This is a genomic window from Colwellia sp. D2M02 (assembly GCF_018860755.1).
GTDB lineage: Bacteria > Pseudomonadota > Gammaproteobacteria > Enterobacterales > Alteromonadaceae > Colwellia > Colwellia asteriadis.
The window spans coordinates 1-57671 of record NZ_JAHKPW010000005.1 but is presented as its reverse complement, the minus strand read 5'-3'; the positions used below and the strand labels follow the sequence as shown (position 1 = coordinate 57671).

The window sequence follows — 57671 nt, the reverse complement described above, 5'->3', positions numbered from 1 at the left end:
AATTATGGCTTAAGCTTGCCTCAGTCTCACCCACTTTATAATGATCTAATACGGTACTATTATCCCTTAAACGATAAACGCCATTATGGGTACTAATCCATGCATTATTATATTTATCAGCAACTAAGGCGGTAACGGTGTCGCCCATTAAGCTGCCATCAGTTTTTTTTAGCTCCGTACAGCTATCACTATTAAACGCCTTTTTACAAACCCCTTTGTTGGTGCCAACTAGTAAACTTTGGTCGGGTAACGTCAGTAAACGTAATACGGCGTCATCAACAATATTTTTAACAAAACCTGACGTCAGCGTTAAGGTGGTTAAATCAAGCTGTAACAAACCGGAAGAGGCAGTACCCACCCAAACAACTTTATCGTCTTGCTGCGCTAAAGAAACCGTATTACTAAAAGTTTTGCCTGTTACACTTTGCTGAATATTAGCGATACGCCCTTTTTTAGGATCAATTAAATCTAAACCGTTACCCGTTGTTCCGACTAATAGTCGTCCGTCATTTAACTCAAGAATAGTGCGGACATTGGCAAAGCTCAATCCATGCTGATGCTGCAGGCTATGGCGCATCATCACAAAACTATCACTAGTTAGGGTGTTTAATAGCTGTAAGCCGCCGCCCCAAGTACCAATCAATAACGTGCCATTAGCACTTAATAGAATAGTGCCAACATCATCAAAAGCTAAGCTGGTATCATCAGAAGGATCATGTTTGAACTGTTTAATCAACCGAACATCATCTTCATGAAACAACGCTAAACCTTTACCATAACTAGCGACCCAAACCTTTCCATTACTTTGCGGTACAATAGTGCGGATATAAGTATTATTTAAATCGTGCGCTCCACTATCAATTAAACTAACACTATTTTTTCCATCCCAAAGCCGCAAACCTTGCTTGGTTCCTAACCAGTAATCCCCATTTTTAGCCTGATAAATACTTCTAACATCAATGTTTCTCAGTGCTTCAACTAACTCAAATTTGTCACTATTTACCTCTTTTATAAAAAGTCCCTTAGTACTACCTGCAATTATTTTTCCGTCTTTTTCAGGTGAAATATAAAAGCTGATGCTATTGGCAATAGGAAAATCAAACGAAGTTATAGTGAGCTTTTCGGTATCTATTTTATCAACGCCTAACTCATGACCTAACCATAAGTAACCTTGATGATCGAAACGCAAAGTACGCAAGGTATTTGTACGTAGTTTTAACTGGGTTGATTGGGTATTAAAATGAATAAATTTCTGTTCACGAGGAGAATAACGACTCAAACCTGAGGTGCGAGTAGCAAGCCAAATATAACCCTGCTTATCTTGTGCCAACGCAATAATATAGTTTGCTGCAGGAGTATTGCTATTATCAGGCTGATGGGCATAGCGCCTAAATTGGTAACCATCAAAACTCATTAAACCATATTGACTACCAAACCAAAAAATTCCATTTTCAGCTTCAATACCGGAAGTAATGACGCCACCAATAAGCTTACCTTTATCGTCAACTTTTTTAAATAGTGGGCTCGCATAACGAAAGTCATCAACTGTTTGTGCCATCACAGCAACAGAAAGTAAACTATAAAATAGCGTCTGAAAAATACATATCCATGCCCTTAAGGGCTTATAACTTAACAAAAATCCCTTTGCTAATGCTGAGTAAAGCATTAAAAAATATCTCGCATAAGTTGCCTCTGTATTCATTAATACACTAAGTATTAATGAACTCAAAACAATTGCAACCTTACATTACATTAAACCCTTTTATTAACTTGAAAATAGCGATTTACTTATTTACCTACAGCATAATATTTGCATTCAATACCCAAACTAATACAAATCGTATTTTATTTGCTGTTGCTGCTTTAACCGCTTAAAGATATTAGCACCTAAAATATCAGCTAACGCTGCATCACAACTAGCCCCTAAAGTACTGGCATTGCCACACAAATAAAGTTGAGCGTTTTGTTTAAGCAGCCATTGTCGAATTTCAACTTGCTCAGCAATAATAATCTCATCGACATATTTTGCCTTGTGAGCGCTACTTTCACTACTTTGTGACCACGCATGCTGTCGTTTATGTAAACAGCTTTGCTGTTCAAAACACGTTAACTGCTGATCAAAATAATTATCATGCTGTGCATCGCGCTCCCCCATAATAAGCCAAGCATCGGCACACTTGGTAGCGCGTAGCCTTTGCTCAAGAAAACCGATAAAAGGGGCTAACCCAGTACCTGCAGCAATCATAATAACAGGTGTTTGCACCGATGGAGGATGAAAGTGATGATGCTTTTTTATCACCATGGTTAACGTGTCTTGTGCTGACAGTTGCGCTAAATAGCCTGAGCATAAACCAACACTATTATCAGCTTTAACCACCTGTCTTACTAATAAATCAATCACCCCTTGATCTGCACAACTGGCAATAGAGTAAGTTCTTGCGCTTAACTCGGGTAATTTATCAACTAAAGCTTGCGGTGTATCAGCTTGTTCATGTTGCCAATTCAACTGCTGTAATGCTGCAAGTAATGATCTAGATTGATTATGATGTGTCACAATTGTTGAAGGCGTCCACCCACAACGGAGTAGCTTATTTTCAATGGCAGTAGCACTTTGTCTAGGTAAAACTTCCACTAAATCCCCAGGCGAAAAATCGTGCTCTTGTGCCATTAAACTAATGTGGTGTGCATGACGGCTAGCGCTATGAGGGTTTAAACAAGTATTACTAATAACTGACTGCTGTTGCCATGACTTTTCTAATGTTGAATTATGCCAACCTAAAACATTAGTTAACTGTTGCCACCACAACTGAATACTTACTTGATTCCCTTGATTAATTTCGGTGACGGGCATTAATGCTTGCGCGCCTTTTTCTCGCAAAGTAGCACATAGCTGATGACCAAAAGCACAATATTGAGGGTATTGCTTATCACCAAAAGCCAGCACCGAATATTTCACCGTTGATAATGAGTGCTCTAGCTGGTGTAACGAGCTGATGAAGCCTCGCGCTAGCTCTGGTGGCTCACCATCGCCGTATGTTGAAGCCAGTAAAAGTACTTGCTGATAATTGCTTAATTGTTGAGCCTGTAGCGAAGAAACACACGTAATATGGTAACGACTTGTGCTTGGCAACTGCTTAGCAATACTTTTAGCAATTGCTGCGGCAGTGCCCGACTGGCTCGCATAAGCAATTAAAGAGTGATTACGGTTATCGGTTTGCGTTTTCCCAAGCAAAATTTGCTGATATTGACGTACCAATGATGGTATATAACAAAGTGTGGCAACACTAATAACCATAAAATAAAATAAATGTTCAGCCGCTATGTAATGGGTTACTCCCCCCCCAATGGGCCAAAATAAATTTGTCATCATAAAAGGATAAAAACCCGACCACGGCAACAGTGCCTGACTAAATAGCACGGCACTAATCACTAACAAAGCTTTCAGTTTAAAAGCCTTACGCTGACAAGTTAACAACAAACTAATTAAACCCAATAAGCAGAGCACTAACATAATGTTATACAAGCTTTTAAGAGTAAGTATCGCTGCCGTTTCTCGGCTTGAAAATTGGTTATAAATCTCATTATTTTTAACAATAGCTAACCATAATTGGTTGTCTTTGTGCTTAACCTGAAAACGCGCATTCGGTGCTAAATGAAGTGTTTTTACAACCTCATGGTGTTCACTTACTACGGGTTGAGTCATGAACGTCCTTTCTGGTGTTACCGCTGAAAAATCGAATGTTGATGACTGCCAATGTAAGGTAAATAACACTAACGAAATTCCCGCCATTAAATAAAAATACGCACAACTTTTTAATAACAATGCCAATACATTAAAACAAGAACCTGCAGGTACGCTGACCTGAAAGGGTAAAGCAGGTTTTTTGATGCTAAAACGAGGTAAGTAATGAGGTAACACGAAAACACTCAAATATAAATGCGAATAATTCTCATATACTATTGCATTAACCACCTTTTTACTAGTATTATTTGCCTCGAATTTTTTGTAGTAGGTGTTCATAGTGACCACACACGTTAGTAATCCTTTAATACCGCGCATTACGTCATTAATGCGGATATTACACATTTATAGCGCAATGCCAGTATTGCTACTGATGTTGTTTTTTGCGATTACCGGCGTGTTTCTCAACCACCCTGATTGGGATAAAACCCAAAGTAAAAAGCAAAAAACTACCGTCACAGCGCCAACATGGTTAAACAACGCTGAAAGCTGGGACGATAACTTTCAACAACAGGGCTTACGTTTATTGCAATGGCTTGATGCTAATCACGATATTCGAGCAACAAAATTTTCAATTGAATGGGACGACTATGATCGCTTATTGATTATTGCCTTAGACAGTCCCGCAGGTAATACCGTTATTGAGGTCGTGGTTGATGATCAAGCAATAATAATTGATCAACGCCAGCTGTCTCTATTAGCCATGCTAAACAATGTTCACCGGGCAAAACATACCAACGGATTATGGTTGTATTTATCTGACCTTAGCGCAGTTGCCATGGTGTTATTTTGCTTATCGGGTTTTTGGTTAGTGGCCATTAACCGCTTACAACGACAACCAGCTATTGCTTGGTTTAGCGGCGGCAGCGTTTTTTTTATTTTTGTTATTTATTTGATGCACTAATGCATTGCATTGTTACGGAGTCTTTATGAACAAACAACTTTTGCTGGCAGCGTTTATTGCCAGTGCAACCATAGCAACACCAGTTTTGGCGAAAGAGATTACCGTTGATTTTTCATTACCTGAATTTTCAACACAAGACTACAACAAACCTTATGTTGCCATTTGGACCGAAGCTCAAGGAAAAAATGACACCTTATTATTATGGCATTTAACCAAACGCGATGAAGACAAGTGGTTAGTTGATATACGTCGCTGGTGGCGAAAAGTCGGTCGTTATGGCGACTTACCTGCTGACGGTGTAACCGGAGCAACAAAAGGTCCTGGCGAATACAGCGTCACTTTAGACATTGGTGAGTTAACAGAGTTTAACCTGATGATTGAAGTGGTACGTGAAGACGGTGGCAGATCATTACTTCGTCAAAAAATTAATAGCCAAAAAAACCAAAAATATACCTTAGAAGCTGATGCAGAAATTGGCAACGTAACCATAAACGTAGGAAAATAATCATGAATTTCACTCCCCTTAAAACCTTAAGAAGAACCGCGTTAACTCTAGCTGCTAGCGCCTTAATTATCACGCCAGCACTGGCTCACGATATTTATATTTGGCCAAGCTACTTCAACATTAATGCCGAAAAACCTACGCATGTTGCTGTTGATGTTACTGCCTCACATACCGCTTTTCGTCCTGACTTCGCTATGGCAAGTAATGGCGTAAAAGTCACAGGCGTTGATGGTAAAGCACTACGTCGCTTTGGCCCTTATTACCAAGGCCAACGTCGTGCTAGTTTTGACTTACCCGTAAACGAAGCAGGAACTTACGGACTGTTTTACCAACGTGAAGCCAGTTACTTCACTAAATATAAAATAGGTAAACGCGATAAAGACAAGCATATGCGCGCTAATAAAGTAGAAGCTGCCGCTAAATTGCCAAAAGGTGCACGTGACATTGAAACCCGTAGTTACGCCACCACAGCAATGTCGTTTGTTACTAACCAAGCACCGACAACTGAAGCGTTAGCACCAACTAACCAAGGTTTTGAGTTAATTGCCATTACCCACCCTTCTGATTACGTCACCAACGAAGCGCTACAAGTAAAAGCCTTATTTAACGGTGAGCCCGTTGCCGATCAAACGATTATTATTGAACAAGAAGGGCCACAATATCGTAAAAACCCTGAAGCGTTAGAAATCAAAACGAACAAGGAAGGTATTGCGAGTTTTACCTTATCTAACGGTGGGCGTTATTTATTAAAAACCAATCATGAAAAAGTCGCTACTAATGAGTTAGCAGATTTTGATGTCACTCGTATATTTTATGCTTTTGAAGTGATTTTTGAATAATGATTAAGCTTGCTACTTTATTACTTGGGTTGCTCACCTTCGCAGCCCAAGCACATTTTCCCTTATTAAACTGCCAGCTTACAGCCCAACAGCAACAGCTTTCATGTGTTGCTGGCTATAGCGATGGCAGTTTAGCTGGCAAGGTTACTCTTAATGTTTTCAATTATGATGAAGAGCCTTTGCTAAGTATCAACACCGCCTCAGATGGTTCAATCACATTTACACCGCCTAAAGGTGAATATTACATCGTTTTTGATCCCGGTCACGAGTCACCGGCGGAGTTTGACTATGCCGAACTCAATTAAACGCTTTGAAGTGGTTAGCACCAACAATAAATCTGAAGATCAATGGTTTATTGTAACGGTAATTGCCATCGTTACACTGGCTGCCAGCTTATTATATTGGCAACACCACGATAAGCACCAAACGATAAAGATTATTCCAAAAGAGATCAGTGCTGTTATTAATCAATTAACCAGTACAGGTGATGAGGTCAATTTTTTAATTAACGCCGAGCTATTACCTGCCCAACCTAGTTTGCTGCAACTACAACAAGCATCGGTAGTACCGTTTGACAGTCGTCATTTTAGTAGCCCTATAGCAAACTGCTTTATTACAAAGGTTACCGCTAGCGCTGATCGTAATGTGCCAACTGAATATCAAATTGCGTTATGGCTCGATAAAAGTGGTCACCAATTAGCGTGGCGCACTCAAGATACCAACCATAGTGGTCACAGTGATCAACACACTCAAAATAATGTCGCTGAGAATAGTGCAGATTTATGTGAAAAAAGCCAACAGCACTGGCAGTTTATCGAAGCCAATGTTGCTCATGATGCAGCCCATCACTCCTAACTTATTCTATTAAGGCAATACTTTATGCGTAAATTTATTACCCTCCTAGTGTTTTTAAGCTGTTCATTGTTCAGCACATTTTATCTGCAAACAACAGCGGCTACTCAAGCAGCAAACAAGCAATTAACTATTGGCATTACCCTGCACCCATATTATTCCTATGTAAAAGCTGTAGTCGGCGATAAAGCAACGGTAGTCCCGTTAATTGATAGTGGCTTTAACCCACATAATTATCACTTAAATCCAACCGACATTGCTCGCCTAAGACAACTCGATGCTCTAGTAATTAATGGTATTGGCCATGATGATTTTGCACTCGAGGCAGTACAGCGCATTAAATTACCTAAACTTACACTTATTGAAGCAAATAAGTCTGTTGCCCTACTTGCCAATAGCAAAAGTAAAGCTAACTCACATACTTTTGTGGGTATTGATACCGCCATTCGTCAGGTTTACACCATTGCGCAAGAGCTCGCTAAGCTAGATCCTGAAAACGGTAAGCTATTTCAAAAAAATGCGGTGCGTTATGCACGAGAATTGCGTAAAGCGAAAAAACCCGTACAACAACAATTAATGGCGTTAGATCTTAGCAAGGTAAAAATTGCTAGCACCCACAATGCCTACGGCTATTTTTTACAAGAATTTGGTTTAACCGTTGCTGCCGTAGTGGAACCTGCCCATGGTATTTCCCCAACCGCATCACAATTACAAGGCACGATTGATGAAATTAGAGCGCTAAATATTGACGTACTATTTACCGAATTAAACATGAAAAACAGTGCAGTACATACTATAGAGCGAGAAACGGGTGTGAAATTATTTCACTTTTCTCACATGACTCATGGCGAATATACCCAAGACTTAGTACTCAACGAAATGAAATACAATTTGGACATGCTCGCGCAAGCCATTAGCTTTGCGACTAACAAACCCCAAGGAGCGCACAGTGAAGGCTAACTTAGCTGCCGTTGGCATCACAGGTCCTGCCATAGAAATTAATAACCTTGGCATTCAGCTCGGTAAAATAACTTTACTTTCTGCCGTTTCAACTACTATGTCTGCTGGTTTATGGCATGGCATTGTTGGCCCCAATGGTGGTGGTAAAAGCACATTATTAAAGTCTATTGCTGGGTTAATGCCGCACAGTGGCAGTATTGCAATGTTATGGTCAAATACCAAAGCGCCAATCATTGGTTATATGCCGCAATTAGCGCCTTTTGAGCAATCACTCCCCATTTCAGTGCTCGACTATTTGCGACTCAACAGTCAAAACCGTCCAGTGTGGTTAAGTTTTAAAAAGCGCTCAGAAATTAATGACGTTGTTGAATTACTTGCCATTAAAACACTCCTCAATAATCGTGTCGGCACTTTATCTATGGGTGAACGTCAACGCGTTTTATTAGCCTGTGCGTTACTGCAAAAGCCATCATTATTATTACTTGATGAGCCATTAGCAGGTATCGACAAAGCTGGCCAAGAAAAAATCCTCGCTGTACTTACCGACTTTAAAAAACAAGGTGGGACTATTGTGATGGTAGAGCACAACTGGCAAGTGTTACAGCAATACTGTGATCAAGCCTACTTCATTGATGGTGGCTTGAAAAAAAGCGGTAACCCAACCGAGGTATTGCAACAGCAACTTACTGAACAATCTCTTGAGCAAGCCCAACAACGGTCTTTGCTGCTTGCTAATAACCAAACCGATGAAGCGAGAACTGCCTAAATGTTAGATTATATTCATCAGGTGTTCGCCGACTTAGTCGCTAATAACCTATTACCTGAAATGTTCAGCTACGGTTTTTTAATTAACGCGTTAATCGCAAGTTTAATGATAGGTCCATTACTGGGCGCACTAGGCACCTTAGTGGTGGTAAAGCGTTTGGCATTTTTATCTGAAGCCGTTGGTCATAGTGCCTTAACGGGGGTTTCTATTGGTATTTTACTTGGTGAACCAATTACCGCACCTTGGATAAGCTTATTTGCCTTTTCGGTGTTATTTGCTTTGGTATTGCAATGGGTTCGCGGTAGAACCACCGTACCTTATGACGCACTAATCGGGGTATTTCTTTCATTTGCTTTAGCCCTTGGTGCGGCGTTACTGATGTTTGTTGCCAAGTTTGTTAATGCCCACTTAGTTGAGCAGGTTTTGTTTGGCTCAGTATTAATGGCAGCAGCCAGTGATATTCAAGTATTACTCATTATGTTTGTATTGGTTATTACACTCGCTTGGCGTTTTGGCAATCAGGCTTTTCTAGTTGCTCTTGCGCCAGATATTGCCCATAACAATAAAATATCGGTAAAACTGCACGATTACGGTTTTGTACTATTAATCGCCCTAGTTACCGTCGCCGCGGTAAAAATTATTGGTGCCATTTTAGTCGGCGCATTACTACTAATACCTGCAGCAAGTGCACGACTAATTACGCATGATCTTCGCTCTATGGTGCTGTGCTCTGTCGCTATATCTACTTTTAGTGCGGTAGCAGGCGTATTAATACCGATGCACTTGCAACTTGCTATTGCGACTGGCCCTGCCATTATTTTATGTGCTTGTGCCTGCTTTGTTATGACCCTGATATTACATGGCGCACGAGGAAAAACAGCTCATGCTTAACTCACTTAAGTTTTCATTAATAACACTCTCTTTAGTGTTAACCACAACCTTGCTACCAGCACCAACTAGCTACGCGGCGCAAACTAACAACAGCGTGCACAGTAAGCCTAAGCAAACAGTCGCCACGGTTATCCCTGTCGCGCATAGCCTATTAGTACAATTGCTAAGTAATACCTCCATCACTGTTCATTATTTACCGCCCAAACGCTTACCGATCAATCGTTTAAGCAACTGGGTGACAACACATGCCAGCAAAATACAACCGAATGTCAATGCGGTTATTGGTATTGATGCACTGCGCCCAGAACTATCTTTTTACACGGCTCTGCGTAAAGAGAACATTCACACCATTAACATTGATATTGGCCAAGCATTAATGCCCGGAGGCGAAAAAGTCGCTATTTATCAAGAAAATCAACACGGTTATTTTTGGTTGAATATAAACAATGCGCTGTTAATGACGGGTATTTTGCGCCGAGATTTAACCGCTATTTGGCCTGAACAAGCAAAAGTCATTAATGATAATGCGGCGAAAATCAATCAACAGCTGCGCGGAATATCAATGCAACTTGATGATGTTTTATTTGAAAAAGAGATTGAGCAACTTGTGGTTGCGCAAGATGAACTTGCCGACTTTGCCGCCAGCTTTGCACTACCTATTGTCACGTTAGCGCAAGCTAAAAATAATGGCTTAAACAGTTTATATATTAGCAAAATAAAAGCTAAAAGCGCCGAGTTAACCAGCAATATTAGCATTTGGTCAATTGATGATTTCAGCAAAACCAGTAGTAAAACCTTTACTGAACGTTGGTTGAAAACCGTAGAAAACCTTGCGCTATAAACTCGTTAATTACACATAAAAACTCTTTGTATGAGGAATACTTAAATGAAAAAAACAGCCCTAACCTTATTCAGCACTTGTTTCATGCTTAGCGCAACCGCAGCCACTGATATTGAAAATGAAAAATATCGCTGGTTGGCACAGTACGATAGTAATCAAGATTATACTATTGATGTTGAAGAGCTTTATAGCTCGCGTGCGACGTTATTTGAACAAGCCGATAAAAATCAAGATAAGGTTATTGACGCCAACGAGCATCAACAATTTTTTGAGCGTAACCTGCAAGAAAAAATAGATTACGACCGCAAACAAAGCATTAAACAAACTCACGTACGTTTTAATGCCATGGACAAAAATGATAATAATTTAATGTCGTATGACGAATACATGGCCACCGCTAAGCGTAGCTTTGATTTTTATGATACCGACAAAAGCGGTATTATTACCCTCGACGATAAAAAACCCACATTCACTTCAACAAAAAAATCAACGTTAACTGACGCCGAAAAAGCCGAGAAAAAACGCAAGCGCCAAATGCGTAATGCTACGCGCGTAGTACGTATGCCAACCACCCATAGTAAATCGGGGATGTTAGTAAAATACGATTTAAATGATGATCAACAAATTACATGGGCTGAATACCAACAAAAACGTAATCTCGACTTTGCTAGAGCCGATGAAAATGGTGATAAAGACCTTACTAACGATGAGTACGTTGCTGAATTTGAAGATCGCCTAGATACACAAATCGCTAAAATTAAAGCCGCTGAACTGAATAAAAACACCCCCTTATTCGCCAGCTTAGATAAAAACAATAATCAGCAAATTTCAGTTGCCGAATTTCAATTAAACGCGTTAGTTAACTTCACATACTTCGATACCGACAACAACGGTCAAGTAAGTTTTGAAGAAGCTGTTAATGAACAAATGCTACCCGTAAGTTTACTGGCATTAAGTAAGCTATAGCGTGCGTACGCAATTACCTCCTATTCGTTAATATTAGTTACTATTTATGAAAAGCAATCCGCTAAAAAAAGCTTACCTGTTAGTGCTGTTATACGGTTTGAGTGCTGTGGCTTTTGCCGCACCTCAAACAGTACAATTTACAGTACAGGGGGTACTTGGCACTTCAGCTGACATCACCCTTGGCGGTGTTACTCAACAAGAGGCTAAGCAACAAGTCAGCTTAGCCCTTGACGAAATAAAACGCTTAGAGATGCTCTTATCTAACTATCAAAACGATAGTGAGCTAAGTCAATTAAACCGAGGTGACTTCACCGGTAAGTTATCTGCAGAGCTACAACAAATACTAACCCTATGTGAATTATGGCAAGCGCGCAGTAGTAATGCTTTTAGCTGTAAATTAGGGGCGGCGCAATCCTTATGGAAAAATGCACAAAAAAGCCAAATATTGCCCGACAGAAAAGCGCTACGCAGCCTTGCAAGAGCAGCGCGTAAAGCAAAGTTTAGCGTTAACTTACCTATAGAAAACTGGCAAACGATACCGCAACCTACAATCGTCAATTTTGATATTAACGGTTTAGCAAAAGGTTATATTATTGACCACGCCTTTGCTTATTTAAAAGCTAGCCTACCAACATTAACCTCTCTCAGTATTGATATTGGTGGTGATGGGCGCTATTGGCAACAGCAACAAAAACCTTTCACTATTGGTATAAGCCAACCTTTTAAACCCCATGACAACGCAACCATTGCACAAATAAAAGTGATTAACCAAGCCATTGCCGCCAGTGGTTTTGGTAGTAGGCATTACCTCATTAAACAACAAAAATTTCATCATATTCTTAACCCACGTGATGCTTGGCCACTAAACAATGCACCCGGAGCAATTGTTATTGCACCTGATGCAACCACAGCCGATGCAATAGCAACGGCATTAAACGCTAAGCCCATGCAAGCGGGTATTGACTGGGTTAATCAACTCGATAACGTTGAGGCTTTAGTGATTAGTGAGCAAGGCTTTCAACTAGCTTCAAACCGTTGGCATCATTATCAGTTACCTGCAACAACCGCAGCAGACAAACATACACAATTAAATATCCCAAGGTTTAGTTTTGACTTTACCATTCCCACGTTAGATGTCGATGACTATGAAAAACCTTATGTCGCTGTTTGGATCACCAATGCAGAGCGCAAGGTAGTGAAAAACTTATTAATGCTGGGTAAAAGTGAGCAATGGGCGCAAACCAATAAGCGCTGGTGGCGAAAGTCAGGACGTCATCATGAATTATTACTCGATGGCCTTGCTCGACCGAGTCGCAAACCAGGTCATTATCAGTTAAGTTGGGATTGGCGCGACGATTACGGCAATAAAGTCGCGATGGGTGAATATCAGCTACACATAGAAGTAAGTCGAGAAGATGGCGCGGCCACCTTAGCAAATTTCAGCTTCAACAGCACTGAATTACCCTTTAAGCAAACTAAACCCGCGCAAGGTGAAATTGGTCCATTACAGCTGAATATTCACGCAATACGCTAAGGTACACCAGAGCCAGTAATCTGATCAATAAACACGGTGTACGCTTTAATAGCCGCAGCACTTTTCATGCTCATACCGTGTTTAGATTCAGAAATAGTAGCTAACGTTTTCACTTCACTGCCTGAAATATCAAATAGCGCTTGTGAAAAAGCGATAGGTGTTATGGTATCCTCTGTACCAGCCAAAAATAACAACGGATTTTTATACTGCTTGATAAAATCAATATTATTAAGCTGTGCTAATTCGGGTGATACCGTAACTGTTGAAAATATTTTTGACCACGCTGGTACAGTATTTTCAACCAATTCAGGTACTGAACTAATAGCGCCATCAAGCACTAAACCATCAAGCGTACGTTCATTAGCAAGGGCACTACCAACAATAGAGCCCATAGAAATACCGTGTACAACCATTGGAATATTCGTTGGTAAACTACGCTTAGCTAAGTCAAATACCTGTAATGAGTCTTGTAGAATATCTTCTAGATTAAGCTCACCTTTGCGTTCACTCACGCCAACACCGCGATAATCAAACCACATAACATTGGCTGGTATTGACGCAAAGTTATTTAAAATAGCAGCTGATTGGCTTATTTTCATACCACTGCCACCAAACAGCACAATATTAACACGCGCCTTCTCATGCAGTAATTGCACGCCTTTTAAGGTTTCACCAGCATCAGTGACCAGCGATACTCTAGAAACAGTCGTTAGATCGGCATCATTGGTGATTTTAGCGCTAATCGCCGCTAAATCGAGCTGCACTTCAACCTTTTCATCTTGGTAGATAAAGTTATCTTTAGTGATATTAACCGAACAACCAGAGAGTAAAAATAATAATGTAAAAGTAATTAGCAATAGCTTCATTAAATAATATCCATATTAATATAGGAGGTTTTGCTCGCACAAACGAGCATTGAAATAGATAAGACCATAGTACTGACGATAAGTTGCCTAAGCGGTTAACATAAAACCCAGTAAACCCAACACAAAACCAAGTACCGCGCCCATAGGTGGCGCCCAGTGTTTTTCTAATTTCACTTGTGGGGCAAGATCTTGAAAAATTGAATAGAGAATGCCGCCTGCAGCAAACAACATAATAGCGGCAAGCACATTCGGTAAATCAGCTAACCAAAAATAACCTGAAATACCGGCAATAGGGCCAAGTAAAGCCATTATGGTAAACAATATTATGATTTTTCGAGGTTTATAGGCACCACTTGCATTCAATTCACGATAAGCACTAAACCCTTCAGGAATATTTTGCAGAGCGATTAAACCAGCAAGCAAAAAAGCACTGCTACTTCCCGTAGCAAAAGCCGCACCTAAGGCAATAGACTCGGGAATAAAATCCGACAACATTGCTGCAAGCTGACTCGCTGGTGTATTAATTTTATTGAGAAAAATATCGAGTAACATAAAGCTCGCGCCACCAACAATAAACCATAAACAAGCCCATGTAGGTGTAAGGTGCGCAATACCTTCAGGCACTAAAACCAAAGCAACCGCAGATAACAGTGCGCCACCACCAAATGCCATCACGCCATGTCTGAATTCTTGCTCAAGCCAATCTTTGGCAATATTTTCGAAACGCGCAATAACAGCGCCTAACGTCATCCCAAGCCCTGCAAGCAACGTACAGATAATAACGGTAAACAATAAAGGCACGCACTTCTCCTTGAATAAACGTTTTACAGCTAGCTAAAAATAAACTTTAAAAACAATGTAATGCAATCGTTATATGCAATCAAGCATAAGCGACAAAGCGAACAAATTTTTAAAAATCATGCGAAAAAAACACAACCCTTGCAAACTTAAATGATATTCATTATCATTCGCATCAAGTTATTTAATCCCCTACTTTCAAAGGAATATATTGTGCGTTGTACCTACTCTTTTCTTGCGTTATCAATTTTTACTGCTTGCTTACCTGTTCAAGCTCAAGCCCTAAACAATGATCAAAAAACCTTAAATAAAACGGTAGTCGAAGGCGAAAAAAAATTAACCGCGAGTAATGAACGCGTACTTAATATGGGTGAAATAGAACGCCGTAATATTGAAAACATTTACGACTTGGCTGATTCAGTAGCCGGTGTTGAAGTTGCTGATTTAGGGCGATTTGGTGCCAATGGCTTTACCATTCGTGGTATGGACAGCGATCGCGTGGCAATTTTAGTCGATGGCATGTCACAAGGTGAAAGTTTAGATCCTCCTGGCTTTGGTCCTTATGAATTTTTTAGTTCTGGTCGTAATGGCGCTGAAATAGAGCATATGAAATCGGTAACAATTGTTAAAGGTGCTGACTCGGTACGCTCTGGCAGTGGCGCCTTAGGCGGCGCAGTATTATTTGAAACCAAAAGTGCCGCTGATTATATAACAACAGATGAAGACGATACCGTGGTGAGTATAAAAGCTGGCTATGACGGTAGAAATGCTGAGCAGCTATACTCGGCAGCTTTAGCCAATAATAGCGGTGATTTTTCAACCCTATTTATGGTCACTAAGCGCGACGGTGAAGAAACAAAGTCGCATAGCGATGGCGAGAATATTAACGGTTCAGCACGTGAAATACCCGACCCATTAGCAACCGATAGATTATCGTTTTTGTTTAAATCATCATACCAGTTAACCGCCGCACAAAACTTTGGAATAGTATTTGAGCAAAGTGATGCCAGTAGTGATTTAAATAACCTATCGCGTGTTACTCAACAAATGCCAGCGCGTTGGACCGAAGATGAGTCAAACCGTAAACGTATGGGCGCTTTTTATACTTGGCAAGCGAATAATGTTGCTTTTGATGAGCTTTCTTGGGAACTAAACTACCAAGAGTTGTTTACCCAAGGGGTAACTAACATGCTATACGCAGGCTGCTTAAAAGCCGAAGGACGTCGCTGTGTTGAGTATGCTAGCCCTTATTTACGCCAAGAAAACCGTAATTTCACACAAGAAAACTTAAAATTTGATTTTGATTTAAGTAAAGATTTCGCGACTGGCAGTGTTAAACACGATTTAGTTTATGGCTTTTCATACGAAGATAGAAGTTTAGAAAATGTGATGTGGGATCACCGCTGGAATGGCGCAACTCCTGACTCAGGTTATCGCCCGTTAAGTCGCCCTAAAGCCAATGGACAAACTCACTACCCTGAGCGCGACGCTAGCTTTGTACCACAAACCGACGTGGCCATAATCAACCTTTATTTACGTGACTCCATTGCGTTAACCGATGCATTAACCGTTAATGCGGGTTTACGTTACGACAATACCCAATACAAACCGCAAACCAATGAATTTTTCCAAGACGATCAAAACTTAATTAAAGATGTAGATATTTCAGCCCTTAGCTGGCAACTATCAGCAATTTACGCCATTAATAATCACCACAGCGTATTTTTTGATGCCAACCAAGGCTATAAGGCACCAACAGTGCAAGACGTTTATTATGGCTCACGCGGTGCGTCAGAAGATAACTGGACCACACTGCCAAATTATAATTTAGATGTTGAAACTGCCACCAACCTTGAATTAGCGTATCAGTGGCAAAACGAAAGTGCCTTTATCAAAGCCAGCATTTTTAAAACCCAATATGATGACTTTATTGAATACACCACACTAACGCGTGAGTTAGCTCAGCCTAAAATTGAAACATACTACGATAGAACTACTCATTCATACAAAAAACGCTCTACAACAACTGACGAATATCAAATGCCCGTTAACGTCGGTAAAGCCAGTAGCCAAGGCTTTGAGGTAGAAGCGCAATGGGAAATTAATGACAGCAACTCCCTACAAGCGTCTTATTCAAATGTTAATGGCGAATACGAAGATGGCGATCCGATGGAGTCTATTTCTCCAAGTTCTGCGATTATTGCCTGGGTATATTCTGCCGATAAGTGGAACCTACGCACTCAATTACGCCACACAGCCGAGAAAAAGCCAAGCGATGCTTATAAAACCAATAGTAGTGGTGAACAGGAGCCTGTAAGTGACTATTTAAGTGATACCTCAACCGTATTAGATATGCACGCTAACATTTACTTAACTGACGATTTAACATTAAATATTGCCGTGCGTAATATTACCGATGAAAACTATTACAGCTGGCAAAAAGTGCGCCGCGTTAATAACGGTAGTGGTGGCTTTAGAGGAGGCGTGAGTGACAATGGCATTAATCGCTATAGCGAGCCAGGTCGTAGTATTTCTGCCAATATTAGCTATCAGTTTTAAGCCGTAAACCGACCTACGAAGAACTAGGTATATACCTAGTTCTTATAAAACTGTATTATTAATCAATTAAATACGAGTATATTTACATTAGCTAAGCGTACTCGTATTACAACTTATTGATTAACTTAAAATACGGATTTTTTATGTCTTCATTACAACAACATGATATTCCTGCAGATATCGCCTGTTGCCACGATTATGAGCGCTATGCTGAACAAATATTACCTCAACCTCATTGGCATTACATTGCTGGCGGAAGCGGTAATGAAAGCACCTTAAAAGCAAACAATATCGTCTTTGATAAATTTGGTCTCCAGCAAACTTTATTGCCTGATATTAATCAAATAAATACTCGGGTTATGCTCAATTCAGAGCGCCATGAAAATCCAATATTAGTTGCCCCTATTGCTTATCAACAACTTGCCCATCAAGATGGCGAACTTGCCACAGTACAAGCCGCTAATGCGCAAGACATTTCCATGGTATTGAGTACATTATCAAGTACCTCTTTAGAGCAGGTTGCCCAATATCAAACCAGCCAACCGTTATGGTTTCAGCTTTATATTCAGCCCGATAAAGAGCATACCTATGATTTAATCAAACGAGCTGAACAAGCAGGCTACACCTCATTGGTAATTACTTTAGATGCGCCAATTAATGGTTTACGTAATCGAGAACAGCGCCATCAATTTTCCTTACCCGAGCATATTCAAGCACAAAACTTACAGCCTTACAGTCAATCAGTGTCAAACCAAGCAGCTACGGGCTTATCTTCACAACAAGTGATGTTGTCAAGGTTATTGGCCCAATCACCACGCTGGAAAGACATTAGCGATATTATCGCCAACACGCGATTATCGGTGTACTTAAAAGGTATTTTAACGGTTAGCGATGCCAAAAAAGCAAAAGAGCTTGGTGCGGCCGGTATTATAGTATCAAACCACGGTGGTCGAATTTTAGATGGCGTACCCACTAGCATAGAAATGTTGCCCTTAATAAGACAAGCGGTAGGTCACGACATAGAAATACTATGCGACAGCGGCATTCGTTCTGGCAGTGATATATTTAAAGCACTAGCGTTAGGTGCCAACAGCGCTTTAGTAGGTCGCCCAGTGATTTATGGATTAGCTACCGCAGGAGCCATGGGTGTAGCACATTGTTTGCGCTTGCTTAAAGATGAATTACAACTCACCATGGCATTAACCGGTTGCGCCAGCATTAGTGATATAACTATTGATAAAATACGGCTGCCGTAGCTTTATATTGCAAAGCGCTTGTTGAGTGACAGCTTCAAGCGTATAACAGCCGAGGGTAAAATAACAGCCCCAAATAGGCAAATGATGGGGGCTAAACTTGAGCAAAGCAAAGCTGATAAAAAATTACGAGTCTGACTTAAAAGTCCCATCGTTTAACAGAATATTTAGTAGATTCAATATTATTTAAGTCTACCTCTACAGTTTGCCCACCATATCCGTTTGTATTATTTCTTGCTCTAACAATAACCTTATTAATTTCTACTGGAATTTTTATTTCACATTGGCGCCTAGTAAAAGGCTGCTCGTTAACATGTGGGTGAGTTATTTCACGATACCCTAATTGGACACCTTTTAAGTCAGTAACTTGCCAACCATCTGCATAATGCTCCCAGCCTTGATCGTTATGTTTTACAGAGGTTTTGAAACACCAACTTCCATCATCAATTTGCATTGCTGCAACATAAACCACGTGAGCTAAATCTTTAGACTTATCTGCCATAACTTGGGTGGAAAGTAACACTAAAATAATTAATATTTTCATAACGTCCTTGTTGAGTTTGTTATGTTCGTTTCGGTAAATTACGTTTTGCGGCTTTTATTAACTTTGGTAAATACTCTTCAGCAAGATCTCGGATTATTACTGCGTGCCTGAATAAATGCTCAGACTGAGAATTATCAAATGCTTCTTGCGCTGCCTCATGTAACCTAAACATTTCAGTTTGAATAGCTTGATGTACTGAGACTAGAAGGTCATAAAACTCGTCATGCATAATCAACCTGCCTGTCACTGTCAACTTTTGTATTTCTCTCATTGACGCGTCTACATTCGATTCTGGGCGACTACTGTACTCACAGCAATGCTCAGAGCGAACTTGCTCAGCCCAATAAGAAATATCTTCTAACGCTGTAATCACTCTACTGTAGAGTTCTCTTTTTTCATCCCAAACTTTTTCTTTCTTAAAGCGAGACAAAGTGAAATAAGCACCAAATGCTGCACCAAAGAAGCCAACTATAAGAGGGGCTAAAATTTTTAAGTCCTCAAGATTCATCTAATCCTCACTCCAAAAAATATAACAACCGCATAAGAGACAAATAATAGTTGGTAAAAAAACGACGACAAAGCAAAGCCAACTATTATTAACCCTACTAAAATGACTTGTTATATAAACTTGCCCGTCTCATAATTTTATTAATATCACACACTTTCATAGCTTTAGGAATCACAAGGCTTAAATTATTACGCTAATTTGGGGATTACTGGGGTTTTTCAGCAATATAACTCAATAAACTCATTAATAATGATTTATTGTAATGAACTCAAGGGTGAGTGAGGCAGGCTTTGTGACAACAGCGAAGACTAATTAAGTGGCTTTAATATAATACTTTGGAGTATGCTCGCCGTGTTACTTAACCATGAAATAGAGCAATGAAATAGGAACGTTAAATAGGCCGATATCTTTACCCGCCTTATATTTTATGACGCTCCCATTTTAGGTTTCGCTCCATTGACGTAATAAATTATGGTAAATACCACTGAGTTTTATTACTTCTTCACTACTTTGCTTAGCCGCGGTTAAGCGTTGAATGCTTTGGTCTAAGTCAAAAAGTATTCGGCGCTGATCATCACGACGAATTAAACTTTGAATCCAAAAAAATGAAGCTAATCGTCTGCCTTTGGTTACCGGTGTAACGCGATGGGTGCTGGTTGAGGGGTATAATACCGCATCACCGGCTTTTAATTTTACCGATTGCTGCCCGTAAGTGTCTTCAATAATTAACTCGCCCCCCTGATAACTCTCAGGCTCAGAAAAAAACACGGTAATTGAAATATCAGTGCGTATTTTAATGGCGCTATTTGGCACAAAACGAATCGCGTTATCAATATGGTTGCCAAACTCCCCTGCACTTTGATAACAATTAAACATGGGTGGCAAAACCTTATTCACTAATGCTGCGCTATTAAATAAAGGGTGGTCATGCAAACGCGCGAGAATAAAATCTCCTAATTGGCGAGCGGTTTCACTGTCAGGTGGTAACTGTAAATTATTTTTACAATCGAGCGCTAAATGCCCAGCGGTAGTTTTACCGTCAACCCATTCTGCCTGCGTTAGCATTGTTTGCGCTTCAAGCACTTGCGCCTGGCTTAGTACTTGCTCTAATTTAACTAACACATATTACTCCTTATAAACTTATCCTAAAAAAGGAGCTAAACCTGCTGGTTTTAGCTCCTGTATTTATTCAGTTATTAATTTTATTGTCAGCTTAACCGCTTAGAAAGCATAAGTTGCTGAGAGTTTCATCACACGCGGTGCACCTGGGCGAAAGTGACCACGGGCACTGTAATCAGTAACGTACTCTTCGTCAGTGAGGTTATCAACATTAAATTGTACCTGCAGGGCTTTAGTAACTTGGTAAGCGGCCATTGCTTGTAAAATAGTACTACTGCCTGTTTCATAATAAGCTGTATTACGACGCCAGTAGGTGTTGCCCGACGAGTATTGTGCACCTAATGCTAGGGTTAATGCTTGTTGCTGATACTGCAACCAAATATTCGCACTGTTTTCTGGTGCTGCTGATAAGCCATTACCCACAGATTCTGGCGTGAAATCTTTAGTTACTTCGGTGTCTTGATGAGTATAGCCAGCTAAAATGCTGAAATTCTCATTAAGCATACCGTTTACACTCAGCTCGAAACCTGTGGCTTCTTGTTCGCCCGATAAGAAAGTTTCACCCTTATCGTTTCGATCGGTCACCGTTTTAGTGGTAGAGAAATACGCCGTGGCTAGCTGTAAATTGCCGTCAAACAAGTCAATTTTAGCGCCTAACTCAAAGTTAATAGACTCTTGCGGGTCAAGCTCACTTTCAGCTTCACGACGCGGAAAAGCCATATCGCCAGCAGCAGGGTCTTGTGAGTTAGCAAAAGAGACATAAATGCTAGACTGCTCTGTTGGTTTGTAGTTTAAGGCGCTATTCCAGCTAACAAAGCTAGAGTCTGCTTCTAAACCTGATTTTACTACATATACTCTTTCACCATTAACTTCTTGGCGCACATAGTTAGAGCCTTTTGCAGTATAATCTTCAAAGCGCGCACCTAGGGTTAATAACCACTGCTCATTTAACGTGATTGTATCTAAGGCATAAAGTGCCGCGCCTGTGCCTTCAACTTCACTAGGCGCAAGGTCACGATGTACCGAACCTGTATATGATTGATAAGGGTTAGGTTGATCAATCGGTAAGTATTTATTCTCTAACTCAATATCGTCTGATAAACGATAATTAGTTTTTTCCTCTTGATAAAGCTCTAAACCTACTACTAAATTATGATCAATATCGCCCGTTGAAAAGTTACTTAGCAAATCTAACTGGTTAACAAATAAGGTATCTTCAGTATCAATATTCAAGGTGTAACCGGCATCATATTCATTTGAATAAGTCCCTTTTCTGGTCTCTCTATCGTAAGCAACACGACGTAACATCGGACGACCGGTTACAGACTTTTTATCGCTACTGGCAATACGTGTTTGGTTAATTAAACTTAAGCTATCTGAAAACTGATGCTCAATCACTAACGTGGCAATATTAATATTAACATCTTCGAAATCACGTTCTTTATTGCCGTAAAAGTTACCCCAAAGTGAAGTATCTAATGGGCTGGCAATACCTAACTCCCTACCCGTTTCCGGTGAAACGTAAGGTAAGCCCAATGTTGGCGTATTATCTTGCTTCATCAATAATGCATCAATGGTCATGGTGGTTTTGTCGCTAAACTCATGATAAATAGATGGCGCAATTGCTAAGGTTTGGTATGTTTCAATACCATTATCAAGTGGGTCGCCGCCATCGGTGACTAAGCCATTTATACGTAAAGCGGTACTATCACCGAGCTTAGTATTAATATCAGCAGTTAAGCGCTTAGTGTCGGCATCATCTAATAAAGCATTAACATTAGCAAAGTCATCTAACGTCGCTTTTTTGGTGACCATATTTACTGTACCGCCAGCAGAACCTTTACCAGTAATGCTTGAGCTAGCACCTTTCGACACTTCAACTTGTTCAGTATTAAATAAATCGCGTGAATAACCGGTAATATCTCGAATACCATCTATATAAATATTGCCGTTAGCACTAAAACCACGAATGGTTATTTTATCACTGGTGGTTACATTACCACCGCCACCCTCACCTGCACCAAATGTAGAAACACCCGTAACATTGCGTAAAGCATCATTTAAACTAGTAACACCTTGGTTTGAAAGTACTTTAGCATCAATAACACTGATAGTTTTTGCAGTATCTAGAAGCGATGTGGTTATTTTATGATTCGACACTTTTTCTTTTTTAAACTCAGATGACGACTCGCTGCTTACTGTAGTTTTTGCTAAAGATTTAGTCGATGTTTCAGCTTCTGCATAAGCATTAAGTGCTAATGTAGTTGCAGCAAGCGCCACAGCTTTTGACAAAATAGAACGGGTAAAACGGTTAGAAATAGACACACATCACTCCTGATTTTTAATAAGAAAGTCACCTGACTTTAACAATGCCGACATAGTAATGATAATGGTTATCATTTGCAATATTATTAGTAAATAAATTGAACTTATTAAAGTAACGCAGAATGATTCAGTGGTGAGCATTAGTATTTAACCTGAATCCGAGTTAACTAATTTGCTTGCTGCAATCGCTAGCATCACAGGCAACAATGTAATATATTTCACGCCTAACAATAATAAAGACAATGTCTACGATATAACGCTTGTACGCGTAATATCCTTTAATGTTGTCGCACGATAAAAATAATAACGATAAACATTCATGAAATTTATTCTGACACTATTATCTGCACTGTCACCTGTACTATTACTGCTTTTTACGGTTACCAGTTTTGCTTCCAACCAGTCGATTCAATCCTTTAATCAAGCAAAAAAAATACTTGAGCGTGAAGTCTATCCCGACAACCGTAAAACGCTTTATTGTGACGCTAGTTTCAGCGCTGACAAAAAGGTAGCCTTGCCATCAGGCTTTAGCGCCACTAAACATAAAAAACGTGCCGCAAGAATAGAGTGGGAACATATAGTACCCGCAGAAAATTTTGGTCGAGCCTTCAAAGAGTGGCGCGTAGGCGACAATCAATGTGTTACCAGCAAAGGTAAAACCTATAAAGGCCGACGTTGCGCTGAAAAAATAAATGAACAGTATCGTTATTTACAGGCTGACATGTTTAATTTATATCCCGCTATAGGCGCGGTAAACGCATTACGCAGTAATTATAATTTCACTATGCTACCTACGACTCCAAGTAGTTTTGGTAGCTGCCAAATGAAAATAGAACAACGCAAAGCAGAGCCTCCCGTTATTGCCCGTGGTGCAATATCTCGCACTTATTTGTACATGGACGCTACCTATGAAGCGTTTAATATGAGTAAGCAGCAACGCCAACTCATGATAGCGTGGGATAAAATGTACCCCGTAGAACAATGGGAATGTACTCGCACTAAAAAAATAGCGCAATTACAAAAAAACAATAATGATGTGGTAAAAAGTCGTTGTCTCGCGAAAGGAATTTGGTAATTCGACATAAATAAAAGCGCTATATCGCCATCTTCTTTGTAATAAAACCCTGAAAGCTAAGACTATAAGGCTAATCACACTCAATTTTGTCAGAGCGATGAATTTTTAGACTGAGAGGTACTTAATGAGAAAAGAATTTACATTTACGGTGAAAGGCCACAAAGTCAAAATCACCAACTCATGGTTTCATGGCGCAAAGCTATATATTAATGGCGACTTTAAAGATTTTGATAAAAGTTTCACTGCCAACGGCAAAGTTGCCTTACTGTCTGCAAGCTTAGGCGAATACGGTATTTTAGAAATTTACCCTTCATCACTTTTCACTGTTGAAATGGACGCATACTTAACAAAAGGTGACGAACATAGGCGAGTATTTAGTTCACATAAACGCCTAAATTTAAAAGAGCAAAGGTTGGCAAAATAAAGATCTGTACTGCAAATAACTCATACTGGGTAGGTGCATTGTGGTACTTTTATTATTAGCACAGTAAAAGTGCCACAATAACATGATCAATTGACAACTCAGTTACATAATCACTTCTGTCACAACTTTGGTATTAACGGAGTTAGCAATAAAACATTGTTCATGCGCTTGATGATGCATACTTTCAAGCTCAACTCGTGTTGGCTTTAATGCTCCTGAAAAAGTAATTTTGGGGCGTAATGTTACGGTTGTCATAGCCACTTTTCCTGCTTCGTTTTTTGACATCACTCCAATAGCATCGTCAATATACTCATCGACGATAAACTTCTGCTTGGCAGCGATCGTTAAAAAAAACAACATATGGCAGCTAGATAATGAGACAATAAAAGCCTCTTCAGGGTCAACATTATCAGCGACAGAATAAGGGGCTGGAACAACGAGTGGCGAAGGTGATGCGGCAACGTTAATACCACCATCAAAGTTCCATTGATGTGCTCTACTGTATTTATTATCGATGAAATTTTCATTACTGGCACGTTGCCAAAGAACTTGCGCGGTATGCTGAGACATAAGCCTATCCGTGTAATTGCTACTAAGAGGCTTTTATTATAAAGGCTTTAGATGGCAATGCACTTTCAATTTTTTACATGGTCAGGTTATGATTATTTAATACTACTTTTAAAGGTCATAAATTGCCCAAATGGTTGATCTTGTTCAAGGCCTTTATGCGCTACAAATCGATAGGTTTCAGTAATTGTATCAACGGTTGGCGCCAGCTCAACACATTCATTTTTTTCTAACGCCCTAATCGCTAAGTTGCTTGAGGTTACCTTATTAAACACCACAGTTAGCTCAATTAAATCTCCCAACGTTTTTTGCGTGATTTTTAAGCCGTCAAATAGATCAATAGTAGAAAGTAACTTTTCAGCGTTACCATTATCTTGCTGATTACAACTTAAGCGAAGATAGCTTTTCTGCCGACCTTTATTCCAGCCAACTAATTTTTTTGACGTAGGTAATGAGCCTTGCTCTAACTGTGTTTTACCCTGTAATAATTCAAAGTTAATCATGAACTTTTCATTAGCACTAGCAGTATGACTTAACAGAAGTGAGATACCAAAAACGCATAAACGAGTTAACATTGACTAGCCTCTTTTTAATAAGCACTATTCATTTTATAACTGATTTACGTTCAATATACAAATAAGGAATATAATATAATAAAGTAATCATTCGGCATTACGAGAGCAATAAGACAGGACTCACTGTTAATAGGCGAGCCCTTTAAATTAACGTCGGCCTACTCGTGCAGGCCTTGTGCTAGGTCTATTTGGTCGTGGTCTTGCTTGTCTTGGTGGTTTAACTACCACCACATTAGAATGGCGTGGATAGCCCGAACCATAATACATTGGATAGCCGCCGCCAATTCCCATGCCGTAACTTATTGAGCCGCTAACATGAGTATTTTCACAACCCGATAAGGTCAGGCTTATGAGTAAAGTAGCTAAAGAGATAACCGTAATTTTAATCAATTTCATTATTCACTCTCCTGCTCAGTAAGGCCTAAAAGTGCTCCTTGAGGATCAACAATAATTGCAACTTGCGCTCCTTGAGGCTGGTAAATTATTTCTGCACCATTTTTATCTGCGGCAACGAGTGTTTTAGCTAAATTATCCACAACTACAAAATTCACCCAGCGATCGCGTTGTTCGAACGACGCAGGAATACTCACAATACTGGCTCTCAATATTTCTTGTTTTAATAAATAAAAGCTACCTTTGTAATTCTCAACCTGCTCGATGCTGTAGCTAAATGCATCTCGATAAAAGTCAGCGGCCTTTTGAGTGTTAACGCTAAATAACTGTGCCCAGTCCCACTTAGCACTAATGTTTTGGTGTGATTGCTTTTTCTCATCAAGGTCAAGTAATGCCACAATAGCCCCTTGAGGATCAGCAATAACCGCACGCTCTCCATATAACGCAAAGTTATGCGGCGCTAACATAATGGTTGCTTGCTTGTTACTGGCATTATTGACGGCCAACTGAACGTTATTTGTAGCAAAACTACCAATCCAAAGTGCGCTCTCGGTTTTATTACGTTGTGTGGGCCGTTTTAATACGCCTGCAATGGCTTGATCACCATCATACAATAAGTGATACCGGGTATTGTCTTGCCCGAAGGTTTTTGTCGTCCAGCCAAACGTGGCCGTATAAAAATCTAATGAAGCTTGCACATTACCTGTATATAAATCACCCCAAATTATTTGCCCTTGTATTATTTTCCCTTGTATAGCGTCGGCAGCAATAGGCTGCTCAGGTTCAGCAGCAGATATAGGCTTGTTGAATATCAGCAAAATGAAAAGCATTGCTGCGCAATACTTGCTTGTTATTTTCATGGTGTAAGATCCTTAGTAGGGCATGGCTTTACTACAATTACTCAACCTAACACACTTGACACAAAATAATGATTAATGCTGACAGTAATTAGCTCACAAAAGAAAATAACAGCAGCATACAAACAACCATTAATACTAATGACACATAAGTAGATTGCATATTTAACGGCATGACCTCTTTAGCTGACAATTTATCGTCAACATAAGCTTTGGCTCGAATGAATATATTAAGAGTAGAAAGTTTCACGGCGATATTATTAAATAAATGGCTAACAAGAAGTTCCCGTTTAAATGTATTTACATTCGATATCATATCCTTAGCTGAACCAGCGCGTTTGTCAAACCCAAGGGCAGTTACCCCTTTATATATTAATAATGAAAACACTATTGGTATAATAGAGAGCAGCGCACTGCTTATCGTCACTTTTGATATTAACGTTGATATTGTATGTTGCTCGCTCAGCAAATAAAGCGGTGCCAACAGCACCAATATACAATTCACAAAACAAATAGCTAAGAGTGGATAATAAATATTATTAGGATGTTCATTATGCTCATGTATATCTTGCTGTTGGGCTTTAGCATAAAGTTTATCAACAAAACGACACATTAGTAGCCCCGTAAACACGGCGCTTATCACAATGGCGTATTTCAAAGAGGGTAAATCATACAATAAAGCCTTCACCTCTGATTTAGCAAAAAAACCGCTTGTAAAGGCAATTCCTACTAACGAAAGTGCTGGAAATATTACAGCCACGCAAGTAAGAGTTCGTATTATAAGAGCAACTTCAGTTCTCGTATTTAAGAGAGGTGCAATACCAACAGATAAAAACAACGCAGATTTAGCCAACCCGTGATGAATAGCATAAAACACCACCGCAATGACCATAGCCTCTTTTAAAGTAGGAAAAACAAGCATTACTCCAAAACAAGCCGACAATATCCCCATTTGACTTACTGTTGAATACGCTAATACCGCTTTAGGGTTTTGCTGCAACATACCTTTTATTGCAGCATAAAACGCACCACTAATACCTAGACCAAGGGTTAATAAACCTAAATGATAAAAAATCACTTCATTATTCACGGTAAGATTATATTCAAATGGAAAAAACCTTAACCAGCCAATCATACCCGCCTTAACCATAAAACCACTCAGCAAAGCACTGGCTGGTACCGCTGCAACAGGATGCGCTAAAGGTAGCCATGAATGAAAACCTAATAACCCAATTTTAATACCAAAGCCAACAACAAGCATTATCCCCGTAAACTGCAGTAAAGGGGTTACAACAACTTGTTGAGATAGCGCCATATAATTTAAAACACAAAATGCACTAAAAATAGCAATTTCACCAACAATAACCCATTTTATATATACGTTAGCAGCGGTTATGGCAGCATCGCTTTTATCTCGAATAATCAAAACATAAGACGATAAACTCATAAGTGTAAAGAAGGTGATAAACCCAAACATATCAGCACTAAGCACCACACCAAAACTACTGCCCATGGCAATACAAAACAATCTGACAAAGCCTGACTTGTTACGACCTATATGCGGATAAAACAACGCGTAACTTGAACTCAACAACCACAGTATGCCTGCGAGTAATAAAAATGCCTGACTGAAGTCATCAAGGAGCAACTCGCTACCAAAAAACATAAAAGGAGTTATTTGAACAAGATCACTTGGCTGTAAACCAAGATAAACCGCAGGCAGTGCACAAAGGGGCATCAAATAATTTAGTCGAGTTACCCTTGGGAGTAACGCGAGAAGTGCCGCCAAAATAAAAGGCAGTACAACACACCATAGCAAGAGGTTTGATGTTGGCACTGTTAAAAGTATTGGTTGTAACATACTACTGATTTGACTAAAGCCTATCGATTCAGATGAGGCAATAAGTGTCGCCCAACTCAAAGCACTATATTGGCTCTGAGCAAATAGTCCCGCTAATGTAGCGAAAGTAATAGTTACCACAGGTGGCAACAGCATCATCCAGTGTGCTTCAAGCGACCACGAATTATTAGGTGAAACAGGTAACTCAGCATGAGCGTTATCATTTAATCTAGGCTCAACAAACCAAGCTCGATAAACTAGTGGCAAAAAATAAATAGCATTCAAAACACTGCTACCCGCCAACACTGCAATAACCCAAGCATGACCTGCCTCAATAGCACCAACGCCAAGATACCATTTAGAAACAAAGCCCGCGATTGGTGGTATCCCTATCATACCTAAAACAGCGATAGTAAAAACAGTCATAGTAATCGGCATTTTTTTAGCAATACCGTTTAATTCACTTACTTTGTAAATATGATGAGTTTCTGCAAGCAAGCCAGCACAAAAAAACATTGTTATCTTCATCAATCCTTGGTGCACCAAGTGCATAATAGCGCCAACCGCTGCAATAGGACCTGCTAACGCAATACCAAGAGTAATATAGGAAACCTGACTTACGGTTGAATATGCTAAGCGCTTTTTAATATCATCTTGATAAACAGCCCTTACTGAACCATAAATAATGGTGATACAAGCCATAATTAGCAGTACTTGTAAAACGCCAAGTGAATTAGCTAAGTCAACACCATAAACATCGTACACCACTCGAATAATGCCAAAAGCCCCAGCTTTAACAACAGCAACAGCATGTAATAAAGAACTAACCGGAGCAGGAGCGGCCATAGCGCGAGGTAGCCAACCATGTAGAGGGAACAAGGCAGCTTTTACACCTAACCCTATTATTAACATGATAAAAATAATGGTGATAACCATTGGATCTATATTGGGAGTATTTTGCAAAATGTCCGGCGTTGAAAAATCTAATGCGCCCGCAATAGATTTTAACCAAACCACACCAACCATTAAAATTGCGCCACCAATCATAGTGTAACGTAAGTAGATTCTTCCTGAACTTAAAGAAGCGTCATTGCCTTTGTGTACAATTAGCGGGTATGTCGCTAAAGTAAGTAACTCATAAAAAATTAAAAATGTAATTAAATTTCCCGCTAAGGCGACACCCAGCGTTGAAAATACGCACAGACTAAAAAAACCAAAAAAACGACTACGATTTTTACCATGCTTAAAATAACCTACCGCATAAATTGTGGTAAAAAACCACAATACGCCTGAAAGCGTAACAAACGCCAATGACAAGGCATCCGCTTTTAAAACCAAGTTAATATCGGGTAGTAAGGGTAAGCGTGTTTCAAATACTTCCCCTTGAGAAACCCCTAGCAACATCATTGCAATTAGTACGATATTAACGGCAGCACTGGTTAAGTTAACAGAGGTTCTTAACCTTTCACTTTTCTCGTTAATAACCAGCATAAAAATGCCAGTACCAAACGCAACAATTAATATAATAAGCGGCAACCACTGGTTTAACATAATGACCGACCTCTTACTACCTGAAAGCTATTAGTGGTTTTATGGTGATTTTTTTGTATCATTTAATAGCTACTCGTTATTAGGTTAGTTAACCACATCGCGTTCAACCCAATAACAATAGTGATAATAGATAGCCCCACGGCACCTAACAGTTTACTTTCACTAACCATTGAAACAGTATGGAATTTTTCTTCAGATCCGTCTTTATTTTCAGGTGTCGTGAAAGCTAAGTTCAGTACCCTAAATAAATACGCACTCGCTAATAAACCACCAATAAATAATGTTAAAACCCACCACCATTGATCCGCCTCCACGGCATTATTTAGTAACAGCCATTTAGCAATAAAACCACCACTAGGTGGCAAACCAATTAAGCTTGCGCTGGTTACTGCAAAAATAAAAATACTCAAAGGTAACTTAGTTGCAATACCTTGCAGCTGTGATAGTTGATCGTGACCCATGGTTTTTTGAATAACGCCAGCAGCTAAAAACATCGCCGCTTTGGCACAACCATGAGCAACAATAAAGTAAATAACGGCTGTTCTGGCTAACTCAGGCGTTGCAATCATTAGCGGGAAAGCGAGAAATAAATAGCCAATTTGTGCCACTGTTGAATAAGCAATTAATTGTTTTAACCGTGGCGAGGTAAAAGCACGATACGAGCCATATATCACAGCCATGGCACCGAAAATCCCCATCACTGTTACTGCCGCCGTTGTAACAACAGCAGTTAAAATTTCAAACCAAAATGTAAATAATATAAAAAATGCCGCTTTCACGACTAAAGCCGACAACATCGCACTCACTGGCGCAGAAGCATTAGAGTGCGCAGAGGGAAGCCAGAAATGTAAGGGAAATAACGCACACTTCATCATCATCCCTAAGGTAATCAATACCAAAGCTAATTGCATACTAAGATTATTTTCAACCATATTGGCAATCAACTGGTTATCAAGCACCCCATAAGTGCGATAAATAATAGCGACACCTAGTAGGTACATTAATGAGCCAAACAGCCCAACTAGTAAATATTGAAATGATGCTTGTAATGCTTGCTGCGTGCCTTGAATGGCAATTAAACTAACCGCAGTTAAGCCCAGTAGCTCGAGCATAATATAGGTATTAAAAATATCAGATGAAATAAAAATACCGTTTAACGCCGTAATTAGAAACCACCATAATGGCCAAAAGCGTACTTCTTTATCATCACTGTTAAAGTATTTGGTACTGTAAAAAGTGATTGCTAAACCGATAGTAGAAGTCATTAATAGCATAATGGCACTAAATTCATTAACCGATAGCCGAATACCTAATGGTGGCTGCCAATTGCCAACAACAAGCTCAATAGCAGCGGTTTGTTGTAAAACATAACCTGCCTGCAATAAACAGGTTATGACAAGAAATATGCCACTAACGACACTAACAATACGGCTTAAAGTAATGTTACCTACCACAAAGCAAATAACCGCAATAACCACAGGTAAAACAATGAGAACCGGAATTGAATACGTACTAACGAAAGTTGTTATAAGGCTATCTAACAAGTTAACCTCTCTCTTGCGTGTTATTTGGGCTAGTTATATAAGCTTTATCAGACAATGACTCGGCGGATGTTATCACTTCTTCTTTTTGTACTATTCGAGAAAATTTCGCTATTTTTGACGCTAAATTAAGCCCTAAAGCCGTGCCCGCAGCTGCAACAATAATACCCGTAAGTACCATTGCATGAGGAATGGGATCTATCGCTGCTGGGTAAGTATTCGCCACTGCAAGTAACAACATAAAAATGGCAATACCAATAATATTCAACCCCAATACTTTTCGGATAAAGTCAGTATTTAGGAGGAAACCAAGTAAGCCGATTGCCAACAACAATATGGCGCATAAGGTGTATAGATTAGTTTGTGTTAACTCCATTATGCATGCCCTTTATTAATAGACTCAAAACAAAGAAACAATATTAGGGCAATCGCAAATGTAGCAAAAAACTCTATCGCTAAAATACTTGCGCCAGCTAACTCAACGGGGAATTTTATAAACGCTTGTGACTCGAGATAAAACAATAGTATTGCCACTGAAAACGCTAACACGCCCGAAGACATTAACAAACGGTAACCTAGCTTAGTAAAATCAATAACCCTCACATTCGCTAGCGATAACAATACTAAACAGCCCGCTAGTAATGCTGCTGCTTGAAAAGCACCACCAGGCTTGCTTGAGCCTATCCATAATAAGTAACCCGCCATAACAATAGTCAGCGGAATAAATGCTTTAGCGATAAGTAATACTTGGGATTCTGTGTGTAATTGAAATTTCACTACAGGTACTTCAAGAATATAAGGAAGTACCGCAATGGCGACACATAAAAAAACCGAAAATTCGATAAAAGTATCGTAGGCGCGATAGTTTAAGAGCACCGCAGTAACAATATTGGTAACACCAGTTTGATTAATATCCGCTACAGCAAGCGCTTGTAAACTATTATCATGGACTGGTTGGTTAAACAAAGCTAACAAGAGAGTTATGATAAAAGTAACCACCAAACCAACAATAATCGCTTTTTCTATAGCTTGCCGATGGCTCTTTAATAAAGTACTCAAACCTCACCTCGTGGCTTTGTTGTCTTGGTATTTTCAACAGTTTTTACAATGGTTTTTTCTGCGGTTTTATCCATTGATAATTTTCGCCATGCTGCAAGTAGCATGGCGCCAGTTAGCCCAGCACCAATAGCGGCCTCTGCGATAGCAACATCAATAGCATTTAACTGTATCCAACACAAAGTAATAACGAGCCCTAAGCTAATAAACAATACGATAGCAGTGAACGACTGCTTTACTAAAAAAATTGAACTCGCTATAACTAAAACAGACACGCATAATAAAAAGTCAATCCATAAGTCTACATTCACGGTTCATTACCTCCTTCGCTGTGTGGGTTATTATGTAGACCTTCAGCTTGCTCACTCAACTGTCTCCGCCGTTCATGCCGAGCCACCAAATGACAACTCGTTGCACTCGTTAAAAGTAATAATGCCCAAATCAGTAAAATCTTTATCGCCATAGAAACACTGTCTACTTGTGGTAATAAGCCTAAAGTAATTAACCCTAAGCCTAAATTATCTGATTTAGTTAATGCATGTAATCGACAAAATACATCAGGAAAACGTAACAAACCCAAGGTACCTGCAATAAAGAACAAACAGCCGAGTGACACCATAAAAATGGTGTAAATATTAACGATCATCATTGTTGCTATCTATTGTTGTCGAGTCGAAGGGTTGCTCAGCTAACTTTAAAAAAGCAACAACAGTGATTGATGCTAATAGCGTAAAAACAAGCGCAACATTGGTAATTTCTTCATTATGTTGAAGTACAGAGAGTACAATAACAACGGTTGTACCTATAGTGCCAAATAATTGCGCCGCTAACATACGATTGGCATTATCGGGCCCCGCTAATACTCTTATTAACCCTAAAATTAAGCACAACAACAAAGTAACAACGACTGCTATATAAAAATAGTTCATCTCAAGTAGCCTTTTTAGTTATGGAGTTACGCTTAGGCGCCGACACATCTAACCCAAATAGTTCGCTCACAATTAGCTCACACGCATAAATTTCATTGAGTGTCTGGTCGGTTACTGCTAATACATGGACAAGCACACTATTTGGCTCTCTAATTACACCGACTGAACCAGGTAATAAGCTGACAACATTCATAAATAAATTCATTGGTAAGCCTGCGGGAATATGCTTAATAGGGTAATGAACAAACTCAGGTTGTAACTGCATGTTCAACGAAAACGCACGTAATGCTGTGTCTTTACCCCCTTTAATTGACTGATATAAAAAAAAACCAACAAACTTAGGGATTTTAATAAACTGAAGACGCGCACCACTACGAGCAGTATTCGCCTTTTCAGAAAGCTTTACTGACACAAAAACACTTAAAGGAATGAAAACAATACCCACTAATAGCGACGCAAGGTCACCCTCTGCAAGGAGAAACCAAAACCCAGCTAAGAGTAATGTAGATATGAATGAAAACAAAGATATGCGCTTAATATTGTCAAGGTTAATTTGGCAACGAGTATAGGAGTTATAGGAGATAAAGCCTATAAAAAAAACACATAATTTTGTAACTTACCCTATATAATGCAAAAAACTTTCTTCAGGTGAATGAATGAATTACATCATGGTTATTGCAGGGCTTATCATGCTACTTAGTGGTGGTGAGCTTCTAATACGTGGAGCAATGTCTGCTGCGAATAAACTTCAAGTATCACCATTTTTAAGTGGCTTAATTATTGTCGGCTTTGGCACTTCAATGCCAGAGTTAATTGTGTCAATTAATGCCGTATTAAATAATACCCCTTCTGTTGCCTTAGGTAACATTATTGGCAGTAATATTGGCAATATAGGGCTTATTCTTGGTACTTGTGCTTTAATCACTCCTTTGGCATTTAAGCCGTTGGCACTTAAGCGCGACGCTATTGTTATGCTAAGCGCAACATCATTACTCGTAATAGTGGGGTTGTCTGGCTCTTTTTCTCTGCTGTCCGGGGTGCTAATGATTACGGCACTGTTCGCCTACCTAGGACTAACTATTCTCAAAGAAAAAAACCAAAAAAACCCATCACAAAAACTTCACCAAGACGAAGGTAAAGCGCTACACAGTCGTCCCCACAACACCTATCTAATCATATTATCTATCACAATAGGGTTAATATTCTTAATACTAGGCGCACAATGGTTTGTTACTGGGGCGACAATAATAGCGACCAAATTTGGCGTGTCTGAAGCGCTAATAGGCTTAACACTTGTTGCTGTAGGAACTTCTTTACCTGAGTTTATGATATCGCTAGTTGCTGTATTACGTAAGCATATGGATGTTGCGGTTGGTAATGTGGTGGGGAGTAATATTTTTAATATTTTAGGCATTCTGGGTGTGTCGTCTTTAATATCTCCTATCTCATTTGATGGTCGCTTTGCTAGCTTCGATCAATGGGCTTTACTCTTAATTACTCTAGTACTGACGCTTTTTTTATTATTCAGCCATACTGTTAGCCGACTCAAAGCGATCTCTTTGTTAAGCTTTTATGTGATTTATATCATTGTCGGTTACTTATATTTTACCTAGAGATTCCATACTATTTGGATAAGCCGCATAAGCATTCAGCCTTTGCTGAGCGTTAACACTATCACTCATAAGCTAAGCTATAAACGCATAAGGTGCCCATAAAGCTACACTTTATGAGCACCTAATTATACAAGTATGAATGCATTGATTTAAGCCAACGCATTACACTTTATTAAAATTGATATGACGCTGTTAAACGTATATCTCGACCAGGCTCTTTAATACCAACAACCCCTTCATAGCCAGGAATATGCCCGTAATCTGCAACACTGCCGTGGCTACGGTATGATTCATCAAATAAGTTTTGTACTGACAAATCCAACCTTAAGTTGTCAATTGGCTCGTAGGTTACGTAAGCATCAAATAAGTTATAACCTGGTTTATTAACGGTTTCTAACTCTGTTACCCAACCGAGTTCCATTGAACGATGGAATACTTCAATGTCATTTAAGCTGGCAACATGGTTATAGTTCAGACCTAATTGAATTTGATCATTAACATGATAATTAAAATTAATGTTTAGTGCGTCACCAACGGCATTACCCAAACCACCATATTCATAAGCAGCCATATCAACACCATCTAACACAACAGTACTATATCCTGATGCGTCATTTGCATCTGGCCAAACAAATGCAGCGTTATTTAACTCAACATTGTTGTGGTTATAACTAACGATAACATCAAAATTATCTCCCTGATAGCCAGCTACCAGTTCAACACCTTTAGTTTCTAAATCCCCAATATTTTCGTAAAATACGCCTTCACGACCTTTAAATTTGTCAAAAACAACATCGTTGATAACACTTAAATAAACAGATGCTTCAAATAACCATGTACCATCGTTATACACTAAACCAAGCTCAGTGTTATCAACGTCTTCAGGTGAAAGTTCAGGGTTGTGAGACAACTCGCCAACAGTAAAAGCATCGGCAACTTGTCGACCACGTAATGCTTGTGCGTAGCCTGCTGAAAGTTTAAGTGCATCGGTAAAGCTATATTCAAAACCAATATTGCCACTAAAACCGTCTTGTTTATCGGTTGAAAACTCTGAATTAGAAGTAACTGGTGTTCCGCTAGCATCGGTTTCAATAACCCATTTACCATCTACTTTGATCCAGTTTGCTTCAATACCGTTATGGTCAAGTTCATAAGCATCATAGCGTGCACCAAAACTAAGTAAAAAATCATCGGTTAATTGCCAGTGATCTTGTACATAAACTCCCGTTACTGTGCCTTCTTCGTCAAAAATACCGCCAAAGTCTTCATAAGACTGCGAGTGCACTTCGTCAACTTTTCGCTCGATGCCATAAGTAATTGAGTGCATACCTATTTCACTCGTGTTGCGTATATCAAAACCTGTCGTTTTGATGGTAGCATCCCATGTGTATAGCTCACGTTTAAACGATGATTCTGTGCTATAAAGGGTTGTTTCAAGGTTTACTAGATCATTTAAGTACCAAGCATGATTTAAGACGATAGTTTCACGCTCGCCCCATGACTTAAATAATGGATCGGTTGCTAGCGGCGCCCAGTTAGTTTGTTTACCAAACTCACCTTCTTCTTGGCGATTTTCGTAACTTACGGTTAATTCTTGGTTTTCGGTAATTTCAGCATTTACTTTAATAAAGCCTAGAGTTTGATCTGCTGCTGTGCCTGGAATTTCTGCACCATCGCCATCTTCCATGTTATTACGGCTAACATTCACGTAAGAAGCAAGTACACCCACCTCATCCGTTAGCTTACCGTATAACGAAATACTTTCTTTGTGGCCATCGTTAGAAAAGTAGCTAGCCTTGGCAATACCACCAAATTTTTCATCTGCACGTAATAAATTGTCAGCACTTTTTGTTTTAAAGCGAATAGCACCACCAACAGCACCTGTACCTGATGTTGCCTCACCTGCGCCAGCTTGTACTTCAACACTTTGTAGCAGTTCAGGTTCTATCGCAACACGACCAATATGGTGAAATAAAGTACTGGTTTGCGGCGCGCCATCAACCGTTACATTAACCATTGAATCTTCCATACCACGAACAAATATTTTTTGCGCAATACCTAACGAGCCACCAACAGTCACTGAAGGGGTGTGACGAAAAATATCTTCTAAATCATTCGCTTGGTAATTTTCTAATTCTTCTGGGGTTATCTCTGAGTTTGTTGTTGCTCCAACAACTGTAATTCTTTCAATTTTTTTCTCTTTTGGCTCAGAAACCACTTGCTCAGCGTATACATTACTACAACAAAAAGCGGCTATAACAGCACTTGCAATAGGCGCTTTTAAAAAATTTTTTTTAGTTAACATCGATTAAGTCTCAAACAATAAAAAGATCGTACATACAAATGATAACTATAACCATTTAGATTCTATTAGTACACAGCTAGCCACTAAGAAATAAAGTTATTATTAATAAAGTTCATTTTTATGCATGATAATTTACGGTTTTTTCATACTCTAACTACCTAGTTAATATTTAAAGATAAACCTAAAGCTATTAATTACAGCAATGCATAAGTGACCTTACGAGGTATTGAAGATTTATATAGATAGCCATTGAAGTAATAACAACAGCATAAAAAAACCACCTTGCTTACACTCGTAAACAAGGTGGTCGTTATTCGGTAATCATAGCTAGCTATATTGTGCTGAAATCGATAGAGCTTACTCTACAGTAACCGATTTCGCTAAATTACGCGGTTGGTCAACGTCAGTGCCTTTTATAATGGCAACATAATAAGAAAGCAGCTGTAGCGGTAAGGTGTAAACAATTGGCGCAATTAAATCATCACATACGGGGACATTTATTACGGTCATAGTTTCATCACTAGCAAAGTTAGCTTCACTGTCGGCAAAAACATACATTAAACCACCACGAGCACGTACTTCTTCAACATTTGATTTTAATTTTTCAATTAAATCATTTTTTGGAGCTACCACGATTACTGGCATTTCAGCGTCAATTAATGCCAGTGGGCCATGCTTTAATTCGCCAGCCGCATAAGCTTCGGCGTGTATGTATGAGATTTCTTTTAGCTTTAGTGCGCCCTCCATTGCTATTGGGTATTGATCACCACGACCTAAAAATAAAGCATGATGTTTATCAGCAAAGTCTTCCGCTAAGCCTTCAATATCACTTGCCAGTGCTAATACTTCATCAAGTTTTGCTGGTAGTGACATTAATGATTGAGCAATTTCAGCTTGTTTATCTGCTGACATGCCATGGTGCTTACCAATAGCGAGTGTCATTAACATTAAGCCAACCAGTTGTGTTGTAAATGCTTTAGTCGATGCAACGCCAATTTCCACGCCAGCCTTAGTCATAAAAGCGAGATCAGATTCACGCACTAATGACGAGCCGTCAACATTACAAATAACTAAGCTAGCTTGGTAACCTATTTCTTTCGCTAAACGTAGCGCAGCTAAGGTATCAGCGGTTTCACCAGACTGTGAAATAGTGACTAACAAGGAGTTTTTAGGTACAAATGATTTTCGATAACGAAACTCACTGGCAATCTCAATATTACAAGAAACTCCTGCAAGTGACTCTAGCCAATAACGAGCAACCATACCGGCATGATAACTAGTGCCACAGGCAATTATTTGTACATGTTCAATGGTTTTAAAGATTTCGTCTGCACCAGCCCCAAAGGCTTGGGTACATATTTCATTATTGACTAGACGGCCTTCTAAAGTATTACGAATTGCGGTCGGCTGCTCATATGTTTCTTTAAGCATATAATGGCGATATTCACCTTTATCACCACTATCATGCGAAACATTAACTTCTTTTGCTGGGCGCTCAACCGCTACACCGTTTATATCAAATACATTCACAGCAAAGCGAGTAACTTCGGCAACATCGCCCTCTTCTAAATAAGAGAATTTACGAGTTACTGGTAATAACGCCATTATGTCTGAGGCGATAAAATTTTCCCCCAAACCATGACCAATCACTAATGGGCTACCTGAGCGGGCAACTATTACACTACTTTTATTGGTACTATCCATTACAACGGTACCGTAAGCACCTTCTAGCTGTTTTACCGCATGCTGCACTGCACTTAATAACGTATCATTTGTTTTTAGTTCATGATGTACAAGATGAGTAATAACCTCAGTATCGGTTTGCGATAAAAACTCATAACCTAAACCTTGTAACTTACTACGTAATGCTTGATGATTTTCAATAATACCATTGTGTACTACGGCAATCGTGCTATTAGAAATATGAGGGTGAGCGTTCACTTCGCTTGGTGATCCATGTGTAGCCCAGCGCGTATGTGCTATACCTGTACTCCCCTCTAATGGGTTATCTTGTAAAGCTTGTGCTAATTCTTGCACTTTACCTAAGCGTTTCGCATAAATAAGTTGGTTATTTTGATCAATAGCAGCAATACCTGCTGAATCGTAACCTCGGTATTCTAAACGTTTAAGTCCTTCAATTAGAATCTCTGCAACATCTCTTTGTGCTACCGCACCGACTATACCGCACATAATATTTTTCCTTGTTCAATAGGGGGTGAATACCAAACTAATAACTAGTTTAGGCAACAATGAGCTTAACGCCCTGATTTATTAATGCAGCTTGCATTTCATCAGACAGGCCGTCGTCGGTGATCACAGTATGAATATGCTCCCAAGCAAGTTCGAGGTTAGGAATTTTTTTCGCTATTTTCCCCGACTCAATCATCACAATCACTTCACGCGCCACTTCAGCCATGACACGACTCAAACCAATAAGTTCATTGAACGTGGTAGTACCACGCTCAATGTCGATACCATCTGCACCAATAAAGAGTTGATCAAAGTCGTACGAGCGCAATACTTGCTCAGCAACTTGCCCTTGAAATGCTTCAGAATTAGCATCCCAAGTGCCTCCGGTCATCAATAAGGTTGGTTCATTTTCTAAGGCATGAATTTCATTTGCGATACTTAAGGCGTTAGTCATCACTACTAAGCCTTTTTTATGGGTAAGCTCAGCCACTAAAGCAGAGGTTGTTTGACCGCTATCAATAATAATACGGTTATGATCACGAATGAGCATGGCAGCTTTTTTTGCAATAGCGCGCTTTTGTTGTGAAAGCTTTTCTGCTTTCACTTCGGTTATTTCACTGGGTAATGCGATAGCACCACCATAACGCCTTAACAGTAATCCGCTGTTTTCTAGGGCAGCGAGATCTTTTCTGATAGTCACTTCTGATGTTTCAAAATGCTTAGCAAGTGCTTCTACACTAACTTCACCATGAATATTAAGATCTAAAATAATATTATGGCGACGTTGTTGGGTATTTCTTTTAGACATGGTTAATCAATAAATCTTCAGTTAACTTTCACTTTGATTATATTGTGTTTCATTTCGAAAGATAATGCAATTAATCTTTAGCTAACCTGAATTATGATGAGGACTCTCTAGCTAGAGACTTTTAGTAATAACGAAATAGAATTTCGTGTCAGTTGCTAGCGTTCGCAAGTAAATTTAACGAAGAAATTAGGAAAATAGCTGCGAGAGAAACATTTGTTCAGGTTATTTAAGGTGAGATAAGTTACTGAAGCAGTAATGAGGTGTACTCGGTGGTTTTACTAAATCTTTTTGCCGCTTGTTGTAATTGTTCTACAATTTCTTTATCGCTATTGATACTTAAACCGATATAGCCATTACGCTGATTTTGTACTGAAATTTCTTTATAGCGAATTTCAACATGTGGCATATTAATTTTTTTCAGATAGCTGGTAACATTATTAGGATCGGTGTAAACCAAATCAACACGGCCCGTAGCTAATAACTTCACCATTTGTTCGTCAGATGAGACGATATAGAGGTTTTCTTGCTCAGAAAAACCCGCAATGGTCAGCTCTTTATGGGCAGCAGAGTCTAGAATCACCGCAATAATTTTTTGCTTAGCTTGCTCAATAGAGTCAACATAATTTTCGGGCTTGCTTTTTAATGAGATAAAAACACGAACAATATGACTAACCTTAAGTAACCAATAAAAACTGCTTTCTCGTTCCGCCGTTCTTATCATACTTAAAATTAAGGTATTAGGTCTGTTTTGGGCAATTGAAAAGGCTCTAGCCCATGGCATAAAAGACACATCCGCTTGCAGCTGTGCCTCAGTTAAAATACCATTTAAAATTTCAATGCTAGGACCTTTGTTTACACCATCATCTTGGTATTGAAGCAGAGAGTTAGTATTGGCAACTACCATTAACTCAGCCGATTCTCTGCTAGCAGCAACAGAGTAACAAGGCTGTGTCGTAAACAATAATAATATTATGATTACTTTTAATGGCATAACGGAGCTAACCTTATTTGTTTAGCATACCTATATATTAGCAGCTATTTTTTCACTGGTCGCTGCCAACCTTCAATATTACGCTGTTTAGTACGGGCAATGGCTAAATGGTCGTTATCTACGTCTTTGCTAATTACTGAGCCAGCACCAACCGTAGTATTATTACCAATAGTAACGGGCGCCACCAATGAACTGTTTGATCCGATAAAAGCATGGTCACCAATTACCGTTTTTGATTTATTCACGCCGTCATAGTTACAAGTAATAGTACCTGCGCCAATGTTTACGTTAGTACCAATAATGGTATCACCCAAATAGCTTAAATGACCTGCTTTACTACCCTCACCAAGCGTGGTGTTTTTCATTTCAACAAAGTTGCCAATATGGGTATTTTGTTGCATAATTGAGCCAGGACGAATTCGGGCAAACGGGCCAACACTACAATCGCGTGCAATAGTTGCATTTTCAATAATACTATTAGGCTTAATCACGGTATTCTCAGCAATAATACTATTAGTAATAATACAGTTGGCTCCAATAACCACGCCATCTGCTAAGCTAACATCTCCATTGAAAATACAATTCACATCAATAACAACTTCAGCGCCCACGGTTAAGTTACCACGAACATCAATACGCGCAGGATCACGTAAACTAGCGCCAGCAATCATTAATTCTTCAGCGACGCGGGCTTGAAATGCGCGCTCTAAGGCAGCGAGTTGTACGCGATTATTAGCGCCTTCAACTTCAATTTCAGTGTCAGGGTGCGCAGTGGCAATAAGTTTGCCCTCTTGATGAGCACTGGCAATAATATCCGTAAGGTAATATTCACCTTGGGCATTGTCGTTAGAAAGCCCACTTAACCAACGCTTTAAGTCACCACCATTGGCCAATAGTATGCCAGTATTGGCTTCATTAATTTTTAGCTGTTCATCGTTAGCATCTTTTTGCTCAATAATACCTACAACCGTGCCATTTTCATTGCTGGAGAAGTCACGAACAATACGACCATAACCATTTGGGTTGGCTAAATGCACAGTTAATAACGCCATACCATTATCAGGCTTTGCCGCTAATAAGCTTTCTAAAGTAGACACTTTCGTTAGTGGCACATCACCATAAAGCACTAACACATCTTCATCGTCATTTAAAAAAGGTGAGGCCTGATCAACCGCATGGCCTGTACCTAACTGTTCTGTTTGTTCAACAAAAGTTAAATCATCACCGGTAACTTGTTGCTTTAAAATATCCCCACCAAAACCATACACAACATAAATATTACTGGCACCTAAGTGGCGAGCACTATCAATAACATGGTTAACCATTGGCTTTTCAGCAATAGTGTGCAGTACTTTAGGTAGAGATGAGCGCATGCGGGTACCTTTACCCGCAGCAAGAATAACAACAGAGAGCGACATAGAAAATCCATTCAGTTAGCATTTTTATAATGCACTATTGTAACTAAGAATAAGCTAACTTTACTAGCACTGAAATATAGCACCGTAATTATTAGTTGAAACTCAGGATGAAATACTACTGATCTTACCATTAGTAATTAATGTATTTGGCGCTATTATGCATAACAACCTATGTACTATAATGTGGCTTACGTTCAATATTTTGTTCACATATCGGTAAGTTTTCTATGCAATTAAGCTCTATTTCTCTCGCTCTAATAACCGCTTTAAGTATTCAACTGCCTACACAAGCAGAAACAATCACGACAGAACAAGAAAACAACAAAGAACAAGCGATAGAGCGCATTACAATTAATCATATAATTTCACCAAACCATAATAATATTGCTGGTGCTATTGTCGCCTTAAATAAAGAAGAAATAGAGCGTCAACGTCCTTTCTCTATCAAAGAAGCGCTTGAGAATATTGCCGGTATTAATGTAGTCGGTGAAGATGTATTCTCAACACACTTAAATATTGGTATGCGTGGTTTAAACCCTAGGCGCAGTGCACGAACGCTGTTAATGGAAGACGGTATGCCACTATATTTGGCTCCTTATGGTGATCCATCGGCTCATTACTCTCCACCAATAGAAAACCTTGAATATATCGAAGTAGTCAAAGGATCTGGCCAAGTTCTTTATGGTCCACAAACTATTGGCGGTATGATTAACTTTGTTACTACACCTGTACCAACATCAGGTGTAACAGGTAACATAAATGTTGAATTAGGCACTAATGGATTTCAAAACATTTATGCCCGTGCAGGTGTAGGTAATGAAAAGGGTGGAATACTGATCAGTGCAACAGATAAAAGTGGTGATGGTATTCGCGAAAATCATCAGCTTGATATCAGTGAGCTATCCTTCAAAGGACAGTGGAATATCAATAATAGCCACACTATCACCGCGAAGTACGCACAATTCAAAGAAGACTCTAACATTTCAGAAACTGGGCTATCTGAAGCAGAATATGCCACAAACCCTTTTCAAGCACCAACGGGTAAAGTTGATGGCTTTATTCAGCAACGTGACACTCTGCATTTAATTCATGATTATGAAATCAATAATGATGTAGTGCTATCGAGCCAGTTTTATCATGTTGATAATGACCGTGCCTCTTTTCGACAAATTAATGGCCCCGGTGAAGCGATAGAATATTGCCCAACCGTTGATGACTTTTCTGATGTTCCCGGTGCGCGCCGAGCGTTGCCAGCAACAGAAGATAACTCACAAATTTGTGGTGGTCGTTGGCGCCCACGTTATTATAACTATTGGGGCATAGAGCCACGTCTCACCTTTAATCACCAATGGTTAGGGTCAGACAGTGAAGCAATTATTGGTGTTCGTTATCACCGTGAAGATATTCAACGCCATCAATTTAGAGGGTATGATTCTCGCTTTCAATCGCTTGATTTTGCCAAAACCTACACGGATGTTGATCAAGACGATAACCGTGCAGGCTGGCACCAAGAGCATATTCAAATTGATGTAACAGCACGCTCATATTATATAAAAAATGCTTTTAAAACGGGTGCATGGACAATTACTCCTGGTTTACGTTTAGAAGATATCACCGCAACCACCGACTATATAAGAACCGAAGGTGCAGCCCCTAAAAATCCAGAAAAAAGATATACCCAAAGCCATAGTGAATTACTACCAGGTATTGGTGCAACATATGAAATAAACAATAACACCACAGTTTTTGCAGGAGTTCACCAAGGTTTTTCACCTGCAAGACCCAATCGAGATATTGAAGACGAAAATCCTGATGCTTCATACTTAGCGACTAAACCAGAGCAAAGTACTAATTATGAGTTCGGCTTTAGGAGCACTGAAATAACCACAATAAGCCTAGATACCACTTTGTTTTTAACTGACTTTGATGAAATTGTTGTTCAAGCAACCAGTGGCCGCTACGTCAATGCGGGCGAATCTCGTCAAGCAGGTTTAGAAGTTGCTGGACAACTCAATTTTGCTGATCTTTATAAAACCCCATACAACGTTTACCTGCAAGGTAATTACACAAACTTATTTTTAGCTGAATTCAACAGCTTAAAAGAAATACGAGACGACAGTGGTGCAAACATTATCGAAAGCGCATCATTTGAAGCCGGAAATCGCCTGCCGTATGCACCTAAACACATGGCCTCATTAACACTAGGGTTCGAAAGCGCACAGAGTACTGTTGATGCCCGTATTGGACTCAATTATGTTAGTGAGCAGTTTGTAGATGGAGCAAATACCACTATTTCCTCTGAAAGTGGCGAAGAAGGCATAATTCCTTCACATACTATATTCAGCTTAACCGTTAATTATCGACCAACAGAGCAACTAACCCTTTATATTAATGGTCAAAACATTACTGATGAGCTTTATTTAGTTAGTCGTGTTGATGGCATGGTTGCAGGTCGAGAGCAACAGTTCTCTGCTGGTGTGAATTATCAATTTTAAATTGAATACACAATTTAAATCACTGTAAGGCTAATCAAAAAATAAACCGTTAAATTCATTAATCAAATCATAATATTCAATGCTGATCATTTAATAGAGCTTTCGGCTTTAAAGCTAGCAAACGAGTTTGATAGTAATATGAAAATTTACCTGCATTGATATTTTTATGATCTATAGTTGTAAGTATTCTGAAAAATAGTGAACAACGCGATACTATTCTTTTTGTGTATTTCAGTTCATCTCATAAAGTGCACAAATTACTGGTAGTTAAATATCAAGTAATAGGAATACTAAAGGGGTTATATGGATATATTGTTAGTAGATGATGATCAAGTTGATAGAGCCGCCATTGTTCGTACCTTAAAAAAAAGTAACTTAAACGTTAATATTGTCGAGGCAGTAACTGTTGATCAAGGACTAGAATTATATTCAAAACACTCTTTTGATATTATTTTGCTGGACTATAAAATGCCAGCACGCGATGGTATTGAAATGATTTTAGACATTAGAAATGAATTTAAAGGCTCAGGGACTGCTATCGTAATGATGAGCACCGTTGAAGATGAGAATATTGCTTTAGAATGCATTAAAGCGGGTGCTCAGGATTTTCTAACAAAATCAGATGTTTCTGTAAAAAAACTACGAAGAGCAATACTCCACTCAACAACACGACATGAACTAGAAAAACAGCTATTTCAAACATATCAACAAGTTAAGCAACTCGCGGAAACTGATTCGTTAACTGGCTTACCCAACCGCTACTTCTTTGATGAGTCGTTAAAATTAGCGATAACCAATAATCGACGAAATAATCATACACTCGCATTACTATTACTCGACATTGATAACTTTAAATTAATAAATGACAACTTTGGTCATGATGTTGGTGACTGCTTACTTAATAAGACAGTTTCTAAAATTAAAGGGTGCTTGAGAGGAAATGAACTTTTCTCACGGTTAGGCGGTGATGAATTTGCAATAACGCTTAGCAATCTCGAAAGCAATGAACAAGCTTTACTTGTAGCTCAGCGCATCATCAGTGCAATGCAAGAATCAATTGAGATTTCTACTTCTACGATAAACTCTACCGTCAGTATTGGCGTTGCTTTTCATCCCTGTAATGGCAGGACTAGTGAAGAATTATTTAAGTATGCCGATATCGCAATGTATCGTGCTAAAAAACTAGGTCGTAATCAGATTTGTTGTTTTGAAGATGAAATGCAGCAAAAATTTCATCAGCGATTAAAAGTTGAGTTAGAACTACGAGAAGCTATTAATAAGCAGCAGTTTAAATTATTTTATCAACCAGTAATTGACCCCATCAATGAAAGTTTGACCGGATTTGAAGCGCTCATTCGTTGGCAAATTAATGATGTTATTCGTACGCCCGATGAATTCATTGAAATCGCAGAAGAAACACAGCAAATTTCAGCTATAGGCCTGTGGGTCATCGAAGAGGCGATATCCACCTTATCAAAATGGAACCAAGGACGACGAAAACCCTTAACGATGGCAATTAACGTTTCTGCCGTACAACTAGGTGATTTTACCGTTGTCGAAGCCATTAGCGAATGCTTATTAAAATATAATGTACCCGCACACTTAATTGAAATTGAGTTAACCGAAACCACTTTACTCAAAGATTCCATGACTTCGCGTCAAATACTTGCCAGCATAACTGAAGGCGGTTGTCATTTGTCATTAGATGACTTTGGTACTGGCTATTCCTCTATTGCCCATTTAAGTAACCACCCCATTGATATTGTCAAAATTGATAAAAGCTTGATGCCTATTAATAGTCAAGACATCAGAAATATTGCCCTAGTTAAAGGACTTGTTTCTATGGCAAGTATATTAGGCATGAGGGTAATTGCTGAAGGTGTTGAAACAAAACAACACTCACTATTTTGCCAAGAGCTCAATATTGGTCGTGCCCAAGGTTATTATTATTCTCGCCCTAAAAGCCAGCATGATATTGAAAAAGAGTATCTGTAAATATCCATCAACATGCTAAAAAACATTAAAGGATATATCCATTGACTGAAGAACTTGATAAACCGAACAAGTTGTTACACTGGTATCATTGGTTAGTATTATCCGCTTCACTCTTACTTACCCTGATTGCTTGGAAGGTTTCTGATAATCAAATTCAGGAAAAGCGACTAGAATTATTTAAAGTAGAAACAAAGCAACTACTAGATCAAATATCCGAAAGAATGTCTTACTATGAAGTCGCTTTAAAAGCTGGGGCGGCTACTATCAAAAATATTCCCGAAAATGAGCTAATAACCGATTGGAAGACATTTTCTGAACAATTGAACCTCACAGAGACCTATCCTGGCATTAATGGTATTGGTGTTATTTATTACTTACCTCAAAGCAAAGTTGAGCACTTTATCGCACAGCAACGTATAGATAGAGCCAACTTCAATATTCATCCTCAACATACTAAACAAGAGTATTGGCCGATTACTCATATAGAACCCTTGCAGGATAATGACAAAGCCGTAGGATTAGATATTACTTTTGAAGAACACCGTCTAGCCGCTGCAATAAAAGCAAGGGATACAGCTACCACGCAAATTACCGCGCCCATAGTGCTGGTGCAAGATACCGAAAAATCACCTGGATTTTTGCAGTTTATTCCATTTTATAATGCCACCGATCTTACAACACAGGAACAGCGTAAAAAACATTTTGTCGGTCATATATATGCCCCTTTTATCATGAAAAAACTAATGGAGGCGACACTTAAACAAAAAAATAGGCATATAGTATTTAGTTTATTTGACGGTAATCAGAGCTTTTATAATGAATTAATTACAGACAATAACAATTATGATGGCAACCCCCTCTTTCAGAAAAAAATCACCATGGAAATGTATGGTCGACCATGGACATTCAACATGCAAACTGCGCTTTCTTTTAAAAAAGCCACACATTCAAGCCAACCTCTTATTATTTTAGGTAGTGGTATTATTATTAATAGCTTGTTGTTACTTGTTTTTATTACCTTGATACGATCTCAACAAAAAGCGAATAGTATTGCTAAAACACTCGCAATAAGTGAAAAGCATTATAAGCATATAATCGAATCAGCTCCTTGTGGAATGATTATTACCAATAAGCAGGGGGAAATAGAAAAAATAAACCCACAAACAGAATTATTATTTGGTTATAAAAGTCATGAATTAATTAATCAAAAAATTGATATGCTGATCCCAAAGCGATTTCAACAACAACACCCTAAGCTTCGTGAAGGTTTTAATAAGAACCCGTCGAATAGGCAAATGGGGTTAAACAGAGAAGTCTTTGGCTTAACAAAAAGAGGAGAGGAGTTCCCTGCTGAAATTGGTTTAGCACAATTCAAAGAGGGTGATAACTTTAAAATACTCGCTACCGTTATTGATATAAGCGAGCATGTTCAAATTACTGATGAGTTAAAACGTAGTAACAAAGAGCTAAACGATTTTGCATATGTTGCCTCACATGATTTAAAAGCACCACTTAGAGGTATAATGCAGCTTGCCTCTTGGATTGAAGAAGATACTGCTGATTTTGCGACACAAGACACTAAAAATAACTTAGCATTATTAATGAACAGAACCTCTCGTTTAGAGAAATTATTAGAAGACTTATTAACATACGCTCGTATCAGTCGCAACCTAGGCGATATTCAAACGGTTAATATTAACGATTTGGTTTTATCTATATTTGATTTACAAAGCCCTCCTCAAGGTATTTCAATTACTTACCAAGGTTCATTAGAAGATATATCTACAGATTTACTACCATTAGAAATTATCCTTCGTAACTTAATTAGTAATGCTATTAAGCATAGAGATAGCGACCAACTCTGTATCAACATTACAGCTCAAGAATACCCCACTTATTATCAGTTTTCAGTTGAAGATGATGGCTTAGGTATTCCTGAAAAACATCACGAGAAGATTTTTGACTTGTTCAAAACACTAAGACCTAGAGATGAAGTAGAAGGTAGTGGCATGGGTCTTTCTATCATTAAAAAATTGCTCGACTATAAGAAGTGTGCAATAAAGGTGACTTCTGATGGAGAAAGTGGCAGTTGCTTTACTTTTACTTGGCCTAAATAACCTAACTAGAGATAATAAACCCACCTCTAGTTATTGGATAAAAGAATAACTGTGTTTAGGCGCATAAACCTCTCTCTATTAGTTGCCTTTATTAATGCGAATACATCATGGAGTAACAATGAGTGATAATAATTATAAACCTGCCACAATATTGCTAGTAGAAGATGATGATATAGATGCAATGAGTGTAGAAAGAGCATTTAAGAAGCTTAAAATTGGTAACCCTATCATACGTGCTAAAGATGGTGTTATAGCCTTAGAGTTGTTAAAAAATGGCTCTATTGATAAACCTTATATAATGCTATTAGATCTTAATATGCCAAGAATGGGCGGATTAGAATTATTAGCCGAACTACGTAATGATAAAAACCTAAAAAATAGCGTTGTTTTTGTCTTAACAACCAGTAAAGATGATGAGGACAAACTTGCTGCTTACGATAAAAATATTGCAGGTTATATTGTTAAGGAAAAATTACAGCACGGTTTTGATGAACTGGTTAAGCTATTAGATCACTACTGGAGAATAGTAGAGCTTCCTGATAACTAAATAATTGAAATTAAATAACTGTGATCAAAAACGGCGCTTATCTTACGATAAGCGCCGTTTTAAAATCTATAACCACTAAAACAAGTGTTTAGCCTTTCTTGCTAGTTGCTTGAATAACACGTAATTGTGCTTCAGCGCGAGCTAATTCAGCAGCAACTGCCGCATAGTCTACATCAATGCCTTTAGCACTCATGTTTTCTTCTGCACGTTGCTTAGCTTCAAGAGCAGCTTGTTCGTTCAAATCATCGGCACGTGTAGCAACATCAGCTAACACAATAACGTTATTTGGTTGAACTTCTAGCATACCACCTGAAAGATAGATAACTTCTTCAGTACCATCTTCCTTAGTGATTAATGCCATACCTGGTTTTAGTGAGGTCAATAAAGGTGCATGACCAGGCATAATACCTAGCTCACCTTCACTACCTGTGATCTGTAATGATTTAATGCTACCAGAAAATAAGCTTTCCTCTGCACTAACAACATTTAGATTTACAGTAAATAATGCCATTTGACTCGACCTCAATTAGCGTAAGTATCTAAACAGCGGTTTAGATACTTACTAGATGATTACATCTTGTTCGCTTTCTCTACGGCTTCTTCAATAGAACCAACCATGTAGAACGCTTGCTCAGGCATATCATCATAATCACCTGCTAAAATGCCTTTAAAGCCAGCAATGGTGTCTTTTAATGATACATATTTACCTGGAGAACCAGTAAATACTTCAGCAACGAAGAACGGTTGAGATAAGTAACGTTGTATCTTACGTGCGCGAGATACTGTTAGCTTATCTTCTTCAGATAACTCATCCATACCTAAGATGGCGATGATATCTTTAAGTTCTTTGTAACGTTGTAGTGTTGATTTAACACTTTGTGCCGTTTCGTAGTGCTCAGCACCAACAACTAACGGATCTAATTGACGAGAAGTAGAGTCAAGTGGATCGATAGCTGGGTAAATACCTTGTGAAGCAATATCACGACTTAGTACAACAGTTGCATCTAAGTGAGCAAAGGTTGTTGCTGGGCTAGGGTCAGTTAAATCATCCGCAGGTACGTATACCGCTTGGATTGAAGTGATTGAACCTTTATTAGTTGAAGTAATACGCTCTTGTAATATACCCATTTCTTCAGCAAGTGTTGGTTGGTAACCAACCGCTGATGGCATACGACCAAGTAGAGCTGATACTTCAGTACCCGCAAGAGTATAACGGTAAATGTTATCTACGAAGAATAATACGTCACGACCTTCGTCACGGAATTTTTCTGCCATAGTTAAACCAGTCATGGCAACACGTAAACGGTTTCCTGGAGGCTCGTTCATTTGACCGTAAACTAACGATACTTTATCAAGTACGTTAGAGTCGTTCATTTCGTGATAGAAATCGTTACCTTCACGTGTACGCTCACCAACACCAGCAAATACTGAGTAACCACTGTGCTCGATTGCGATGTTACGGATAAGTTCCATCATGTTTACTGTTTTACCAACACCAGCACCACCGAAAAGACCAACTTTACCACCCTTAGCGAATGGACAAACTAAATCGATTACTTTGATACCTGTTTCTAACAATTCGTTAGACATTGATTGTTCAGCGTAGGCTGGAGCTTCACGGTGAATAGACCAACGGTCTTTTTCGCCAATTGGGCCAGCTTCATCAATAGGCTCACCTAATACGTTCATGATGCGACCTAATGTCTCAACACCAACTGGTACTTGGATCCCTTGACCTGTATTAACTACATTCAGACCACGACGCAAACCGTCAGAGGTACCCATTGCGATAGTACGTACAACGCCGCCACCTAGCTGCTGTTGAACTTCAAGTACTAAACCTTCAAGGTTACCTTCGGTTACATTTAATGCGTCATATACCTGAGGTACGGCATCTTGTGGAAATTCAACATCCACAACTGCGCCAATGATTTGGACGACTTTACCTGTACTCATGTTTATTCCTCTTAATTTAAGTTTAGCTGGGCTATGCTCAGCTAACTTGTCGTTAAATTACGAAACTTTCGTTATCTACATTTTATTAAAATGTAGCGTTACCCTACTGCAGCAGCACCTGCAACAATTTCACCCAATTCTTGAGTGATTGCCGCTTGACGCGCTTTGTTGTATACCAACTGAAGGTCTTTGATTAACTCACCCGCGTTATCTGTTGCGGCTTTCATCGCAACCATACGAGCAGCTTGCTCACAAGCTATGTTTTCAACAACACCCTGATATACTTGAGATTCAATATAACGAACTAATAATTGATCTAACAAAGCGTTAGCGTCAGGTTCGTAAATGTAATCCCAACGATGACTAATTTCTTCGTCATCTGATTTAGGTAGAGGTAACAATTGATCCATTGTCGCTTCTTGCGTCATAGTATTAACAAATTTGTTATACACAACGTATAGCTTATCAATTTCACCGTCATCATAAGCTTTAAGCATAACCTGAACACTACCAACTAAGTCGGTTAGTGAAGGGCTATCACCTAAGCCTGAAATTTGTGCGGTTACTTTAGCGCCCATGTTGTTGAAAAATGATGTGGCTTTTGCGCCAACAACACCAAATTCAACTTCAGCACCTGATGCTTGCTTTTTAGCAGCATCAGCAAGTACTTTCTTAAATAAGTTAATATTTAAGCCACCACACAAACCACGGTCGGTTGAGACGACAATATAGCCAACACGCTTAATTTCACGTTCTTCCATATAAGGATGACGATACTCTAAGTTACCAAGCGCGATATGACCGATCACATTTCGTATATTTGTCGCATATGGACGTGATGCTGCCATGCTATCTTGCGCTTTACGCATTTTACTAGCAGCTACCATTTCCATAGCGTTTGTGATCTTTTGAGTGTTTTTAACACTCGAAATCTTGGTTTTTATTTCTTTACCAACGGCCATGACTCTTCTCCGAAAAGGTTACTTTATTGAGACTCGATTACCAGCTTTGCGTAGACTTGAAAGTTTCAAGTGCTTTAGTCAAACCAGCTTCGATATCTTTATTGTAGTCACCGCTTTCGTTGATAGTAGCCATCAACTCAGCTTGCTCATTGCTCATGTATGCATGTAAAGCAGCTTCACAATCAACAACTTTGTTTATCGCAACGTCGTTTAAGAAACCTTTTTCAGCAGCAAATAATGAAACTGCTGTTTCTGCAATTGATAATGGGCTGTATTGCTTTTGCTTCATCAATTCAGTAACACGTTGACCATGCTCTAACTGAGCACGAGTCGCGTCATCTAAATCTGATGCGAACTGAGCAAATGCTGCTAATTCAGCATATTGAGCTAGTGCTAGACGAATACCGCCACCAAGTTTCTTGATGATTTTCGTTTGTGCAGCACCACCAACACGAGATACAGAAATACCAGCGTTAACAGCAGGACGAATACCTGAGTTAAACAAGTTAGATTCTAAGAAAATCTGACCATCAGTAATTGAGATTACGTTAGTTGGTACGAAAGCAGATACATCACCCGCTTGCGTTTCAATAATTGGTAAAGCAGTTAATGAACCTGTTTGACCTTTAACTTCACCGTTTGTGAATTTTTCAACGTATGCTTCGTTTACACGAGCAGCACGTTCTAATAAACGACTGTGAAGATAGAAAACGTCACCTGGGTATGCTTCACGACCTGGCGGACGACGTAAAAGTAATGAAATTTGACGGTAAGCAACAGCTTGCTTAGACAAATCATCATATACGATTAGTGAGTCTTCACCGCGATCACGGAAGTATTCACCCATAGAACAACCAGAGTATGGTGCTAAGTATTGTAATGCAGCCGCTTCAGACGCTGATGCAACAACAACAATAGTGTTTGATAACGCGCCGTGCTCTTCTAAGCTACGAACTAAGTTCGCTACAGTAGAAGCTTTTTGGCCAATCGCTACGTATACACACTTAATACCTGTGTTCTTTTGGTTAATAATCGCGTCAAGTGCAATCGCTGATTTACCGATTTGACGGTCACCAATGATTAATTCACGTTGTCCACGACCAATTGGAATCATAGAGTCAATAGACTTAATACCAGTTTGTACTGGTTGGTCTACTGATTTACGGTCGATAACACCTGGTGCAACAACTTCTACTGGAGAGAAGCCATCATTTTCAATTGGGCCTTTGCCATCAATTGGTTCACCTAATGTGTTAACTACGCGGCCTAATAAGCCACGACCTACTGGTACTTCTAAAATACGACCAGTACCTTTAACTTTTTGGCCTTCCGCTAAATCAGCGTAAGGACCCATTACTACCGCACCTACCGAATCACGGTCAAGGTTTAACGCGATAGCAAAACGGCTACCAGGAAGTTCGATCATTTCACCTTGCATTACATCGGCAAGGCCATGGATACGAATAATACCATCTGTTACAGAAACGATAGTACCTTCGTTACGAGCTTCGCTGACAACGTTAAACTGTTCAATTCTATTCTTGATCAGTTCAGCGATTTCAGTGGAATTCAGTTGCATGCTCTGTTCCCTTATCTAAGATTGTAATGTTGTTGCTAAACGGCTCAGTTTACCTTTGATAGAGCCATCGATTACCATGTCACCAGCTTTAATAATTAAGCCAGAAACAATACCCGCATCAACAAAACAATTAAGCTTAACTTTACGTGCCAAGCGCTTTTCAAGCGCGGCGCTTAATGTTGTTTTTTGCTCTGCTGTAACATCTACAGCTGAGGTTACATCCACAGTGACTTCTTGTTCAAATTCAGCTTTAAGCGCTAAAAATTGCTCAAGAATTTGTGGTAGCACCAACAAACGTTCGTTTTCGGCCAATAACTTTAAAAAGTTTTGACCTTGGCTGTCTACTTGCTCACCACAAACATTTAAAAATAACGTTTGTGCTAGCTCAACTGAAGTACCACCAGATAAATAACCTTTAACAGTATCATCTTTAGCAACTTCAGCAGCAAAAGTTAGCTGGTCAACCCAGCTATCAAGTGCTTTAGCTTCAACAGCAAAATCGAACGCTGCTTTAGCATAAGGACGAGCGACAGTTGTCAATTCAGACATAGCTCTTTCCTCTTAAAGTTCAGCGACGAGTTTGTCTAAGATGTCGCTATGTGCAGCGGCATCAATTGAACGCTCAAGAATTTTCTCGGCACCGGCAACAGCAAGAAGTGCAACTTGTGCGCGCAGTTCTTCTTTAGCTCGGTTACGTTCAGTTTCAATTTCTGCGTGACCAGTAGCTAAGATACGATCTTTCTCTACTTGTGCTTTGCCTGCAGCTTCTTCAATTACTTTAGCTTCATGTTTCTTAGCGGCTTCTACAATAGAGGCAGCTTGAACTTTAGCTTCTTTTAATTGAGCTTTCGCTTTCTCTTGAGCAAGCGCAAGATCTTTAGCAGCACGGTCTGAAGCAGCAAGTCCATCAGCAATAGTTGCTTGACGAGCTTCAATGGCACCAATAATCGGTGGCCAGACATACTTCATACAGAATATTACAAATACGACAAATGCAATCAATTCACCAAAAAGGGTCATGTTAATATTCATTTGTGTACCTCCTATTAAAATTCGCGATTAAACAATGGACTTAAAAAATTAAGCACCAACTGCGAATAATAGGTATAAGCCAATCGCAACACCGATCATCGCGATAGCATCGATAAGACCCGCTACGATGAACATTTTTACTTGAAGTTGTGGGGCTAATTCTGGTTGACGAGCAGCAGATTCTAAGAACTTGCCACCTAAAAGACCAAAACCAATCGCAGTACCAAGTGCACCTAGACCGATAAGTAACGCAACAGCGATATATAACATATTTATCTCCGATTATTTAAAGTTATAAAGTTAAAAATTTAAGGTTAAAAAAACTAGTGATCTTCGTGAGCTAGACTCAAATATAGAATCGTTAGCATCATGAAAATAAACGCCTGTAATGGGATAACCAACAAGTGGAATGCAGCCCATAAGAAATGTACTGGCAACTGGAACAAACCAATTGTTGCTATCAGTAAGAAAATTAACTCACCCGCATATAAGTTACCGAACAAACGTAGGGCAAGTGATAATGGGCGTGCTAATAAGGTAACCATCTCAAGAATAAAGTTTACTGGGTATAATGACCAGTGACCAAATGGCTGTGTAGTAAGCTCTTTAATGAAGCCACCAATGCCTTTCACTTTAATTGAATAGTAAATAATTAAGATAAATACACCTAATGCTAAAGCAAAGGTCATATTTGGATCGGTTGTTGGTACAGCTTTCATGTACTCAACGCCAAACCAGCTAAATATTGTTGGTATTAAATCTACAGGAACCCAGTCCATTGCATTCATTAATAAAACCCATACAAAAATGGTTAACGCTAATGGCGCAATAACCGGGTTTTTACCATGGAAAGTGCTTTTAACACTGTCATCTACAAATTCAACAATCATTTCAACTGCACATTGCCACTTACCGGGAACACCCGTAGTCGCCTTTTTTGCTACCGAACGAAATGATAAAAGAAAAACTAAGCCCAAAAATATAGACCAGCCTAAAGTATCTATGTGGAGAGCCCAAAAGCCCTCGCCCACAGTTAGATTCTGAAGGTGATGTTTAATATATTCTTGGCTTGTTAATTCAGCACCTGAAGCCATATTAATTATCCCAATGATTAAAGTTTAAAAAAAATTCTTAAATTACGACTCATGCTTAATAACAAACGGAGTTACTAACGGCATCGCCATAACTAAACAAAACATTGCAAAAAATGGTAACGGTACGATCACTAAAAATTTAAATGCTAGTGCAAACAGAAAAGCCGTTAAAGCCATTTTTAATTTTACGCCGCTAAAAAAAGATTCTACAACCTTTTTTGACGACTTAGCCCCAGCGTATTTAAACGCTTTATAGGCAAATAATATATTAGGTAAAACACCAATCGCACCACCTACTAACGCAGATATCGCCGTGGTCTTCCCTAGAAAAACATACAATAATAGCGAACAGAGCAATACTAAAATACTGATAAGAGCACATTGTTTATAGGCAAAAATTCGCCCTGGCCCTGTTAGTTTATTATTCATAGTAATTGCATTAAATCATTACGAAAAACATCGTATGACTTACAGTTTATTTAAAGTAAAAACTTTAACGCTAAAAAGTTTGCGCAAGTATACTTAACTTGTCTTTTTTTGCAAGATATTACACAGCCTAAAGCCCTTTATTTAAGTCAATAACCCATATTCATAATAAAAATATATCAACAGATAATAGTCTATATAACATTTAAAAATAAGCGCTCTACAAGCAAATTCAAGGGCTAAAAATGTTATTAAATAGTTATCTACTCTAAAATTTTTAGATTATCTTAAAATGCGCTACACAGAAGATCTTAAATAACAATTTATTACATTTAACAAAAGGGAAACGAGACTAAATATTGACCTCCCCCTCTACACTGAACATATAAAAGACCTTTCTATAATTAGGTAAATCATATCAGCTAATAAGACCTACTTGATAATATAAAGGGTTCTATGAGAGTCAAAGCGTAATTTTTAGTAAAACTACTACCATGATGTGCAGGGTGTACTAATGCCGTAAAACATTTTGATTTAAAAACTACAAAGCAAAAAGCCCGACT

Annotated in this window: 54 protein-coding genes (1 of these 54 running past the window's edge); 20 read left to right on the top strand and 34 right to left on the bottom strand. The window is 39.1% G+C overall.

Annotated features, from left to right (window positions below; genetic code table 11):
• Both KO495_RS00720 and KO495_RS00715 read right to left on the bottom strand, forming a co-directional pair.
• Positions 1-1702 carry the beginning of a two-component regulator propeller domain-containing protein gene (locus tag KO495_RS00720; protein WP_215978478.1) on the bottom strand. It extends 2150 nt beyond the left edge of the window, so only the first 1702 of its 3852 coding nucleotides appear in the window; the start codon lies at positions 1700-1702; its stop codon lies off the left edge, out of view.
• A gap of 126 nt (positions 1703-1828) precedes the next feature.
• The gene (locus tag KO495_RS00715; RefSeq protein WP_215978477.1) at positions 1829-3919 is read right to left on the bottom strand and encodes a flavodoxin domain-containing protein; all 2091 of its coding nucleotides are present in this window, start codon (positions 3917-3919) and stop codon (positions 1829-1831) included.
• A gap of 103 nt (positions 3920-4022) precedes the next feature.
• On the opposite strand from KO495_RS00715, the gene KO495_RS00710 reads away from it, so the two are divergent.
• From KO495_RS00710 to KO495_RS00660, 11 genes are read left to right on the top strand one after another with little or no spacing between them, the layout of a single operon-like run.
• Complete coding sequence (locus KO495_RS00710; RefSeq protein ID WP_215978476.1) at positions 4023-4646, top strand: PepSY-associated TM helix domain-containing protein; 624 nt, start codon at positions 4023-4025, stop codon at positions 4644-4646.
• Between the two features lie 25 nt (positions 4647-4671).
• Positions 4672-5151: a DUF2271 domain-containing protein gene (locus KO495_RS00705; protein ID WP_215978475.1), complete on the top strand. Its 480-nt coding sequence runs from the start codon at positions 4672-4674 to the stop codon at positions 5149-5151.
• 2 nt (positions 5152-5153) lie between these two features.
• Positions 5154-5990, top strand: a complete 837-nt coding sequence (locus tag KO495_RS00700) for a DUF4198 domain-containing protein (protein WP_215978474.1) — start codon at positions 5154-5156, stop codon at positions 5988-5990.
• On the top strand, positions 5990-6295 hold the full coding sequence (locus KO495_RS00695) for a hypothetical protein (RefSeq protein ID WP_215978473.1): 306 nt from the start codon (positions 5990-5992) through the stop codon (positions 6293-6295). The genes KO495_RS00700 and KO495_RS00695 overlap by 1 nt, the downstream gene beginning before the upstream one ends.
• Entirely contained in the window at positions 6279-6845 is a 567-nt protein-coding gene (locus tag KO495_RS00690; RefSeq protein WP_215978472.1) for a hypothetical protein, read from the top strand. The genes KO495_RS00695 and KO495_RS00690 overlap by 17 nt, the downstream gene beginning before the upstream one ends.
• A gap of 24 nt (positions 6846-6869) precedes the next feature.
• The gene (locus tag KO495_RS00685) at positions 6870-7802 is read left to right on the top strand and encodes a zinc ABC transporter substrate-binding protein (protein ID WP_215978471.1); all 933 of its coding nucleotides are present in this window, start codon (positions 6870-6872) and stop codon (positions 7800-7802) included.
• Positions 7792-8568, top strand: coding sequence for an ATP-binding cassette domain-containing protein (locus KO495_RS00680; RefSeq protein ID WP_215978470.1), 777 nt, complete (start codon positions 7792-7794; stop codon positions 8566-8568). Before KO495_RS00685 ends, KO495_RS00680 begins: the two co-directional genes overlap by 11 nt.
• Positions 8569-9459, top strand: coding sequence for a metal ABC transporter permease (locus KO495_RS00675; protein ID WP_215978469.1), 891 nt, complete (start codon positions 8569-8571; stop codon positions 9457-9459).
• The gene (locus KO495_RS00670; RefSeq protein WP_215978468.1) at positions 9452-10300 is read left to right on the top strand and encodes a zinc ABC transporter substrate-binding protein; all 849 of its coding nucleotides are present in this window, start codon (positions 9452-9454) and stop codon (positions 10298-10300) included. Before KO495_RS00675 ends, KO495_RS00670 begins: the two co-directional genes overlap by 8 nt.
• 45 nt (positions 10301-10345) lie before the next feature.
• A complete protein-coding gene (locus KO495_RS00665; protein ID WP_215978467.1) occupies positions 10346-11266 on the top strand; it encodes an EF-hand domain-containing protein in 921 nt (306 codons plus the stop codon).
• A 46-nt stretch (positions 11267-11312) separates the two neighbouring features.
• Positions 11313-12800, top strand: coding sequence for a DUF2271 domain-containing protein (locus tag KO495_RS00660; RefSeq protein ID WP_215978466.1), 1488 nt, complete (start codon positions 11313-11315; stop codon positions 12798-12800).
• Here the strand turns inward: KO495_RS00660 and KO495_RS00655 are convergent.
• Together KO495_RS00655 and KO495_RS00650 are read right to left on the bottom strand one after the other, a co-directional pair.
• Positions 12797-13666: an alpha/beta hydrolase gene (locus KO495_RS00655; protein WP_215978465.1), complete on the bottom strand. Its 870-nt coding sequence runs from the start codon at positions 13664-13666 to the stop codon at positions 12797-12799. The genes KO495_RS00660 and KO495_RS00655 overlap by 4 nt on opposite strands.
• 87 nt (positions 13667-13753) lie before the next feature.
• Positions 13754-14467 (bottom strand): divalent cation transporter, encoded by a 714-nt coding sequence (locus KO495_RS00650; protein WP_215978464.1) that lies wholly within the window; start codon positions 14465-14467, stop codon positions 13754-13756.
• 210 nt (positions 14468-14677) lie between these two features.
• On the opposite strand from KO495_RS00650, the gene KO495_RS00645 reads away from it, so the two are divergent.
• Positions 14678-17023, top strand: a complete 2346-nt coding sequence (locus tag KO495_RS00645; RefSeq protein ID WP_215978463.1) for a TonB-dependent hemoglobin/transferrin/lactoferrin family receptor — start codon at positions 14678-14680, stop codon at positions 17021-17023.
• A 143-nt stretch (positions 17024-17166) separates the two neighbouring features.
• Positions 17167-18279, top strand: a complete 1113-nt coding sequence (locus KO495_RS00640; protein ID WP_215978462.1) for an alpha-hydroxy acid oxidase — start codon at positions 17167-17169, stop codon at positions 18277-18279.
• 136 nt (positions 18280-18415) lie between these two features.
• Here KO495_RS00640 and KO495_RS00635 read toward each other — a convergent pair whose 3' ends face one another.
• The 4 genes from KO495_RS00635 to KO495_RS00620 form a co-directional block, all read right to left on the bottom strand.
• Entirely contained in the window at positions 18416-18820 is a 405-nt protein-coding gene (locus KO495_RS00635) for a hypothetical protein (protein WP_215978461.1), read from the bottom strand.
• 19 nt (positions 18821-18839) lie between these two features.
• The gene (locus KO495_RS00630) at positions 18840-19328 is read right to left on the bottom strand and encodes a hypothetical protein (RefSeq protein ID WP_215978460.1); all 489 of its coding nucleotides are present in this window, start codon (positions 19326-19328) and stop codon (positions 18840-18842) included.
• A 441-nt stretch (positions 19329-19769) separates the two neighbouring features.
• Complete coding sequence (locus KO495_RS00625; RefSeq protein WP_215978459.1) at positions 19770-20450, bottom strand: Fe2+-dependent dioxygenase; 681 nt, start codon at positions 20448-20450, stop codon at positions 19770-19772.
• Positions 20451-20549: 99 nt separating this feature from the next.
• Positions 20550-22772, bottom strand: a complete 2223-nt coding sequence (locus KO495_RS00620; RefSeq protein ID WP_215978458.1) for a TonB-dependent siderophore receptor — start codon at positions 22770-22772, stop codon at positions 20550-20552.
• A 319-nt stretch (positions 22773-23091) separates the two neighbouring features.
• On the opposite strand from KO495_RS00620, the gene KO495_RS00615 reads away from it, so the two are divergent.
• Complete coding sequence (locus KO495_RS00615; RefSeq protein ID WP_215978457.1) at positions 23092-23847, top strand: endonuclease; 756 nt, start codon at positions 23092-23094, stop codon at positions 23845-23847.
• A gap of 124 nt (positions 23848-23971) precedes the next feature.
• Positions 23972-24271, top strand: a complete 300-nt coding sequence (locus tag KO495_RS00610) for a hypothetical protein (RefSeq protein WP_215978456.1) — start codon at positions 23972-23974, stop codon at positions 24269-24271.
• A 102-nt stretch (positions 24272-24373) separates the two neighbouring features.
• Here KO495_RS00610 and KO495_RS00605 read toward each other — a convergent pair whose 3' ends face one another.
• From KO495_RS00605 to KO495_RS00545, 12 genes are all read right to left on the bottom strand, one after another.
• On the bottom strand, positions 24374-24841 hold the full coding sequence (locus KO495_RS00605) for an OsmC family protein (RefSeq protein WP_215978455.1): 468 nt from the start codon (positions 24839-24841) through the stop codon (positions 24374-24376).
• Positions 24842-24933: 92 nt separating this feature from the next.
• Positions 24934-25413 carry a hypothetical protein gene (locus KO495_RS00600; RefSeq protein ID WP_215978454.1) on the bottom strand — a complete coding sequence of 160 codons (480 nt, stop codon included), beginning with the start codon at positions 25411-25413 and terminating at the stop codon, positions 24934-24936.
• Between the two features lie 147 nt (positions 25414-25560).
• Positions 25561-25809 (bottom strand): hypothetical protein, encoded by a 249-nt coding sequence (locus KO495_RS00595; protein ID WP_215978453.1) that lies wholly within the window; start codon positions 25807-25809, stop codon positions 25561-25563.
• Entirely contained in the window at positions 25809-26666 is an 858-nt protein-coding gene (locus KO495_RS00590; RefSeq protein WP_215978452.1) for a VOC family protein, read from the bottom strand. Before KO495_RS00590 ends, KO495_RS00595 begins: the two co-directional genes overlap by 1 nt.
• Positions 26667-26754: 88 nt before the next feature.
• Complete coding sequence (locus KO495_RS17460; RefSeq protein ID WP_252738724.1) at positions 26755-30054, bottom strand: proton-conducting transporter membrane subunit; 3300 nt, start codon at positions 30052-30054, stop codon at positions 26755-26757.
• 62 nt (positions 30055-30116) lie between these two features.
• Entirely contained in the window at positions 30117-31598 is a 1482-nt protein-coding gene (locus KO495_RS00575; RefSeq protein WP_215978451.1) for a proton-conducting transporter membrane subunit, read from the bottom strand.
• A 1-nt stretch (position 31599) separates the two neighbouring features.
• On the bottom strand, positions 31600-31971 hold the full coding sequence (locus KO495_RS00570; RefSeq protein WP_215978450.1) for an NADH-quinone oxidoreductase subunit K: 372 nt from the start codon (positions 31969-31971) through the stop codon (positions 31600-31602).
• Positions 31971-32654: an MnhB domain-containing protein gene (locus KO495_RS00565; protein ID WP_215978449.1), complete on the bottom strand. Its 684-nt coding sequence runs from the start codon at positions 32652-32654 to the stop codon at positions 31971-31973. Before KO495_RS00565 ends, KO495_RS00570 begins: the two co-directional genes overlap by 1 nt.
• Entirely contained in the window at positions 32651-32962 is a 312-nt protein-coding gene (locus KO495_RS00560) for a DUF4040 domain-containing protein (RefSeq protein WP_215978448.1), read from the bottom strand. The genes KO495_RS00565 and KO495_RS00560 overlap by 4 nt, the downstream gene beginning before the upstream one ends.
• On the bottom strand, positions 32959-33300 hold the full coding sequence (locus KO495_RS00555; protein ID WP_215978447.1) for a monovalent cation/H(+) antiporter subunit G: 342 nt from the start codon (positions 33298-33300) through the stop codon (positions 32959-32961). Before KO495_RS00555 ends, KO495_RS00560 begins: the two co-directional genes overlap by 4 nt.
• The gene (locus tag KO495_RS00550; RefSeq protein WP_215978446.1) at positions 33287-33580 is read right to left on the bottom strand and encodes a monovalent cation/H+ antiporter complex subunit F; all 294 of its coding nucleotides are present in this window, start codon (positions 33578-33580) and stop codon (positions 33287-33289) included. Before KO495_RS00550 ends, KO495_RS00555 begins: the two co-directional genes overlap by 14 nt.
• 1 nt (position 33581) lies before the next feature.
• Positions 33582-34103, bottom strand: a complete 522-nt coding sequence (locus KO495_RS00545; protein ID WP_215978445.1) for a Na+/H+ antiporter subunit E — start codon at positions 34101-34103, stop codon at positions 33582-33584.
• A gap of 133 nt (positions 34104-34236) precedes the next feature.
• Between KO495_RS00545 and KO495_RS00540 the strand changes: the two genes are divergently transcribed.
• Entirely contained in the window at positions 34237-35193 is a 957-nt protein-coding gene (locus KO495_RS00540; protein WP_215978444.1) for a calcium/sodium antiporter, read from the top strand.
• Between the two features lie 172 nt (positions 35194-35365).
• Here KO495_RS00540 and KO495_RS00535 read toward each other — a convergent pair whose 3' ends face one another.
• From KO495_RS00535 to glmU, 5 genes are all read right to left on the bottom strand, one after another.
• On the bottom strand, positions 35366-37498 hold the full coding sequence (locus tag KO495_RS00535) for a TonB-dependent receptor (RefSeq protein ID WP_215978443.1): 2133 nt from the start codon (positions 37496-37498) through the stop codon (positions 35366-35368).
• A 357-nt stretch (positions 37499-37855) separates the two neighbouring features.
• Positions 37856-39688, bottom strand: a complete 1833-nt coding sequence (gene glmS, locus KO495_RS00530) for a glutamine--fructose-6-phosphate transaminase (isomerizing) (protein ID WP_215978442.1) — start codon at positions 39686-39688, stop codon at positions 37856-37858.
• Positions 39689-39737: 49 nt separating this feature from the next.
• The gene (locus tag KO495_RS00525; RefSeq protein WP_215978441.1) at positions 39738-40496 is read right to left on the bottom strand and encodes a DeoR family transcriptional regulator; all 759 of its coding nucleotides are present in this window, start codon (positions 40494-40496) and stop codon (positions 39738-39740) included.
• A 241-nt stretch (positions 40497-40737) separates the two neighbouring features.
• On the bottom strand, positions 40738-41487 hold the full coding sequence (locus tag KO495_RS00520) for a transporter substrate-binding domain-containing protein (RefSeq protein WP_215978440.1): 750 nt from the start codon (positions 41485-41487) through the stop codon (positions 40738-40740).
• A 44-nt stretch (positions 41488-41531) separates the two neighbouring features.
• Positions 41532-42905 (bottom strand): bifunctional UDP-N-acetylglucosamine diphosphorylase/glucosamine-1-phosphate N-acetyltransferase GlmU, encoded by a 1374-nt coding sequence (glmU, locus tag KO495_RS00515; RefSeq protein ID WP_215978439.1) that lies wholly within the window; start codon positions 42903-42905, stop codon positions 41532-41534.
• A gap of 227 nt (positions 42906-43132) precedes the next feature.
• On the opposite strand from glmU, the gene KO495_RS00510 reads away from it, so the two are divergent.
• The 4 genes from KO495_RS00510 to KO495_RS00495 all read left to right on the top strand — a co-directional run bounded on the left by KO495_RS00510 (position 43133) and on the right by KO495_RS00495 (position 50059).
• Complete coding sequence (locus KO495_RS00510; protein ID WP_215978438.1) at positions 43133-45400, top strand: TonB-dependent receptor; 2268 nt, start codon at positions 43133-43135, stop codon at positions 45398-45400.
• Between the two features lie 303 nt (positions 45401-45703).
• Positions 45704-47395: a GGDEF domain-containing response regulator gene (locus KO495_RS00505; protein WP_215978437.1), complete on the top strand. Its 1692-nt coding sequence runs from the start codon at positions 45704-45706 to the stop codon at positions 47393-47395.
• A 41-nt stretch (positions 47396-47436) separates the two neighbouring features.
• Positions 47437-49512 carry a CHASE domain-containing protein gene (locus KO495_RS00500; RefSeq protein ID WP_215978436.1) on the top strand — a complete coding sequence of 692 codons (2076 nt, stop codon included), beginning with the start codon at positions 47437-47439 and terminating at the stop codon, positions 49510-49512.
• A 118-nt stretch (positions 49513-49630) separates the two neighbouring features.
• Positions 49631-50059 carry a response regulator gene (locus KO495_RS00495; protein ID WP_215978435.1) on the top strand — a complete coding sequence of 143 codons (429 nt, stop codon included), beginning with the start codon at positions 49631-49633 and terminating at the stop codon, positions 50057-50059.
• An 88-nt stretch (positions 50060-50147) separates the two neighbouring features.
• Here the strand turns inward: KO495_RS00495 and KO495_RS00490 are convergent, their stop codons facing one another.
• The 9 genes from KO495_RS00490 to KO495_RS00450 form a co-directional block, all read right to left on the bottom strand.
• Positions 50148-50570 carry a F0F1 ATP synthase subunit epsilon gene (locus KO495_RS00490; protein ID WP_215978434.1) on the bottom strand — a complete coding sequence of 141 codons (423 nt, stop codon included), beginning with the start codon at positions 50568-50570 and terminating at the stop codon, positions 50148-50150.
• 59 nt (positions 50571-50629) lie between these two features.
• The gene (gene atpD, locus KO495_RS00485) at positions 50630-52015 is read right to left on the bottom strand and encodes a F0F1 ATP synthase subunit beta (protein WP_215978433.1); all 1386 of its coding nucleotides are present in this window, start codon (positions 52013-52015) and stop codon (positions 50630-50632) included.
• Between the two features lie 98 nt (positions 52016-52113).
• Entirely contained in the window at positions 52114-52977 is an 864-nt protein-coding gene (gene atpG / locus KO495_RS00480; protein WP_215978432.1) for a F0F1 ATP synthase subunit gamma, read from the bottom strand.
• 37 nt (positions 52978-53014) lie between these two features.
• Positions 53015-54556, bottom strand: coding sequence for a F0F1 ATP synthase subunit alpha (gene atpA, locus KO495_RS00475; RefSeq protein WP_215978431.1), 1542 nt, complete (start codon positions 54554-54556; stop codon positions 53015-53017).
• A gap of 15 nt (positions 54557-54571) precedes the next feature.
• Entirely contained in the window at positions 54572-55105 is a 534-nt protein-coding gene (gene atpH, locus KO495_RS00470; protein ID WP_215978430.1) for a F0F1 ATP synthase subunit delta, read from the bottom strand.
• Positions 55106-55117: 12 nt separating this feature from the next.
• On the bottom strand, positions 55118-55588 hold the full coding sequence (gene atpF / locus KO495_RS00465) for a F0F1 ATP synthase subunit B (protein WP_215978429.1): 471 nt from the start codon (positions 55586-55588) through the stop codon (positions 55118-55120).
• A gap of 48 nt (positions 55589-55636) precedes the next feature.
• On the bottom strand, positions 55637-55858 hold the full coding sequence (atpE, locus tag KO495_RS00460; protein WP_076417406.1) for a F0F1 ATP synthase subunit C: 222 nt from the start codon (positions 55856-55858) through the stop codon (positions 55637-55639).
• Positions 55859-55911: 53 nt separating this feature from the next.
• On the bottom strand, positions 55912-56682 hold the full coding sequence (gene atpB / locus KO495_RS00455; protein ID WP_215978428.1) for a F0F1 ATP synthase subunit A: 771 nt from the start codon (positions 56680-56682) through the stop codon (positions 55912-55914).
• A 42-nt stretch (positions 56683-56724) separates the two neighbouring features.
• The gene (locus KO495_RS00450; RefSeq protein ID WP_215978427.1) at positions 56725-57111 is read right to left on the bottom strand and encodes an ATP synthase subunit I; all 387 of its coding nucleotides are present in this window, start codon (positions 57109-57111) and stop codon (positions 56725-56727) included.
• Between the last annotated feature and the right edge of the window lie 560 nt (positions 57112-57671).

What these genes read in the sequence shown, in the direction of transcription:
- KO495_RS00705 (WP_215978475.1), top strand. Translation starts at nt 4,672, where the DNA reads ATGAACAAACAACTTTTGCTGGCAGCGTTTATTGCCAGTGCAACCATA.
- KO495_RS00700 (WP_215978474.1), top strand. Translation starts at nt 5,154, where the DNA reads ATGAATTTCACTCCCCTTAAAACCTTAAGAAGAACCGCGTTAACTCTA.
- KO495_RS00695 (WP_215978473.1), top strand. Translation starts at nt 5,990, where the DNA reads ATGATTAAGCTTGCTACTTTATTACTTGGGTTGCTCACCTTCGCAGCC.
- KO495_RS00690 (WP_215978472.1), top strand. Translation starts at nt 6,279, where the DNA reads ATGCCGAACTCAATTAAACGCTTTGAAGTGGTTAGCACCAACAATAAA.
- KO495_RS00685 (WP_215978471.1), top strand. Translation starts at nt 6,870, where the DNA reads ATGCGTAAATTTATTACCCTCCTAGTGTTTTTAAGCTGTTCATTGTTC.
- KO495_RS00675 (WP_215978469.1), top strand. Translation starts at nt 8,569, where the DNA reads ATGTTAGATTATATTCATCAGGTGTTCGCCGACTTAGTCGCTAATAAC.
- KO495_RS00670 (WP_215978468.1), top strand. Translation starts at nt 9,452, where the DNA reads ATGCTTAACTCACTTAAGTTTTCATTAATAACACTCTCTTTAGTGTTA.
- KO495_RS00665 (WP_215978467.1), top strand. Translation starts at nt 10,346, where the DNA reads ATGAAAAAAACAGCCCTAACCTTATTCAGCACTTGTTTCATGCTTAGC.
- KO495_RS00660 (WP_215978466.1), top strand. Translation starts at nt 11,313, where the DNA reads ATGAAAAGCAATCCGCTAAAAAAAGCTTACCTGTTAGTGCTGTTATAC.
- KO495_RS00655 (WP_215978465.1), bottom strand. Translation starts at nt 13,666, where the DNA reads ATGAAGCTATTGCTAATTACTTTTACATTATTATTTTTACTCTCTGGT.
- KO495_RS00640 (WP_215978462.1), top strand. Translation starts at nt 17,167, where the DNA reads ATGTCTTCATTACAACAACATGATATTCCTGCAGATATCGCCTGTTGC.
- KO495_RS00635 (WP_215978461.1), bottom strand. Translation starts at nt 18,820, where the DNA reads ATGAAAATATTAATTATTTTAGTGTTACTTTCCACCCAAGTTATGGCA.
- KO495_RS00630 (WP_215978460.1), bottom strand. Translation starts at nt 19,328, where the DNA reads ATGAATCTTGAGGACTTAAAAATTTTAGCCCCTCTTATAGTTGGCTTC.
- KO495_RS00615 (WP_215978457.1), top strand. Translation starts at nt 23,092, where the DNA reads ATGAAATTTATTCTGACACTATTATCTGCACTGTCACCTGTACTATTA.
- KO495_RS00610 (WP_215978456.1), top strand. Translation starts at nt 23,972, where the DNA reads ATGAGAAAAGAATTTACATTTACGGTGAAAGGCCACAAAGTCAAAATC.
- KO495_RS00605 (WP_215978455.1), bottom strand. Translation starts at nt 24,841, where the DNA reads ATGTCTCAGCATACCGCGCAAGTTCTTTGGCAACGTGCCAGTAATGAA.
- KO495_RS00600 (WP_215978454.1), bottom strand. Translation starts at nt 25,413, where the DNA reads ATGTTAACTCGTTTATGCGTTTTTGGTATCTCACTTCTGTTAAGTCAT.
- KO495_RS00595 (WP_215978453.1), bottom strand. Translation starts at nt 25,809, where the DNA reads ATGAAATTGATTAAAATTACGGTTATCTCTTTAGCTACTTTACTCATA.
- KO495_RS00590 (WP_215978452.1), bottom strand. Translation starts at nt 26,666, where the DNA reads ATGAAAATAACAAGCAAGTATTGCGCAGCAATGCTTTTCATTTTGCTG.
- KO495_RS17460 (WP_252738724.1), bottom strand. Translation starts at nt 30,054, where the DNA reads ATGTTAAACCAGTGGTTGCCGCTTATTATATTAATTGTTGCGTTTGGT.
- KO495_RS00570 (WP_215978450.1), bottom strand. Translation starts at nt 31,971, where the DNA reads ATGGAGTTAACACAAACTAATCTATACACCTTATGCGCCATATTGTTG.
- KO495_RS00555 (WP_215978447.1), bottom strand. Translation starts at nt 33,300, where the DNA reads ATGATGATCGTTAATATTTACACCATTTTTATGGTGTCACTCGGCTGT.
- KO495_RS00550 (WP_215978446.1), bottom strand. Translation starts at nt 33,580, where the DNA reads ATGAACTATTTTTATATAGCAGTCGTTGTTACTTTGTTGTTGTGCTTA.
- KO495_RS00540 (WP_215978444.1), top strand. Translation starts at nt 34,237, where the DNA reads ATGAATTACATCATGGTTATTGCAGGGCTTATCATGCTACTTAGTGGT.
- KO495_RS00535 (WP_215978443.1), bottom strand. Translation starts at nt 37,498, where the DNA reads ATGTTAACTAAAAAAAATTTTTTAAAAGCGCCTATTGCAAGTGCTGTT.
- glmS (WP_215978442.1), bottom strand. Translation starts at nt 39,688, where the DNA reads ATGTGCGGTATAGTCGGTGCGGTAGCACAAAGAGATGTTGCAGAGATT.
- KO495_RS00525 (WP_215978441.1), bottom strand. Translation starts at nt 40,496, where the DNA reads ATGTCTAAAAGAAATACCCAACAACGTCGCCATAATATTATTTTAGAT.
- KO495_RS00520 (WP_215978440.1), bottom strand. Translation starts at nt 41,487, where the DNA reads ATGCCATTAAAAGTAATCATAATATTATTATTGTTTACGACACAGCCT.
- glmU (WP_215978439.1), bottom strand. Translation starts at nt 42,905, where the DNA reads ATGTCGCTCTCTGTTGTTATTCTTGCTGCGGGTAAAGGTACCCGCATG.
- KO495_RS00510 (WP_215978438.1), top strand. Translation starts at nt 43,133, where the DNA reads ATGCAATTAAGCTCTATTTCTCTCGCTCTAATAACCGCTTTAAGTATT.
- KO495_RS00505 (WP_215978437.1), top strand. Translation starts at nt 45,704, where the DNA reads ATGGATATATTGTTAGTAGATGATGATCAAGTTGATAGAGCCGCCATT.
- KO495_RS00495 (WP_215978435.1), top strand. Translation starts at nt 49,631, where the DNA reads ATGAGTGATAATAATTATAAACCTGCCACAATATTGCTAGTAGAAGAT.
- KO495_RS00490 (WP_215978434.1), bottom strand. Translation starts at nt 50,570, where the DNA reads ATGGCATTATTTACTGTAAATCTAAATGTTGTTAGTGCAGAGGAAAGC.
- atpD (WP_215978433.1), bottom strand. Translation starts at nt 52,015, where the DNA reads ATGAGTACAGGTAAAGTCGTCCAAATCATTGGCGCAGTTGTGGATGTT.
- atpG (WP_215978432.1), bottom strand. Translation starts at nt 52,977, where the DNA reads ATGGCCGTTGGTAAAGAAATAAAAACCAAGATTTCGAGTGTTAAAAAC.
- atpA (WP_215978431.1), bottom strand. Translation starts at nt 54,556, where the DNA reads ATGCAACTGAATTCCACTGAAATCGCTGAACTGATCAAGAATAGAATT.
- atpH (WP_215978430.1), bottom strand. Translation starts at nt 55,105, where the DNA reads ATGTCTGAATTGACAACTGTCGCTCGTCCTTATGCTAAAGCAGCGTTC.
- atpF (WP_215978429.1), bottom strand. Translation starts at nt 55,588, where the DNA reads ATGAATATTAACATGACCCTTTTTGGTGAATTGATTGCATTTGTCGTA.
- atpE (WP_076417406.1), bottom strand. Translation starts at nt 55,858, where the DNA reads ATGTTATATATCGCTGTTGCGTTACTTATCGGTCTAGGTGCACTTGGT.
- atpB (WP_215978428.1), bottom strand. Translation starts at nt 56,682, where the DNA reads ATGGCTTCAGGTGCTGAATTAACAAGCCAAGAATATATTAAACATCAC.
- KO495_RS00450 (WP_215978427.1), bottom strand. Translation starts at nt 57,111, where the DNA reads ATGAATAATAAACTAACAGGGCCAGGGCGAATTTTTGCCTATAAACAA.